Source organism: Lysobacter sp. P5_B9 (genome assembly GCF_054049835.1).
In genome coordinates this window covers 336,012-393,682 of the sequence record NZ_JBFULP010000002.1, presented here as the reverse complement: position 1 = coordinate 393,682, position 57,671 = coordinate 336,012, and the positions used below count along the sequence as shown (strand labels likewise).

Genomic DNA, 57,671 nt, shown 5'->3' with positions numbered 1-57,671 from the left:
AGTGCTGATGCAGGCGGCGCCAGCGCCGCGAAATCGCGGCGCGTGATCGAGGCGCCTCAAAACAAAAACGCCGGCACGAGGCCGGCGTTTTCGCATCGCGAGGGCGAAAGGCTTACGCCGCCTTCTGCCACTGGCCCAGCGCCGCCAGGCCATTGTCCTTGGCGCGGGCGTACACGGTCTGCTGCGCCTTGGCGAAGTTGCCGACCAGGTCCTGCGACCACAGCTTGAGCGCGGCGGCCTGCATGGCACGGCCGTAGGAGAACGACAGCGGCCACGGGTTCGGGCCCATCTGGTTCATGGCGTTGAGGTGCGCGGTGGCGTCCTCGTCCGACTGGCCGCCCGAGAGGAACACGATGCCCGGCAGGATCGCCGGCACGGTCGACTTCAGGCACTGCAGCGTAGCGGCGGCGACTTCCTCGACCGCGACCTTCTCGCCGCTGGTGGTGCCCGGCACCACCATCGAAGCCTTGAGGATGCAGCCTTCCAGCACGACGCTGTGCTCGACCAGCGAGGCGAACAGCGAACGCAGCATCACCTCGGTGACCTGGAAGCATTCGTCGATGTCGTGCGAGCCGTCCATGATGATTTCGGGCTCGACCATCGGCACCAGGCCCTGCTCCTGGCACAGCGCGGCATAGCGCGCGAGCGCGTGCGCGTTGGCCTCGATGCAGGTGCCCGACGGGATGTCGTCGCCGATGTTGATGACCGCGCGCCACTTGGCGAAGCGGGCACCGAGCTTGTAGTACTCGGCCAGGCGGTCGCGCAGGCCGTCGAGGCCTTCGGTTACCACTTCGCCCGGGCAACCAGCGAGGTTGTGCGTGCCCTTGTCGACCTTGATGCCCGGGATCATGCCGTGGTCCATCATGTACTTAGCGAACGGCACGCCGTCGCTGGTGGACTGGCGGATGGTCTCGTCGAACAGGATCGCGCCGGAGATGTAGTCGCTCAGATTCGGCGTGGTGAGCAGCAGCTCGCGGTAGCGGCGACGGTTTTCTTCCGTGTTCTCGACGCCGACGCCAGCGAAGCGCTTGGCGCAGGTGGCGGTGGATTCGTCGATCGCGATGATGCCCTTGCCCGGGGCGACCATGGCCTGGGCGATTTCAGCAAGCTGTTCGATGCTCATGTGAGGGGGTCCTGCGGCGCCTGGGGAAAGGCGGAATTATAGCCCGCGCGCGCCATTGGCCGGCACGGCCCCGTATGGAAAAGAGGCACTCCAGCCCGTCCGACGCCCGCTCCCGGCCCGGGACCCTATTTCAACGCCAACGTCTGGCGCAGCACCTCATTGGCTTCGTCGCGGGTCACCAGCAGGGTCCCGTTGCCATCGATGCCCGGAAAGAACTCGGGATGCCGCGTATTGATCTGGCGCTTGATCCGTTCGATCTGCGCATAGCAATTCGTCAGCGTGCGCGCATGCGGGCATCCGAGCAGGTGGTAGAACTCGTGCACGCTCACCTTCGACGGCGGCATGAACAACTGGTTCACCGAGGCGCGGTTCGCCACGATGAAGCCGCGGGTATGGGTGGCATCGTCGACACTGCCGAGCACTTCCGGCATCAACAGCCCCCACAGCGCATCGCCGGCATTGCGGTCGACGAGTGCGACCAGGCGGTCGCATGGTGGCTCGAGCTCGCGCGCGACCACGTCGTCCAGCAGGCTGTCGTGGCCAAACCCCGGACGTTCCCACGAACGCACCCATGGCACCACGATCTCGATGCCGTAGGTTTTGAACTCCTCGTTCACCGCGGCAACGAGCTGGTCGACGCGCTGCGGACTGACACCGTTCGCGCGCAGGAAACAAACGCGCAGTTGCGCGGACGAGCCATAGTCGTGGGCGTACTCGTTCTGTGTACGCACGCCGACACTGGTGCATGCGCAGAGGCAAGCCACGAACAAGGAAACCGCGACCCTCGAGGCCAGGACCAGGGTGCTGCGCATGCGCGGCGCCGCGATCAATCCTTCGACAAGCGTGGCGAACATGGCACTCCCCTTGTTCCGTGGGTGTGCTATCGCCAACGCGCTGCAGGTCCGCCTTCGGCCAACTTCTACGGAGCCACCAGCAGATGCCAGCGGTGTTCAGGCAAAAGTAAAGCTGTCATGAAGCCTGTGTTACAGAGCGCACGGTTTGATGAGCGCGATCAGTCTGCAAATGCATCACCCGTTCGGGTGTGGATCAAAAACGCCGCGACGATGTCGACTCTCACAACTCGCCCAGGCCCTCGGCTTTGCCACCCTCGCCCACCTGCAGCAACCGCAGGGTGTTGGTCGCGCCGTGGTGCTCCATGTGATCGCCGCTGGTGAAGATCACACGCTCGCCCTCGGCGAGGAAACCGGCGTCGAACAGCTGCTTGATCGACAGCCGGGCGGCATCGCGCGAGGCCAGGCCGCGGCTGTCGAAATCGACCGGGAACACGTCGCGCATCATCGCCATGCGCCGGCGTGCGCCGTCGTGGCGCGACAGGCCATAGATCGGCACCGATGAACGAAAGCGCGACAGGAAGCGCGCGGTACCGCCGGATTCGGTGGCGGCGAGGATCGCGCGCACGCCGATGTGCTCCGACAGGAACATCGCCGCCATCGCGATCGCCTGGTCGGCGCGCTCGAGGTTGCGCGGCGCCTCCTCGAAGTCGGTGTCGAATTCGAACTGGCGTTCGGCGCCGAGGCATATGCGCGCCATCGCTTCGACCGCCTTGACCGGATAACGGCCCGCGGCGGATTCCTGCGACAGCATTACCGTGTCGGTGCCATCTATGACGGCGTTGGCGACGTCGAGCACTTCCGCGCGGGTCGGGATCGGGCTGTCGACCATCGACTGCAGCATCTGCGTCGCGGTGATCACCACGCGGCCGCGCTCCAGCGATTCGCGGATGATCTTCTTCTGCAGCCCGGGCAGCTCGGCGTCGCCGATCTCCACGCCCAGGTCGCCGCGCGCGACCATCACCACGTCGCTGGCCAGGATGATCTCGTGCAGGTTCTCGATCGCCTCGGCGCGCTCGATCTTAGACACCAGCGCGGCATCGCTGCCGGCGGCGCGGGCGATGCGGCGCGCTTCTTCCATGTCCTCGGCGTTGCGGCAGAACGACACCGCGATGAAGTCCGCGCGGAGTTCGGCGGCCACCTTGATCAACTCGCGGTCGCGCTCGGTCAGCGCGCCCAGCGACAGGCCGCCGCCCTGCTTGTTCAGGCCCTTGCGATCCGACAGCGCGCCATCGTTGAGCACGGTGTTGACGATGCGTTCGCCCTCGATCCGCTCCACGCGCAGTTGCAGCAGGCCGTCGTCGAGCAGCAGCACGTCGCCGGGAACCACGTCGCCGGGCAAGCCGAGGTAGCTCACGCCGATTTCGCTGGTGGTGCCCGGCGGTGCGGTGGTGGACGCGACGAGATCGAAGCGGTCGCCGGCCTTCAGCATCACGCGGCCTTCGGCGAAGCGTTCGATGCGGATCTTGGGGCCGGGCAGATCGGCGAGGATGCCGACTTCGCGGCCGGCGCGATGCGCCGCTTCGCGCACGGCATTGGCGCGGGCGATCTGTGCGGAAGGATCGCCGTGGGAGAAGTTGAGGCGCACCACGTCGACGCCGGCGCCGAGGAGGGCGTCGAGCACGCCCGGTGCATCGGTGGCGGGACCCAGGGTGGCGAGGATCTTGGTGCGGCGGCGATTGTTGGACATGCGGCGCGGGTTCCCGGCACGGAAATACGTGGATCGCCGAAACCTAGCACAGCCACGATTGCAGGCGACGGGGTGCCGCCTGCTGAATACGAAGTCAAGCCGCGAGCAGCCCCGGCAACTCGTCCGGACGCGACACCAGCCGCTGCGCACCGGCGCCGCGCAGCTCGTCCGCGCCGCCGAATCCCCAGAGCACGCCGACGTTGCGCATGCCATGGTGCAGCGCACCTTCGATATCCATGCGGCGGTCGCCGATCATCCAGCACTCGTCCGCCGAGACCTCGAGGCGGTGCAGCGCTTCGGCGATCAGCTCCGGCTTGTCGCTGCGGCTGCCGTCGATCGTCGCGCCGATGACGTCGACGAAGCGGTGGCCGAACGGCAGGTGCGCGGCGATCTTGCGTGCGTGCGGCTCGTTCTTCGCCGTGACCACCGCGAGACGGTGGCCGGCGGCATGCAGCATTTCTATCGTGTCGGCGATGCCGTCGTAGACCTCATGCTCGGCCCAGCCGTGCGTCTCGAAGCGGTCGCGGTAATGCAGCACCGCCTGCTCCACCTTCCCGTCGTCGCGCAGCAACGGCGCGAAGCTGGTGCGCAGCGACGGGCCGATCCAGCGCCGCAGCTCGGATTCCGGCGGCACTTCCAGCCCCATCTGTGTGAGCGCATGCGCCACGCAGCGGGTGATGCCGACCGCGGAGTCGATCAGCGTGCCGTCCATGTCGAAGAAGATTGTCGCCATGCGCTACCTGTGAACGAGCAATGCACAGCCCGTGGCCGAGCACCCTCGGCCGCGGGCGCGGCATAAACGTTTCCGCCGCGTTTTCTTAACCGCGGGCCGCCTTCAACGCCGCCACCGCCGGCAGTTCCTTGCCTTCCAGGAATTCCAGGAACGCGCCGCCACCGGTGGAGATGTAGGAGACATCGTCTTCAATTCCGTACTTGTCGACCGCGGCCAGGGTGTCGCCGCCGCCGGCGATCGAGAACGCCTTCGACGCGGCGATCGCGCGTGCCAGGGTTTCGGTGCCCTTGCCGAATGCGTCGAACTCGAACACGCCGACCGGACCGTTCCACACCACCGTGCCGGCGTCCTTGATCATCTGCGCGTAGCGCGCCGCGGTGTCGGGGCCGATGTCGAGGATCATGTCCTCGGCGCCGACCGCATCGACGGCCTTGATCGTCGCCGGCGCATCCGCGGCGAACGCGGGCGCGACCACGACATCGCTGGGCACCGGGATGTCGGCGCCGCGTGCCCTGGCGTCGGCCATGATCTGCTTCGCCGTATCGAGCAGGTCCATCTCGACCAGCGACTTGCCGACGCCATGGCCCATCGCGGCAATGAAGGTATTGGCGATGCCGCCGCCGACGATCAGCTGGTCGACCTTGCCGACCAGCGACGACAACAGTTCGAGCTTGGTGCTGACCTTGGAGCCCGCGACGATCGCGAGCAGCGGGCGCGCCGGATGTTCGAGCACCTTGGCCAGCGCATCGAGTTCGGCCATCAGCAGCGGCCCGCCAGCGGCGACCTTCGCGAACCGGATGACGCCGTGGGTCGAGGCCTGCGCGCGGTGCGCGGTGCCGAAGGCGTCCATGACGAACACATCGCACAGCGCGGCGTACTGCTTAGACAGGGCCTCGTCGTCCTTGCCCTCACCGGGATTCATGCGGCAGTTCTCGAGCAGCACCAGCTGGCCCGGCGCCACGTCGACACCGTCGACCCAGTCCTTCACCAGCGGCACGTCGCGGCCCAGCAATTCGCCCAGGCGCGCGGCGACCGGCGCCAGCGAATCCTCCTGGGTCCACACGCCTTCCTTCGGCCGGCCCAGATGCGACATCACCATTACCGCCGCGCCCTTCTCCAGCGCGAGCTTCAGGGTCGGGATCGACGCGGTCAGGCGCTGGTCGGAGGTGACCTTGCCCGCAGCGACGGGCACGTTCAGATCCTGGCGAATCAGCACGCGCTTGCCGGCGAGGTCGAGGTCGGTCATGCGGACGATGGACATGGGGTTCCTGGCCGGAGCAGCAGCAAAAAAGGGCGCACATTGTCGGTCCGCGCGGCCGCGGTTTCAAACCGCGGCCGTTCCGATTCGATGGAATCGCGCCGGCCGGCCGCATCTGCGGCATCGGAAAGACTTAGCGGGATTCGGCGTCCCCGGCGGGGGCGGGCGCTTCGCGCGGCGACTCCAGCGGCCTGGACATCCGCAACAGCGTGATCGCGAAGCCGGCGACCACCAGCGCGCCCAGGCCGAGCACGCCCCACAGCAGCCACGACTTCCAGTCACGGACCGCGCTCACCGCGGCATCACCGGCGAGGACCTGCGCCGTGCCGAGATACGCCGGCGCCGGTTGCCACTCCTGGCCCCGTTGCCGGCGCATTTCCGCCACCAGCTGGGGCAGCGGTGATTCGGCGCGGCGCGCGTGCGTGCTGCCGGCAGCGAGCGCATAGGGTGCGTCGCCCTGCGCAATAAAGACCGCGACTTCGGGTCGGTAGCCCAGCCGCAGGAGGGGTTCGCCGGTGACCGGTGCACTGGCGCGCAATCGCCAATGACGGTCACGCACGATGCCGCCCAATTCGCGCGCGGGCGATTGGGCATCCGCATCGCTCGCCCCGCCCGATCCGACCTGGAACGCGACCCATGGCCCGGCGCGGTGGCGCCAGTCGGCATCGTCGCTGTCGCGGCTTTCCAGCGTCCATTCGACGGCATGGTTGCCGGGCAGCACGACATCCGCCTGCTGCACGGGGAAGCGCCCATCGATGTCGAACTCGAAGGCGGTGTTCGTGCTGCTGCCACGGATCTCGACGCTGCGTCCCGCGAGCTCGATCCACTCCGGCACCGTGGCCGTGCGTGCCGCCAGTTCGGCGAAGACGCCGGTGATGGCGACGGTCTGGTCGTTGCGATCCGGGGTAAGGCGCAGGTAACGCGCCTTCTGGTACTGCGGCAGCAATCCGTACAACTCGATGCGCCGATGCAGCAGGCGACGGTCTTCGCGTTGCAGGTCGACCATGCGTCCGCGCGTGGCCAGCACCTGCCAGTGCTCCAGATCGTCGCTGGCTTCGACGCGGTAGCCGAGGTCGAGCGACTCCAGCGGCTGCCATTGCAGTTCGAGCGCCGACAACGCCTCGTGCACGCGACTCAGGTCCACCAGCAGTGCATTGCGCGGCAAGGCCGCGGCGACGGCATCGCTGGTGCGCACCTCGACACGGCGCAGGCGGCCATCGGCATCTGCCTGGCTCACCAGTTCCCAACCCTGCGCGGCGCTGCCCGCTGGCGTGGCCGGCAGGGCGAACCACGGCACCGCCACCCGCGGCGCGGATTTCGCCAACGGCGCTTCGGGTGCGAACACATCGGTCGGCACGGCGACGCCATTGCGGTCGAGGACGACGGCATCGGCCAACGCGGGATCGCGCAGCTGCCGATATACGCTTTCGTCGAGCGTGACCCGATAGGCGCCGGCACCGTCGCGCCCCAGCATCAGCGGCCATTGCTGCGCGTATTCCTCGCGTGGCGCGGCGAGCACGGCCAGCGGAACGAGCAGGACCAGGCTAGCGAAACGCTTCATTGGAATTCCTCCGCCGGATGACCGGACTGCAGCGTGCGCGGCGGCGCGGGTGCGAAGTAGCCCACCGCCGTGCACAGCAGGCCGTAGGCCATGAACGAGGCAATGCCGAGCAGGTTGCCGAGGTGGCCGCGATCGACGAGCACCAGCTTGGCCAGCACCACCGCCATCAACACCGCACCGGCCAGCCATAGGCCGCGCTGGCCGCGGCGGGACCCGATGATCCAGCCCAGCACGCCCAGCACGCTCCACACGATGGTCAGGCTGGTCTGCACCAGGCTCGTGGAGAACATGCTGTCGTTCCACGGCACGCCGCCCCAATGATGGGTCGCGCGCAGCGTGATCACCGTGATCAGGGTGAAGGCCGCCGCGGCGATGATCGGAATGCGCCGGGCTTCGAGGTCGTGGGGCGCGGCGCCCGAACCCAGCCACTTCAGCGCCAGCCCGAGCACGGCCAGTTGCACCAGGTCGAGCGGATTGAGCAGCGGAATCCACTGCAGGGGCTGGCTGTCGCCCGCGGCGAACAGTGCAAACGACGCCGCCAACACGAGCGCGGCCACGAACGACGCCTGCACCAGAGCACCCCAGCGCTGGAAGCGTTCGCCGAACGGCGCGGCTGCCACGCCTTCGCGCCATTGCAACAGCGCCGTCATCGCCAGCCATGGCAGGCCGAATGCCGCGATCTGCCAGCCTTCGCCCAGACGTGCATCGCTGGCGAATTGCTCCAGCGACAATCCGATCGCCAGCGGCCACGACCACAGCCAGGCGAAGTGGGCGAAGCCCGCGGCGGCAGCGTTGCCGGCTTCGTCGTGACTGCTGTCGATCGCATCGCGCAGGCAGCACAGGCTGCGCCAGCCGGCGACCGCATACACCGCCCACGCCGCGAGACCGAAGCCACGGAAGGGATGCGCATGGAGTGCGTCCTGGACCATGGCCAGCGGGAAGGCCGAGGCCAGCGCCAGGGCCGCGGTCCAGGCCAACGCGCGCGCGGGTCCACGGCGATGGAATTCCGCGGCGATCCAGCCACTCGCGATCGCGAACATCAACGCCGCATCCGGTTGCACGTCGTGGACGACATGGCGCCCGATCTCGGTGAACCCATTGCCGCCCCACCAGGCGAGGCCCCACAGGTAGTAAGGCAACGCGGGTTGCGGCATCCACTCGCTGCGCCGGTAGCTCCATGCGCTGAAGAAACCGGCCAGCGCAATCAGCAGCGCTCCCATGAAGCGCGCGTTCAACACCGCTTCCGGCGTTGGCACGGCGTTGCCCACGCCGATCGCGAAACTGCCCGCGGCGAGCAACTGCAACAGCAGGCCCGACAGCTGCGGCAGGCGCCGGCCCTGGCGCAGCCCCAGCCAGATCAGCGCCGCGCCTTCCAGCGCGAACACGCTGGCGGTGGCGTGCGCCGACAATGCCAGCGGCACCGCCAGTGTCGCGAAGCCCACGGCAAGCACGGCGTACGACGTCGCCAATGCCGCGAAGTGCTCTCGCTTCTGCAACAGCCACGCCAGCACGGCATACAACGCGCCCAGCCCCAGCGCGCAGTACGCCAGCGGCATGCGCACGTCCTCCCAGCCGTCGCCATGCAGCAGGCCTGCCTGCAACGAGAACGCGACCAGGGGCGTGCCGAACACCAGGCAACCGTCGACCAGGTCACGCCTGCCCGCCGCGCGGCGTCGCGCATACAGGATCGGGATCAACAGGTAGAAGGCGAAAAACAGCAGCAGGAAGGGTTCGGTGGTCGCGAACTTCTCCGGCGCGTAGTCCCCCAGGCCCCACATCGTCCCGATGCCGAAGGTGAAGACGAAACCCAGCACGTTGAGCGCACGCCACGGCCGCCACCACGCGATCGCGAAGATCGCCGCGTTGAGCACGGCGTAATAACCGAACAAGGCAACGTGGTTGCCGCCGCCCGTGGACAGCCAGATCGGCGCCAGGAAACCGGCGAGCACCGCCAGCAACGCCAGTGCCAGCGCGTTCTGCACCACGGCAAGCACACCGGCGCCGGCGACGATCGCCACGCTCAGCGCAAACGCGCCACTCGCTGGAATCAGGTGATAGAGCTTGAAGGCCGCGAACACCACCAGCAGCAGCACGCCTATCGCGCCGCCCTGCAGGCTCAGCGCGAAGCCACGCTTCTCCTCGCGCTGGCGCCAGCCGAACACCAGCCCCGCCAGCGCAGCCACGGCGATGCCGGCCAGGCGCAACTCGACCGGGAACGTCATCCAGCCCTGGTCGCTGGCGTACTTGAGCAGCGCGGCCACGCCGGCGAACAGCACCAGCACGCCGACCTTCACCGGCACGTTGCCTTCGGTGAACCAGTGGCGGATAGCTCGTGCCGCCAAGGTCAGCGGATCGGGACGCGAAGGCAGCTGCGGACGCGGTGACGGCACGCGCGGCAATGGGGGTGTGGGCGTTGTCGGAGGCGGGGTATCCGGAAGCGGTGGCGGCGTCGATCGCGCCGCTGTCGCCGGCTCGGGCGCTGGTTGCACGGGCGCTGGCGGCATGGGTGACGGCGGGGGCGGCGCCGGTGTCGGCGTCGGCGTCTCCACGCCTGGTGCCTTGGCCCCCTGCTCGCGCATCCAGTCGGCCAGCGTCGGCTCCCTGGCGGTCGTGGCTTCGGCGGTGCGCGCCATGCGCAACTGCGCGACGTCGCCTTCGAGCTGGCTCACGCGTCGCTTGAGCCCGCCGATCATCACCAGCGCCGCGATCAGCAGCACCGGCACCGCCAGCAACGCAAGCACCAACAGCACGATCCATCCTTCCATCGCTGTCCCCCGTTTTCGCTGGCGGGAACGTTACACCACGGCGCTGAGGGCTGCTTCGCCTTGGTCGTTGCTTCGCCTTGGTCGTTGCTTCGCCTTGGTCGTTGCTTCGCCTTGGTCGTTGCTTCGCCTTGGTCGTTGCTTCGCCTTGGTCGTTGCTTCGCCTTGGTCGTTGCTTCGCCTTGGTCGTTGCTTCGCCTTGGTCGTTGCTTCGCCTTGGTCGTTGCTTGGCCTTGGCTCGTCATCCCGGCGAACGCCGGGATCCAGCTGCTGCCCTTGCCTTCAATGCGAACAGCAAAATCAAAAACTGGATCCCGGCGTTCGCCGGGATGACGAGCAAAAGCGAAAAACAAAAAACCCCGCGCGAGGCGGGGCTTTTTGTGAGCTGGCAACGACCGTCGCTTACTTGGCGGCTACGACCTTGACCATTTCGAGGCACTTGTTCGAGTAGCCCCACTCGTTGTCGTACCAGCTCACCAGCTTGACGAAGGTGCCATCGAGCGCGATGCCGGCTTCGGCATCGAAGATGGAGGTGCGCACGTCGCCGCGGAAGTCGGTGGCGACGACCTTGTCCTCGGTGTAGCCGAGGACGCCCTTCAGCGCGCCTTCCGACTGTGCCTTCATTTCCGCGCAGATCTCGGCATAGGTCGCCGGCTTTTCCAGTTCGACGGTGAGGTCGACCACCGACACGTCCGAGGTCGGCACGCGGAACGCCATGCCGGTGAGCTTCTTGTTGAGTTCCGGGATCACCACGCCGACGGCCTTGGCCGCGCCGGTGCTCGACGGAATGATGTTCTCGAGGATGCCGCGACCGCCGCGCCAGTCCTTGTTGCTCGGGCCGTCGACGGTCTTCTGCGTCGCGGTGGCCGCGTGCACGGTGGTCATCAGGCCGCGCTTGATGCCCCACTTGTCGTTGATGACCTTGGCGATCGGCGCCAGGCAGTTGGTGGTGCACGAAGCGTTGGAGATGATCGCCTCGCCGTTGTACTTGGCGTGGTTCACGCCGTAGACGAACATCGGCGTGTCGTCCTTCGACGGCGCCGACAGCACGACCTTCTTCGCGCCGGCATCGAGGTGCTTCTGCGCGGTGGCCTTGTCGAGGAACAGGCCGGTGGACTCGATGACGACGTCGGCGCCGACCTCGTCCCACTTGAGGTTGGCCGGATCGCGTTCCTGGGTCAGGCGGATCTTCTTGCCGTTGACGATGAGGGTGTTGCCTTCGACCTTCACGTCGCCCTTGAAGCGGCCGTGCACGGAGTCGTAGCTCAGCATGTAGGCCAGGTAGTCCGGTTCCAGCAGATCGTTGATGGCGACGATCTCGATGTCGTTGCCGAAGTTCTGCACGGCGGAACGCAGGACGTTGCGTCCGATGCGGCCGAAGCCATTGATGCCAACCTTGATCGTCATTGCGGAAGACCTCCTGGGAGAGCGGGCCTGCGGGGGCGCGGGCGGGATAGAGAGCCCGTCATTTTAGCAGGCGCTTCCCGGCCTGCCCTGCCCCCTCCCGGAGCGGGCCAACGCGGCCCGAACGGCGACCGGGGCCGCCATGCGGCTCCGGTAAAGTGGCGTCCATGAGCCCAACCCCCCCGACGCGCCTGCACGGCGCCCTCCGCCCCTCCCATTTCCGCCCCCGCCGCTGGCGCCGTGCCGTGGCCGCACTTGCCCTGCTGGCCCTGCTGGTGGCCGGCCCGGTCATCGCGTGGAGCGCGCTGGGCCACAAGCTCGTGGGCGAACTGGCGCAGCGCCATCTCACCCCCGCGGCCCGGGCCGAAGTCGCCCGCCTGCTGGCCGGCGAACCGGATCCCACCCTCGCCGGTGTCGCAACCTGGGCGGACACCCTGCGCGACAGCGACCCGGAACGCTTCAAGCAGACCTCGCGCTGGCACTACGTCAACCTGTCGAGCGACAGCTGCCGCTATGCGCCCGAGCGCGACTGCAAGGACGGTCAATGCGTGATCGCCGCGATCGACGCGCAGCGCGCGATCCTCGCCGACCGCAGGCAACCCCTTGCAGCGCGCCGCGATGCGCTCAAGTTCGTCGTCCACCTGGTCGGCGACGTGCACCAGCCGCTGCACGCGAATGCGCGCAACGACCAGGGCGGCAACAAGTACCAGATCAGCCTGCGTACCGACCTCGAGCCCGAGGCCTATGCCCGCGACCGCTATGTCGGCGGCGTCATGGGCACCAACCTGCATTCGGTGTGGGATTACTACGTGCTCGCCGAACGCGGTCTCGACCTCGCGCAATACGCCGACCGCCTCGACCACGAGCCGTGGCCGCCGACCATGGACCGGAACGCACTGACGCCGGCCTCGTGGGCCGGAGAATCCTGCCGCCTCACCGAATTGCGCCAGGTCTATCCGGTGCAGAATGGCCAGGAAGTGCACAAGCTCGACCGCAGCTATTCCGAAAAGCACCGTGCGCTGGCCGAACAGCGCATCCGCATCGCCGCCTGGCGCCTGGCGACGGTGCTCAACGAAGCCCTGGCTCCGCAGCAATGAACACGACCGCGACGACAGTGCAGGCGGCTGTACAGGTATTCCCGTTCCACCATGCCGATACCGGCACGTGGAGCTACGTCGTCGCGGACGCCGCCAGCCGGCAGGCGGCGATCATCGATCCGGTGCTGGATTTCGATGCCAAGTCCGCGCATATCACGCACGTCTCGGCGCAGAAGCTGCTCGACTGCGTCAACGAGCACGGGTTCCAGGTGCGCTGGCTGCTCGAGACCCATGCCCACGCCGACCACCTCACCGCGGCGCAATGGCTCGCCGCGCAACTGCCCGACGCGATGGTCGCCATCGGCCAGGGCATCCGCGAGGTGCAGCGCACGTTCGCCCCCCTGTTCGAGTTGAACCCGGAAACGGCGGCCGGACATTTCGACTGCCTGTTCAGTGACGACGACGAGTTCACCCTCGGTGCGGTGCGCGCCAGCGCGATCCCGGTACCCGGCCATACCCGCGACAGCCTGGCCTACCTGATCGGCGATGCCTTGTTCACCGGCGACTCGCTGTTCATGCCCGACGCCGGCACCGCGCGCTGCGATTTCCCCGGCGGCGACGCCGCGATGCTGTATCGCTCGATCGAACGCCTGTACCAGCTGCCGGATTCGACGCGCATCTTCGTCTGCCACGACTACGGCCCCGGCGGACGTCCCGTCGCCTGCGAAACCACGATCGGCGAGCAGAAGCGCAGCAATACCCACGTGCGCGAAGGCGTCAGCGAGGCCGAATTCGTCGCGCTGCGCGAAGCGCGCGATGCCACGCTCGCCACGCCCGCACTGATCATCCCGGCCTTGCAGGTCAACCTGCGCGCAGGCGTGCTGCCGAGCCCTTCGGTCAACGGCATCCGTTACCTGCGGATGCCGCTGGACCAGTTCTGATCGCCGCCATGCCGACCGCGTTCACGCCTGTTTCCGCGTTGATCGGCGGCGCACTGATCGGACTCGCCGCGACCCTGCTGTATGCCACGCTCGGCCGCATCGCCGGCATCAGCGGCATCGTCACCGCGGCGGTCGAACAGGAATCGGAACGCGGCTGGCGGATCGGATTCCTGCTCGGCCTGGTCCTCGCTGGGGGGCTCTGGCTCGCCGCCAGCGGCGTCGCGCCACGCACCGGCTTTCCATTGCCGTGGCTGATCGCCGCGGGATTGCTGGTGGGCTTCGGTACCCGGCTGGGCAGCGGCTGCACCAGCGGTCACGGCATCTGCGGACTCTCCCGGCTATCCCGGCGATCGCTCGTCGCCGTGCTTGTTTTCATGGGCTTCGGCGCACTCACCGTGTACGTGCTGCGGCATGTCATCGGAGGCATTGCATGAAGCGCATCGCCTTCGCCGTGGCCGCGGGACTGCTGTTCGGCCTGGGGCTTGCCGTGTCCGGCATGACCAATCCGGACAAGGTGCTCAACTTCCTCGATCCGGCGGGTCAATGGGATCCTTCCCTGGCCCTGGTCATGGGCGGCGCGCTGGCGGTTTCGGTGCCGGGCTTCGCATGGCTGCGCAGGCGCGGACGCACGCTGGCGAACGAAGCGCTGCCTGCATCGCCCTCCTCCCGACTCGATGCGCGCCTGCTGGTGGGCAGCGCAATGTTCGGGATCGGCTGGGGCATCGCGGGCTACTGCCCGGGGCCCGCGCTCGCCAATCTCACGCACGCGGCCGAAGCCATCGTCTTCGTCATCGCGCTGCTGGCGGGATCACGACTGGCACGCCTGCTACCCGCGCCCGCCAACCGATAACGAAACTTCCGGCGCACGGGACCCGGCCGGAGTCATACTTCGCGCATGAGCCAACCCGCGCATCTGGACTCGGTCGACGCGGCCGTCGACCTGCTGCTGTCGCGCATCGATGGCCCGTTGCATGTCGGCGCACCGCTCGGCCTGGGCAAGCCGCACCGGCTGCTCAACGCGCTGTATGCCCGCATCGAAGCCGACGCCTCGCGTCCGCTGCATCTCTACACCGCGCTGTCGCTGGATCCGCCTGGTGGCGGCAAGGGCCTGGAAGCGCGCTTCCTGAAACCCTTCGTGCAACGCCACTTCGGCGATGACTTTCCGCGCCTGGCCTACGTGCAGGCACTCAAGCGCGACGCGCTGCCAGCGCACATCGAAGTCGAGGAGTTCTACCTGCAGTCGGGCGCGTTGCTGCACTCGAAGCAGGCGCAACAACGCTACGCCAGCCTCAACTACACCCACGTCGCGCGCGCACTCGGGGACCGCGGCGTAAACGCGATCGTGCAGAAGGTGGCACGCTCGGCCGACGGCATGCACCTGTCGCTCTCCTGCAACACCGACCTGACCTTCGATGCGATCGATGCCATCGTCGCGCGCGGCCTGCCACGACCCGTGCTGGTGGCGGAAGTCGATCCGGAATTGCCCTGGCTCGGTGGCGATGCCGCGGTGGAGCCCGGCTTCTTCGACATCGTCGTCGTGCCGCCTGGCCCGTATCCGCGGCTGTTCGGACTTCCGCGCCAGCCGGTGAACGACGCCGACTACGCCATCGGCTTCCACGCCAGCACCCTGGTGCGCGACGGCGGCACGCTGCAGATCGGCATCGGTGCATTGGCCGATGCCCTGTGCCATGCGCTGGCGCTGCGCCATACGGACAACGACGCATACCGCGCGGTGCTGCGTGCGCTGGGCTCTCCCGCGGCGGAGGACGCCGCGCTGTCGCCGTTCGCGCAGGGCCTGTACGGCTGCAGCGAAATGATCAACGAAGGCTTCCGCCGCCTCGTCGAAACCGGCGTCATCAAGCGCAGGGTGGTCGACGACACCGGCCTGATGCAGCGCCTGGCCGACGGCTGCGCGACCGCCGACGACCATGCGCGCCTGCTACGCGAAGGCGAGTACCTGCACGGCGCGTTCTACCTGGGTTCGCCGGACTTCTACCAATGGTTGCGCGACCTGCCCGCCGACGAGCGCCGCGCCCTTGGCATGAAGCGCGTGAGCGCGGTCAACGAACTCTACGGCGGCAACGAAGCCCTGGAACGCCTGCAGCGACGCGATGCGCGCTTCTTCAACACCTGCATGATGGCGACGGCGCTCGGCGCCGCCGTGTCCGATGCGCTGTCTGATGGCAGTGTGGTTTCGGGCGTCGGCGGCCAGTACAACTTCGTCGCCATGGCCCATGCCCTGCCCGATGCGCGCTCGGTACTGCTGCTGCGCGCGACCCGCGATGCCGGCGGACGCACCCGCTCCAACATCGTGTGGAACTACGGCCACACCACCATCCCGCGCCACCTGCGCGATGTCTACATCAGCGAGTACGGCATCGCCGACGTGCGCGGGCGCAGCGACGAGGACTGCATCGCGGCCATGCTCGCCATCACGGACACCCGCTTCCAGCACGAACTCCAGGCCACCGCGGTCGCCAACGGCAAGTTGCGGCGCGATGCGGCGCTGCCTTCTCGCGCCCATCGCAATACTCCGGAGGAGCTGCGCGAATCGCTGTCCGCGTTCCGCCGCAACGGCGCCCTGCCCGACTACCCGCTGGGCAGCGACTTCACTCCGGTCGAGCAACGACTGGTCAAGGCATTGGGCTGGCTCAAGGCGGCTACCGCCTCGCGCGGCGGCAAGCTGCGCACGGTATTGCGGGCCTCGGTTTCGGCGGCGGCACAGGACCGTGAATCGCTGCAACGCATGGGACTGCTGGCGCCACGCGGAGTCGCGGAAAGGCTGGAAGCCCGCTTGCTGGCCCTGGCGCTGCGCGAGACTTCGGGCCGGTAGCCGTCGCCGCACGGGCCGCGAAAAAGCCTCAAGCGACGCGGCAATGAATAACGGCGCCCAGTTGCCGGACTAGAGCGCCGCCGCGACGCGGCTACCCTGGTCGATCGCACGCTTGGCATCGAGTTCGACGGCGACGTCGGCACCACCGATGACATGCACGGGCACGCCCGCGGCGCGCAGGTCTTCGGCGAGCGGCTTGTAGGGCTCCTGTCCCGCACAGATCACAACGTGGTCGACCGCCAGCGTCTGCTGCGCGCCATCCACGCGGATGTGGAAACCCTCGTCGTCGATACCGACGTATTCCACCCCGCCCAGCATCCGCACCTGCTTGGCCTTGAGCGTGGCGCGATGTATCCAGCCGGTGGTCTTGCCGAGTTTCGCGCCCGGCTTGCCTGGACTGCGTTGCAGCAGCCACACCGCACGCGCCGGCGGCTCGGGGGCGGCCTCGCGCAGACCGCCGCGGTTGCCCTCGTAGGCGATGTCCACGCCCCATTCGGCGCGCCAGCGTTGCGCGTCCAGCGCGGGCATGCCCGCATCCAGGGCGCGCCTCTCGTGCACGAGGAACTCGGCCACGTCGAAGCCGATGCCGCCCGCGCCCACGATCGCCACCTTCGCACCGGGCACGACACGGCCGGTCAGCACGTCGATGTAACTGAGCACCTTGGGATGCGTCGAACCGGGGAAATTGACCGCACGCGGGCGGATGCCGCTGGCCAGCACCACCTCGTCGAAGGAGGTCGCCAGCGTGGTCGCATCGGCGCGCGTGTTGAGGCGGACCTCGACCTTCGCCAGCTCGAGCTTGCGGCGGAAGTAGCGCAGCGTCTCGAAGAACTCCTCCTTGCCGGGAATCCGCTTGGCAAGGTTGAACTGGCCGCCGATTTCGCCGGCGGCATCGAACAGGGTGACGCGATGGCCGCGCTCGGCCGCGACGGTGGCCGCGGCCAGCCCGGCCGGGCCGGCGCCGACCACGGCGATTTTCTTCGGCGACGTGGTTGGTGCATACACGAGCTCGGTTTCCGCACATGCACGCGGATTGACCAGGCAGCTCGCGGTCCTGTTCTGGAAGACATGGTCCAGGCAGGCCTGGTTGCAGGCGATGCAGGTGTTGATCTCGTCGACGCGCCGCGCGCGCGCCTTGTCCACCCACTGCGGATCGGCCAGCAGCGGCCGCGCCATCGACACCATGTCGGCTTCGCCGGCGGCGAGGATGCGCTCGGCGACATCCGGCATGTTGATGCGGTTGGTGGTGACCAGCGGCAGGCTTACGTGCGGCTTCAGGCGCGCGGTGATGCCGGTGAATGCGCCACGCGGCACCGAGGTGGCGATGGTGGGAATGCGCGCCTCGTGCCAGCCGATGCCGGTGTTGATGATCGTCGCGCCGGCAGCTTCCACCGCCCTGGCCTGCGCGACCACGTCGTCCCAGGCACCGCCGTCGTCGACCAGGTCGAGCATCGACAGGCGGTAGATGATGATGAAGTCCGGCCCGCACGCCTCGCGGATGCGGCGCACGATCTCCACCGCGAAACGCATGCGCCTGGCCGTATCGCCGCCCCACGCGTCGTTGCGCTTGTTGGTGCGCGGCACGGTGAACTGGTTGAGCAGGTAGCCTTCCGAACCCATCACCTCGACGCCGTCGTAGCCGCCGTCGCGTGCGAGCTTCGCGGTGCGCACGAAGGCCCTGATCTGGCGCTCGATGCCGCCGGTCGACAGCGCGCGCGGGGTGAACGGATTGATCGGCGCCTTCAGCTTCGACGGCGCCACCTGCAGCGGCTGGTAGCCATAGCGGCCGGCATGCAGGATCTGCAGGCAGATGCGACCGCCGTGCGCGTGCACCGCGCGCGTGACCTGGCGATGCTTGCCCACGTCCCACGGCCAGCGCAGCGTGCCGCCGAACGGCTTGAGCCAGCCTTCGATGTTCGGCGAGAAGCCGCCGGTGACCATCAGCCCGACACCGCCTGCCGCGCGCTCGGCGAAATACGCGGCGAGCCTGGGGAAGTCGCGCGCCTTGTCCTCCAGCCCGGTATGCATCGAGCCCATCAACACGCGGTTGGGCAGCGTGCAGAAGCCGAGGTCGAGCGGTGCGAACAGATGGGGGAAGCGGGGATGTGGCGCGGGGACGGTCATGCACGCGTACGCTTGCGTATGGATCGCGCAGGGTGCCGGGAAAAACCCGGGGCCACAAGGGGGACGCGCCGCATTCCGGCCTCCCGCACCAGGCGTTGGCCGCAAACAAAAACGGCGCCGTCGGGCGCCGTTTTCATGACCGCATGGGCAGGCTCAGCCCAGCGACTGCGCCGCCTCGACCACCTTCTCCACGGTGAAGCCGAAGTGCGGCAGCAGCTGTTCGATCGGGGCGCTGGCGCCGTAGCTGTCGATGCCGACGACGGCGCCGTCCAGTCCGACGTACTGGCGCCAGAAACCGGTGACGCCGGCTTCGATGGCGATGCGCTTGCGGCAGGCCTTGGGCAGCACGCTTTCGCGATACTGCGCGTCCTGGCGCTCGAACACGTCGGTGGACGGCATCGACACCACGCGGGCCTTGTCGCCGAGTTGCTCGGCGGCCTGCATGGCGAGACCGACTTCCGAGCCCGTCGCGATCAGGATGATTTCCGGCGCGCCGACCGAATCCCTCAGCACGTAGCCACCGCGTTCGATGTCTGCGACCTGCTGCGCGGTGCGCGGCTGGTGCGGCAGGTTCTGGCGCGAGAAGACCAGGCAGCTGGGGCCGTTGTAGCGCTCGATCGCCTTCTTCCAGCACACCGCGGATTCGACCGCGTCGCACGGACGCCACACGTCGTTGCCGGGGATGTAGCGCAGCGAGGCGAGGTGTTCGATCGGCTGGTGGGTCGGGCCGTCCTCGCCCAGGCCGATCGAGTCATGCGTGTAGACGTGGATCGCGTGCGCGCCCATCAGCGCGCTCATGCGCACGGCGTTGCGTGCGTAATCGCTGAAGACCAGGAAGGTCGCGTCGTACGGGATGAAGCACTCGTGCAGGCCGAGGCCGTTGCTGATCGCGGTCATCGCGAATTCGCGCACGCCGTAGTAGATGTAGTTGGCGTTCGGGTCGTCGGTGGCGACCGACTTGCTGCCCTTCCACAGGGTGAGGTTGGAATGCGCGAGGTCGGCGGACCCGCCGATCAGTTCCGGCAGCAGCGGCGCGAAAGCTTCGATCGCCATCTGCGAGGCCTTGCGCGAGGCGACGACCGGGCCCTCGGCCTGCAGCTTGGCGATGTAGGCGTCGGCGGCGGCGATGAATCCTTCCGGCAGCTCGTTGCGGTTGCGTCGCATCAACTCGTCGGCAAGCTGCGGATACCGGTTCGCGTACTTTTCGAACAGGGTGTTCCACTGCTCCTCGCGTACCAGGCCGGCGCGGTTGGCGCGCCACGCCTCACCGATCTCCCGTGGGATATCGAACGCGGCGTGCGGCCAGTTCAACGCTTCGCGCGTGGCGGCGACTTCGTCCTTGCCCAGCGGCGCGCCGTGGCTGGATTCTTTGCCGGCCTTGCCGGGCGAGCCAAAACCAATCGTGGTGCGGCAGCAGACCAGGGTCGGCTTGTCGCTGGACTTAAGCGCGGTCTCGATCGCGGTCTTGATCTCGACGGGATCATGGCCGTTGACGCCGCGCACGACGTTCCAGCCGTAGGCCTCGAAGCGTGCCGGCGTGTTGTCGGTGAACCAGCCGTCGGTGTTGCCGTCGATCGAGATCTTGTTGTCGTCCCAGAACGCGATCAGCTTGTGCAGGCCCCAAGTGCCGGCCAGCGAAGCGGCCTCGTGCGAGATGCCTTCCATCAGGCAACCGTCGCCCATGAACACATACGTGTGGTGGTCGACGATCTCGAACTCGGGCTGGTTGAAGCGCTGCGCCAGCAGCTTCTCCGCGAGCGCCATGCCGACCGCATTGGCGAAGCCCTGGCCGAGCGGACCGGTGGTGGTTTCCACGCCCGAGGTCATGAAGTTCTCCGGATGGCCCGGGGTCTTCGACTCGAGCTGGCGGAACTTCTTCAGGTCGTCGATCGACAGGTCATAGCCGGCCAGGTGCAACAGCGCGTACTGCAGCATCGAGCCGTGGCCGTTGGAAAGCAGGAAGCGGTCGCGGTTGAACCACGTCGGGTTGTCCGGGCTGTGGCGCAGGTAGTCGTTCCACAGCACATCGGCGATGTCGGCCATGCCCATGGGCATGCCCGGATGGCCGGAGTTGGCGGCCTGGACCGCGTCGATGGCGAGAAAACGGATGGCGTTGGCGAGGTCGCGGCGGCCAGGCTTTTCGGAGGCAGGCGTCGTCATGGGCGGTCGGGGATCGAGGCGGAAAGGGTGCGGCGGCCGGTCGTCCGTGGGCCGTCGGGAGGCGCATTGTCCCACACGGCGGCGGGGCGCTCCCGGCCCGGACGGGCGTTCGGGGCCTTGCGCGGGTCGAAGTCCCGCTATGCGGCCTCGACGCGCGCTTCCGCGGCCGGGACGTCGCTCTCCCCGCGCGACACCATCGCCGCGATGGCGAGGTCGCCGGTCACGTTCAGCGTCGTCCGGCACATGTCGAGGAAGTGGTTGACGCCCAGGATCAGGCCGATGCCCTCGGGCTTCACGCCGACCATCGCGCAGATCAGCGCCACCACCGGCAGCGAGCCGGACGGGACGCCGGCGGTGCCGATGCCGCCGAGGATGCAGACGAACATCACCGTCACCTGCTGGGTCAGCGACAGGTCCACGCCGAAGAACTGGGCGAGGAAGATCACGGTGACGCCCTCGAACAGCGCGGTGCCGTTCTGGTTGGCGGTGGCGCCGACGGTGAGCACGAAGCGCGAGATGCGCTTGGGCAGGCCGAGTTCGTCGGCGATGCGCAGCGAGGTCGGCAGGGTCGCGTTGCTCGAGGCGGTGGAGAATGCGAGCAGCATCGCTTCCTGCGCGCCGCGGAAGAACTTCAGCGGCGACCAGCCGCCGATCAGCTTCAGTGCGATCGAATAGGTCACGAACAGGTGCAGGGCGAGCGCCAGCACGACCACGAGCACGTATTCGGCGAGCTTGCCCAGCAGGTCCCAGCCGAACACCACGGTCATGTTGAACATCAGGCACGCCACCGCGTAGGGCGCGAGCCTGATCACCATGCCGATCAGCACCATCGATACGTCGAACAGCCCCTGGATGCCGCGCTTTAGCGTCTCGGTCGCCTCGTTGCGGATGATCACCAGGCCGATGCCGAGCATCAGCGCGAAGAACATCACCGACAGGATGGTGTTGTTGCTCGACGCGGCGGCGACGATGTTGTCCGGGACGATCGACACCAGCATGTCGATGCCCTTGGGCTGCTCGCCCGCGCTGCTGACGATGCTGCGCGCGCGCTCGGCGTTGTCGCTGAGCAGCTTCAACGCCTGCGCCTCGTCGACGCCGGCGCCTGGCTTGAACAGGTTGACCAGCACCAGGCCCAGGACGACGGCGAGCGCCGACATCACGACCGTGTAGGCCAGCGTGCGCCAGCCGACGCGCCCGAACGCACGTATGTCGCCCATCTCCGCCACGCCGATGACCAGCGCTGCGAACAGCAGCGGGATCACCAGCATGAAGATCAGGCGCAGGAAGATCGTCGCGGCAGGCTGGGTGACATACGTGGTGAGCAGTTTCACCCAGCCGGCATCGCCGCCAACGGTGTAGTGCACGACCAGCCCCGCGACCAGGCCGACGAGGAAGCCGATCAGCATCTTCCAGTGCAACGGCAGCTTCCGTGAAGCGGAGCGGCTGGTTTCGCCCATGGTCCCTGCTCCGGCGGCGGATGCCGGAGCTTACCAAGCCTGCGCTTCGGGAACGGTCAACAACGGACCGCGCGGGCGGCGCCCGGGACAACAGCCCCGCTGCCGCGGGGCGGGAATGCTCAGGCCGCGGTTTCGGTCGCCGGCAACTCGGCTTCGGCCACTTCGCCGCTGCGTGCCGAGACGACGACCGCAGTCGCCAGGTCGCCGGTGACATTGAGCGAGGTCCGGCACATGTCGAGGAAGCTGTTGACGCCCAGGATGATGCCGATCCCCGCCGGGTTGAGGCCGATGATGCCGCAGATCATCGCGATCACCGGCAGCGAACCGGACGGGATGCCGGCGGTACCGATGCCGCCGAGGATGCACAGCCCCAGCACCATCAGCTGCTCGGCCAACGGCAGGTGCAGGCCGAACACCTGCGCCAGGAACAGCACGGTCACGCCTTCGAACAGCGCGGTGCCGTGGTGGTTGGCCGAGGCGCCGACGGTCAGCACGAAGCGGCTGACTTTGCGCGGCAGGCGCAGGTTTTCCTCGGCCACGCGCAGGGTCACCGGCAGGGTGGCGGTGGACGACGCGGTGGCGAATGCGGTCAGCACGGCTTCCTGGCTGCCGCGGAAGAACGTGCGTGGCGACATGCCGCCCATGAACTTCACCCACAGCGGCAGCACCACGAACATGTGGATGGCCAATGCCAGCACCACCGTGACCACGAAGTACGCCAGGCCCGCGAGCACGTCCCAGCCCAGCTGCGCGCACAGACCGAACATGAAGCAAGCCACTGCATACGGCGCGAGGCGGATGAACAAGCCGATCAGGCGCATGCTGATCTCGAACAGGCCCTGCAGCGCGTGCTTGAACGCCTGCGTCGCCGGCGACGGCGTCAGCACCAGGCCGATGCCGATCATCAGTGCGAAGAACACGATGCCCAGCCTCTGCTTGTCGTCCACGCCGGCCGCGAGCACGTTGTGCGGGACGATGTTGACCAGCAGGTCGAGCACCTTGAGCTGCTGGCCGCTGGCGACGATGTCGCCGACCTTGCCGGCATTGCTGCTCATCGCCTTCTGCACCAGCGCCGGATCCATGTGCAGGCCGGGCTGGATCAGGTTGACCATCAGCAGGCCGATCGCCACGGCCGCGCCGGTCACGGCAGCGGTGTAGGTCAGCGTGCGCCAGCCGAGGCGGCCGAGGCTGGCGATGTCGCCCAGTTCGGCGACGCCCAGCACCAGCGCGGAAAACATCAGCGGCAACACCAGCATGAAGAGCAGGTTGAGGAAGATCTGCCCGGCGGGACGCGTCACGTATTCGATGACGCCTTTGATGAAGGGCGTATCGGCGCCCGAGGCGTGAGCGACCAATCCCAGCACCGCACCGAGCACGAAACCGATCAGCACCTTGACGTGCAGCGGGAGGCCCTTGGACGTGGCTGCGGGCAGACTGATGTGGCTCATTCGCTGGTTCTCATGGGCAAAACAGCCGCGAGAGTACAGCAAGGCCCCCTGTTCAGCTTTTGTCGACGTCACCCTTCCGGATACAGCGGGGGCAGCAGCGCTGGGGCCGGCTTGAGTGCATCACGCCAGCGCGGCCCGTGGACGAAGGCACTTTTCAGCACCTGGCGGGCGCTCACGCCGTCCCCGTTGCCCCAGCGCGCGCGTTGCAGGGCATCGAGCGCATCGCGCTGCCGGGGGTCGTCCAGTCGGGCGAGCAGTTCGTCGATGTCGCGCGCGGGCGGCGCAGCCATGGCCTGGAGGACGTCGGCGACGTCGCCGAGACTGCCGGTTTCCAGGGCACGTTTGAGTTCGGTCGAGGTGCGTGGTGGTAGTGGGGACGATGGCGCATCGCCCGGCGCGCGGGCACGCGAATGCGGCGCGTGTTGCGCGCGCTCATGCAGCCCCCAGACCAGGGTGAACAGCCACAGCGCCGCGAACAGCAGCGTGGCCAGAACCCAGCCGCGATCTGCGCCCCGGATGCCCGTCGGCGCCGGGGTCGCCTCGGTTGCCGCGGTCGCCCCGGTCGCATTCGCCACCGTGGCGGGCGCCGGCGTGCCATCGGCCGCGGCCACCGTCCACGACAGCGGCGGCAACGCGGCTGTGCGCCTCGCGCCCGCGCCCACGTCCCACCAGTCGATGCGCAGGCCCGACAGGCGGGCCGCGCCTGCCTGCGAGGGCACCAGCGAGAAGCGGCGGGTGAGCTTCACGCGCGGGCGGCCATCGCGGAATGTCTCGTCGGCCTGCACCGGATCGGCGAACACCTGCACGCCGTCGATCGGCGGTAGCTGCAGCTCCGGCATCTGCGCCGCGGTGACGCCGTCGGCGACGGCCTCGATGACGAGGGCACCGGCACTGCCTGCGCGCAGGTCGCGGGGCGAGGTCGCGTAGCGCAACTGCAGGTCGCGCAACGGCAACCATGGCTGGGGGGCATTGGCGGGTATGGGCTGTACCTGCAGGACGCGGACGGGCGCCTGCGCATTGAGCGCGCCGCCGCGATCGCCAAACAGCTCATCGAAGAAGCCGCCGGTGCCACGACCTTCGAACACGGCGCCGGGAATGCGCAGTTCCCCGCTGCGTTCGGGAATGAGCTGGTAGCGGCGCTCGATGACTTCGTAGCGGCGGCCGGCGACTTCGCGCGAATAGCGCGCGTCCTCGCCCACCTGCTGCAGCGAGGCCCCGTCCGGTTCGGCCTGGTCGAGCTGGCCCGAAAGCAGCGGCGCCGCCGAATACAGGCGCACGACCCAGCCCACTGCCTGCTGCACGTAGGGACTGGTGGCGTCGGGCTGGCTTTCGATGAAGACGTCATCGCCCGCGTGCGTAGGTACCGGTGCGGCGACGGCCTCGACCTGCAGGGTGAGCGGCTGGGTGCGCGCGCCACCGACATTGAGCGACGGAATCACGATCCGGCCGGCGCGGCGCGGCTGCAGGGCGACGGCAAACAGGCTGTGCACGCCGGTGTTGTCCATTCCGGTACGGCTGCTGCGTCCGCTGATGTTGAAGTCGCGCAGCAACGGGTCGTAGTCCGGGCGCGCCATGCCGTCGCTCTGGATGTTGAGGGTGACGGTTTCATTGGCGCCGATGCGATCGCGATCGAGCCATGCGCGCGTCTGCGCGAAAGCCGGCAGCGCCACCAGCATGAGCAGCAGGAAGGCAAGCGCGCGCTGCGCGTGTGATGACATCGGCTTCATGGTGTGGCCCTGCCCTGCGCCACCCGGCGTTCGTATTCGAGACGGAATTTCGCCCGCAGCAGCCCGCCCGGATCGTCCGGTACGCGCTTGAGCCAGGCTTCGTTGGCGAGCCGGCGCTCGCGTTGTTCCGGGGTTTCCTCGGCGCGGGCCTGCGCCTGCGATGCCTGCTTGCCATCGTGTCCGCGCGCCTGCTGCAGCGCGCGTTGCATGCGCTCGCGCTGGGCCCGGTCGGCCTGCTGCTGGGCCTGCGCATCCTGCGGCGAAGCGGCGGAAGGTTGCGCGTGCTCCTGCTTGTCCTGTGCCTGCTCCGGCTTGTCCTGTTGCGGCGTGCCTTGCTGCTGTCGTGGCGACGATTGCTGCTGCGCCTGCGAACCCGCCTTCGAGGCGGCATCCGGCTGTGCGGACGAGGGCTGGTTGGATTGGCCTTGCCCCTGCCCGCCCTGCGACTGCTGCTGGCCCTGCTGCGATCCGGATTGCTGCTGGCGCTTCATCGCGGCTTCCACCGCGCGCCGGTTGGCGATGGCGTCGGCCATGCCGGGCTGCTCTCGCAGTGCCCGGTCATAGGCCTCGATCGCCTGCGGATACTGCCCCGCCTTCGCCAATGCATTGCCGCGGTTGTAGTGCGCGGTGGCGGTGTCGATGCCCTGGTATTGCCTGGCGGCGGATGGGTAATCGCCGCTGCGATACGCCTGGTTGCCGCGCTGCATCCGCGCGTATTCGGCTTGGTCGGGGCGCCGCCACAGATCCGTCGCCTGCGCCTTGCCCAGTGGCAGTGCGAAGGACAGCACGAGCACCGCCAAGGCGCCGCCGCCGCGACGACGGAACGCCAGCAGCGCCACCAGCATCAACGGCGGCAGCAGCCAGTAGCCCTCGTCGCGCCACGCCAGTCCGGCCGTGCCCCTGCCGGCCGCGTCGGTCCGGCCCAGCTCGCGCAGGCCCGGATCGAGCAGGCCCAGCGCGCGCAGGTCGGCATCGTCGCCGGCAAGCGCCACGTAGCGGCCATTGCCGCTTGCCGCGAGCCTGCGCAACGAAGCCGCGTCCAGCCGCGCATTCGCGATCTCACCGGCGCTACGCCGGTAAGCGGCGCCGGCCTCGCTGCCCAGCCCCAGGGCGGACACGCGATAGCCCATGCCTGCGGCGTCGGTCGCTGCGGCAATCGCCGCCGCATCGGCGTGATCGGTCAGCACGACGATGTCGCCGCGCGTGGCCCCGGCCCGCTGCAGCAGTTGCGCGGACCATGCGATCGCATCGCCCGGGCGTTGCCCGTCGCGTGGCATCACGTCGGGCTGCAATTCATCGAGGAACAGGGCGACATTCGCGGCATCGTCTGTCAGCGGCGCCACGGTAAAGGCGTCGCCTGCAAAGGCGACGAGCGCGATCGGCCCGCAGGTGCGTTCGCGCAGCAGGGTAGCGAGCTTGGCGCGCGCCTGCGCCAGCCGGGACGGCGGCATGTCGGCAGCGAGCGACGCGCTCGACAGGTCCAGCGCGACGACCACGGGAGTGCGGCTCTGCCACAGCGGTTGCGTGGACTGGCGCCAACTCGGCCCCGCCAGCGCGAGTATCGCCAGCAGATAGCCGGCCGCCGCCAACCAGATGCCATGGCGGCTGCGGCGATCGCCACGTACATCGAGCAGATGCGGCAGCAGGTGTGGGTCGACCAGTCCACGCCAGGCACTCTGCTGCCGCTGGCGCTTTTTCCACCACCACGCGAGCAGGGGCAGGAGCAGCAACGCACCCAGCCACCCCGGGCGCAGGAAGTGCAGCGCACCCAGATCCTGCAGCAGCGCGGCGTAGTTCATGCGCGCCTCCGCGGCCACGCAAACGCAAGCAGGGCGCACGCGAGTGCCGCCGACAGCGGCCACGCATAGCGCTCCAGCTTCGGTCGCACGGCCTTGCCGGGGCGCCGGATCGGCTCCAGGCGGTCGATCTCCGCGTAGATGCCGGCCAATTCAGCGGTGTCGCGCGCACGGAAGAAACGACCGCCGGTCTGCTTGGCCACCATGCGCAGGGTCGCTTCGTCGATCTCGTCGCCGGCACCGGGCAGCGGCAGCTTGAATCCGAACACCGACAGCGAGCCTTCGCCGCCGAACGCAACGGCGTGCACGCGCACGTGCTCGCTCCGCGCCAGTTCGGCAGCCTTGCGTGGATCGAGCACCCCGGCGGTGTTGACGCCATCCGTCAGCATGATCAGCACGCGCTGTTCCGCCGGTTGCGTGCGCAGCCGTTTCACGGCCAGGCCGATGGCGTCGCCGATGGCGGTTTCCTGCCCCGCCAGCCCGACCACGCTGTCGTCGAGCTGCTCCCGTACCGAATCGCGGTCGAGCGTGAGCGGCGTCAACGCATAGGCGCGGCGACCGAACACCAGCAGACCGACCCGGTCGCCGGCACGACGGTCGAGGAAGTCGGCAAGCACCGCCTTTGCGGCGGTAAGGCGATCGACGGGACGACCGCCGAGCTCCATGTCGGGTTCGCTCATGCTGCCGGAAAGGTCGAGGGCAAGCATCAGGTCGCGGCCAACCTGCGGTGGCTGCACCGCTTCGCCGAACTGCTGCGGGCGCGCGGCGGCGATGCACAACAGGATCCACGCGAGCGCAATCAGTGGGTTCATACCGCTGCCGCGCAGGGCGTGCCCGCCAAGCTGCGCGATCGCGTCGAGGCGCGCGCCGTAAGGCACCTTGAGGGCAGCACCGGTCGTACGCGATGCCGGCAACAACCAGCGGGCCAGCAGCGGCAATGGCAACGCCAGCAGCAGCCATGGCCATGCAAACCAATCCCGCAACCCATCGAGGAAGGCCATCGATGGCATAGTCACTTCACCATCCAGGCGATGAAGCGCGCGCGCGCCAATGCCCTCAGCGCGGCGACGTCCTCGGCGTCGACGTCGCGCCTGAAGCCACCATCCAGCAGCAGGCGCCCGGCGCCCAGGCTGAAGGATTGACGCGCGTCGCCCGTGTCGAGCCAGGCCAGCCACGCCTCGCCCTGCAGCTTGTCGGCAAGCGGATTGCCGCGGCGCCCGGCGCGACGCAGCAGTTCCGACATCGCGGCGACCTGCGCCGGCAGATCGTTCGCTGCTTCCATCGCGCTATCGAACAGGTTTGCGAGGCGACGCTGTTTCCTGCGCTCGTGGTTGCGCCACGCCGCATAGGCCGCGCCGAGCACCAGCACCAGCGCGCCGGCGATCCACCAGCCCGGCGCCGGCGGCCACCACGGCGGAGCGATGCCCTGGTGGATATCCCGCAGCACGAGCGTGGGATCCGTCATCACGCCACCATCGGCCGCGCATGGCCGAGCAGCGGCAGCCATGATTCACTGGGCGCATCGGTCGGCAAGGCCTGCACGCGTATGCCACGCGCAGGCAGCGATGCGATCGCGGCTTCGACGGGGCTCGCGAATTCGCGCAGCCAACGCTGGTGTTGCGCGGCTGCCGCCAGGTCCAGTTCAAGGCGATGGCCATTGCTGCTGAAAGGCAGCACGCACTTCGGCGGCGCCGTTTCGAGCGGGTCGGTCAGCAGCAGGACGATGACCTCATGGTGCTGCGCCAGCGCGGGCCAGCGTTGCTCCGGCAGCGCAGCAACACTGCGTGGATCAGCCAGCAGAACGAGGCGCGAACCCGGCCGCAGCAGTCGTTGCGCATGGTCGAGCGTGACCGCGAGGCCCGTGTCTTCGGAGGGCGGCTGGGCGTACCAGCGCACCATGGCATCCAGCACGCGCAGCGCTCCGCGCGCTCCGGATGCTGGCGTAAGAGGCGCATCCCGCAGGCTGCCGCGCAATGCGGCGATGCGGTCGCCGTCGCGCGCGGCCGCCCATGCCGCCACGGCGCCGGCGCGTGCCGCCTGGACCGACTTGAAGCGCACGCGGGTACCGAAGTAAAGGGAGGGTGCGGTATCCGCGACGATCAGGGTCAGTCGCTCGCGTTCGGCCTGGAACAACTTGGTGTGCGCGCGTCCGGTCCGTGCGGTGAGGCGCCAGTCGATGTGGCGCGCGTCGTCGCCGGCGACGTAGTCCCGCGACTCGGCGTATTCCATGCCCCGGCCGCGTAGCGGCGATAGCGCTTGCCCGCTCGTACCGTGGCGTCCCAGGCGCGCATTGCGGCGGCCACTGGCGCTGCCGCGCAGGGCCACCAGTTCCGCCAGCGTCGGCGTAATGCCGTCGCCCGCCGTGGCGGCGTCTGTCTGCAAAGGCCCCGGTTGGACGTCTTGCGCGCGCATGCTCAGGGCAGCGGCACCTGCCGCAGCAGTTCGGCGACCAGGCGATCGCCATCCCAGCCTTCGGCGGTCGCCTCGTAGCTGGGCAGGATGCGATGACGCAACACGTCGGGCGCGATCGCGCGGACGTCATCGGGCGTCACGAAGTCACGTCCAGCCAGCCAGGCGTGCGCACGTGCGCAGCGTTCAAGCGCGATCGAACCACGCGGGCTCGCGCCCCAGGCGATGCGGCGCGCCAGCATGGCGTCATACCGTCGCGCATCGCGCGATGCGAGAACAAGCTCGATGAGATAGCGCTCCACCGCGGGTGCGACATGCAAGTCGAGTACGGCCGCGCGGGCGGCGAAGACATCGGCCTGCGGCATGCGCGGGATCGAGGACGGCGTCGCACGCGCGCTGGCGCGAGCGCGAGCGCGGGCGAGGCGCAGGATCTCGGTTTCGGTCGCCGCCTCGGGATAGCCGATGCGCACATGCATCAGGAAGCGGTCGAGCTGCGCCTCGGGCAGGGGAAAGGTTCCTTCCTGTTCGATCGGATTCTGCGTCGCCATCACCAGGAACAGCGGCGGCAATGCATACGTCTGCCTGCCCACGGTGACCTGGCGCTCGCCCATGGCCTCGAGCAGGGCCGATTGCACCTTGGCGGGTGCGCGGTTGATTTCATCGGCGAGCAGCAGCGGGTGGAAGATCGGCCCCGCCTGGAATTCGAAGCGGCCATCATGGGGACGCCATACCTCGGTGCCGGTGAGGTCCGCCGGCAGCAGGTCGGGCGTGAACTGGACGCGGGCGAAGTCGGCATCCAGGCGTTCGGCCAGTGCACGGATCGCGCTGGTCTTCGCCAGGCCGGGGGCACCCTCCACCAGCAGGTGTCCGTCGGCGAGCAGGGCAACCAGCAGCCGTTCGATCAGGCCGGACTGCCCCACGATTTCGGCGGACAAGGCCGCGCGCAGATCGCGGAACGCGTCGTGCAGCCGGCCCACGGCGCCGCCATGGGCACTACCAGGAATCTGCGGGATGCTGCTGTCCATCGGTCGCTCTCTGGCGGGTTGTGGCCATTTTGACCGAAGAATCGACACCGAGTTCGCGCGACCGTGCCGGATTCAGGCAGGCGACGGTCGTGGCTGAGCCAAAAAACAAACGGGGGCCTTGCGGCCCCCGTTGCTGACATTCGGATTTGCGTGCGATCAGCGCTGGGCGACCTGCAGGACCTTCGGCGTCACGAAGATGAGCAGTTCCGCCTTCTCCCGGTTCTTGCCCTTCTTCTTGAACAGATTGCCAAGGAAGGGAATGTCGCCGAGGAAGGGCACCTTCTGGATGTCGCTGCGATCGCGGAATTCGTACACGCCGCCGATCACCACGGTCTGCCCGTCTTCGATCAGCACCGCGGTGTTGACTTCGCGCTTGTTGATCAGCGGCACGCTGCCGATGGAGGCCTCGACGAAATCTTCGACCTCGTCCTTCTTCACGTTCATGTTGAGGAAGACGCGGCCGTCGTTGGTGATGGTCGGGGTGACCTTCATTTCCAGCAGGACGTCCTTGAACTGCACGGTCTGCTGCGCGACGTTGCCGCCCGCGCCCGCGCCCTGGGTCACCGTCACGTAGCCGACTTCCTGGCCTTGGCGGATCACCGCTTCACGCTGGTTGCTCGTGACGACGCGCGGATTGGAGATGACCTCGCCGCGGCCTTCTTCCTGCATCGCGGACAGCTCCACGTCCAGGAGATAGCCCGCGTTGAGGATCGACAGGCCCAACGATCCGGCCGGATTCGAGACCGGCAGGTTGACGTTGAGGTCACGCGTGGCCGTGAAGCCCTGGGCGCCCGACATCACTGCATTGGCTCGCGAAATGGCATTGGCAGCAGATGCTTCGGCGCTGCCGCCAAACCCGAGCGAGCTGCGATCGCCGTCCTTGCCGGAGGCGCCATTGATGCCGAACTTGGCACCGACTTCACGGGCAAACGTCTCGGTCGCGATCACGATGCGCGCTTCGATGATGACCTGGTCGACCGGGCGGTCGATGATCTTCACCAGCTCCCTGATCTGGGCGACCTTCTTCGGAATGTCGCTCACCATCAGCGTGTTGGTGCGCTCGTCTGCAACCAGGCGGCCACGCTGGGAGAGGAAGCCGTTGTCGTTCTGGTTGCCGGTGCCGCCTCCACTGCCGCCCTGGCCACCACCCGAGCTACCAATACCCTTGGCCTCGGTCAGGGCTTTGTAGATCGCCGCTGCGTTGTGGTAGTTGACCTGGATGTATTCGGTGACGAGATCGACGCGGTTGTCGAGCGCGATGCGCGCGTCTTCCTTGTCCTGCTCGTACTTGGCAATCTCCGACTGCGGCGCGATCCACACGACATTGCCGCTGCGGCGCTTGTCCAGGCCCTTGGCCTGCAGGACGATGTCCAGCGCCTGGTCCCACGGCACGTTGACCAGGCGCAGGGTGACATTGCCCTGGACCGTATCGGCCGCTACGACATTCAGGCCGGATTCTTCCGCGATCAACTGCAGGACGGTACGCACCGGCACATCCTGGAAGTTGAAGGTCACCGGGCGGCCGCTGTACGCGCGCGCAGGCGTGGCGGCGGCAGCGGGGGCGCCCACTGCACGCTGCTTCGCTCCGGCTGCGCGGGGAATGATCTCCACGATGTAGTCGCGGCCGGTCTGGTACGCCATCGACTCATAGGCGCCGTTGGTATTCAGTACCAGCTGCGTACCCGTGCCCGCCGAACGCGCGTCGATCGACTGCACCGGCGTGGCGAAGTCGGTCACGTTGAGGGGCTTCTGCAGGTTTGCCGGCAATTGCGCGTTGCCGACGTTGATGGTGACGGTCGAGCCTGTGCTGCGCAGATCCGGTGCGGCGCCATCGCCGCTGAAGCGCAGGATCAGCTTGCCCGCGCCGCCGTCGCCGCGCTTGAAGTCGATGTTCGACACCGAGATGGCGCCCGGCAATTGCTTCGCCGGGTCGTTGCTGGGCATGGGTGCGGTCGTCGGCGCAAGCTGGGCGACGAAGGTCGGCGTGAAGCTGCCTTGCGGCGCCGGCGTCGCAGCGTGTACGGCACCGAACCCGGCGAGCAGCCCGATTGCGAGGCCGATGCCGGTGCGCTTGGAGCGGTTGGCGTTGAAAACGGTCATCGTGTCATCCCCCAATCATTGATCTTCTAATGCGACCGACGCTGGACGTTCCAGCCAGCCACCCGCGCCATCCGGCACCAGTTCCACCAACTCGATGCGGTCTTCAAACACACCGGTCACGCGTCCGTCGCTCTGCCCCATGTAGTCCCCGGGGCGGACGCGATACGTAACCTTGTCCGGTGCCATCACCAACGCCACGACGCCCGCGCCGTGGCCCAACGTGCCCACCATGTCCAGGCTGTCGAGCGGGAACTGCTCGAGCGTCTGCCTGCGGCGCGCGCGATCGGGTCGGGGACCCGAGCTTGAGTCGGAATCCGTAAAGGCGGTGCTGAACGGATCGCGCAGCGCATAGGCGGCGTATTCGAATGTCTCGAATTGCTGCATTACGGGCAGCGGTTCGAGCGGCGGCGCCGGACGTGCCTTGACCTCGGCCACCCACTTTTCCAGGTTCGGTGCATCGCCCGGCGTGCTGGTGATACCGCGGGTGCAGCCGACAAGGGCCAGCGCCAGTGCGGCACCGAAGAGGACTCGACGTCCCACGTTGCTCAGGCTATCAGGATGTCCAAGCATCTCAGGCCCCCCCCTGGGTGCCGCCGCTGGTGCCGGAAGCCTTGGCTGCGGCTTCCTGTTCGGCGACTTCTTCTTCGTCCAGGTATCGATACGTTTTCACCGTACCGGCGAGCTCCAGCGGGCTGTTGGGCGTAATCGGAATGGGCTTGCCGGATTTGTCCTTGTCGCGAGGCTTCAGCGAGATGTCGTGCATGGTCATGATGACCACGCGCGGCAGCGTCGCCACGCCGCTTACGAAGCCGCCAAACTGGTGGTAGGTGCCCACCATGCGCAGCGCGATCGGCTTCTCGGCGTAGAACTCCTTGGGGATTTCCGGGCCGGGCTGGAAAAGCTCGTTGGTGATGCCGGTCGCCAACGCCGTCTGCGAAATATCGACGATCAGGTCGGGCATCTCCGTCTTGCTCGGCAACTGGCGCAACATCTGCTTGAGCTGCTCTTCCATCTGCGCGAGTTGCTGCTTGAGCGGCTCGAGGTTGGCGGCGCGGCCCTGCTTGGTTTCGAATTCCTGGCGCAGCTCGGTTTCCTTGCTTTCGAGGCTCTTCAGCTCGTCCAGCTTGTCGCGGACGAAGAGCCACCAGCCCAGGAAGATGATCAGCAGGGCGACGATGACGCAGAAGCCCACCTTGGCCTGCTGCGGCCAGGAGCCCATGTTGTTGAAGTCGAGTTCCCGCAGCGAGAATTTCTTGGCGCTCACGAGGCGGCTCCTTGTTTCACTGGGGCTGCAGCCGGAGGATTGGTGGGTGCGGGTGCCGCACCGGCGGGGGGAGTCGCCGGGGCATCCGGCACGCCATCGCCGTTCTCGTCCTTGGGCGCGTTCGGGTCGGCCAGCTTGACCGTCAGCTTGAACTCGTTCGGCAGCGCCTTGTCCTCACCCTTGGCTTCGATGATCGACAGGTCCGGCTTGGTCATCCAGCCCGAGCCTTCGAGGTTGCGCATGTAGGTACTGACGCGGGCGTTGGACTGCGCGCGACCCTCCAGCGTCAGGGTGTCCTCGTCCTGCTTGATCGAAGTCAGGATCACGCCATCGGGAATGGTGCGGACCAGCGAATCGAACAGATGCACCATCTGCGAGCGGTTGGCCTGCAGCTTCTCGATGATTTCCTTGCGTGCAAGGAGCTTGGCCTTCTTCTCGTCGAGCAGCTTGATTTCGTCGATCTGCTTCTGCACCAGCGTGATCTGGTCGGTCAGATACTGGTTGCGTTCGTTCTGGCCGCTGATCTGCGCCTTGTAGTAACCGACCAAAAGGAACGACAGCAGGACCGCACCCAGTGCCGACATGGCAAGCAGGATGCTGAATTCCTTCTGGCGCTGCTTGCGCCGTTCGGCGCGCCACGGGAGGAGGTTGATCCGTGCCATCAGTCGAAGCTCCTCAGGGCGAGGCCGCAGGCAATCATCAGCGCGGGGGCATCCTGCGCCAGCGCGTGCGCCTGCACGCGGGGACCGAGCGTCATGTGCGCCAGCGGATTGGCGACGAGAGTCGGGACGCCGAGTTGCTCCTCGACCATCTGGGCGATGCCCGGTATGGCCGCATTGCCGCCGGCGAGCACGATCTGGTCGACACGATTGAATTCACTGCCGGCATAGAAGAACTGCAGCAGGCGGCTGACCTGCTGGACCATGGCTTCCTTGAAAGGCTCGAGCACTTCGGCCTGGTAGCTTTCCGGCAAGCCACCCTGGCGCTTGGCCAGGCCGGCTTCTTCGTAGCTCAGGCCATACCGGCGCATGACTTCGTCGGTGAGTTGCTTCCCGCCGAAGACCTGCTCGCGGCTGTAGAGGCTGCRGCCATTGCGAAGCACGTTGAGCGTGGTCATGGTCGCGCCGGAGTCGATCAGCGCGGTGAGGCCGTCGCGCGGGCCACTTAGCTGGTTGGCAAGCAGCGCGAATGCGTTTTCGATCGCGAATGCCTCGACGTCCATGACCTTCGGGGTCAGGCCGCCGATTTCCAGGGCAGACGAGCGCAACTCGACGTTTTCAGAGCGCGATGCGGCGAGCAGCACCTGCAGGGTTCCGGGGTTGTTCGGCATCGGGCCGAGCACCTCGAAGTCGAGGTTCACTTCCTCGATGGGGTACGGCACGTAGTTGACCGCTTCGAGTTCGACCTGGGACTCGAGGTCGTCCTCATCCAGGTCGGCCGGCATCGGGATCACCTTGGTGATGACCGATGACCCCGCGACAGCAGCGGCGGCGTATTTGATCCTGGTGCCCGAGCGGTTGACCGCGCGCTTGATCGCTTCGCCCACCGCCTCGACTTCGACGATGTTCTTCTCGACCACGGCGTTAGGCGGCAGCGGCTCGACCGCATAGTGCTCGACGCGATAGCGGTCGCCAGCCCGGGAGAGCTGCAACAGCTTGACCGCAGTCGAACTGATATCCACGCCGACGAGGGTCGGCTGGCCTTTTGTGACAATCCCCACGATTTTTCTCCCCATGCCACAAGCGCTTACGCGCACTTCGTGTGGCCCTGCCTTAAATATCGGACTTTCCCCGGGCTGGCAACTCCCCCCTACCGGGAACTGCCAACCAGACCGCTTTTCCTCTGAACGCCGAACCGGAACCGGAACGGCCTCGACAGCCCAGCAACCCCAACAAGAACCCCCTTCCGGCCCGGGTCCACCCAACCCGTGCCATCCCGCCAGTGCCGCGATCCCGGAGTCCCGCGGAGAGCGCGGGTTTCGCCGGCAGCGGCTTCGATCACTGCCGCTCCCCCCGATCTGCGCAACGCGGCACCGTTCACTTGCCCGTGTGCAGCCGGCGATTGCAGTCGCCGGGCAACGCACGTTGCATTCCATTCCGGGCAATCCATTCCGGTGCCCTTACTCGCCTCCTCTATACTCCTCGCCTACAACACCCGCAATCCTCGCTGCACAGGAATTCCGCTTCGATGCCCCGTTTACGTCGCTTGCTGCGCTGGTCGCTGATCGCGGCCGCCAGCGTGGTCCTGCTTGGCGCCACCGCGCTGGGCATCCTGTACTTCCTTATCGCTCCCAAGCTGCCGGACGTGGAAACCCTGCGTACGGTCGAGTTGCAGGAGCCGATGTACGTCTACTCGCGCGACGGCCGGTTGATGGCCCTCTTCGGCGAGACCCGGCGCTATCCGATCAACATCGAAGAAGTGCCCAACCATCTCAAGCAGGCCTTCCTGGCCGCCGAGGATGCCCGCTTCTATAAGCATCATGGCGTCGACTACAAGGGCATCGCCCGCGCGATGTGGCTGCTGGCGACCACCAACGACAAGCGCGTGCCGGGCGGCTCCACCATCACCCAGCAGGTCGCACGCCAGTTCTTCCTGAGCCAGGAGTACAGCTACAAGCGGAAGCTCGCCGAGATGATGCTGGCAATGCGCATCGAGAACGAGCTGAGCAAGGACGAGATTTTCGAGCTGTATCTCAACAAGAGCTTCTTCGGCCACCGCGCCTACGGCGTGGGAGCGGCAGCCGAGTTCTATTACGGCAAGAAGTTGAACCAGCTTTCGCTGGACGAAATGGCATCGCTTGCGGCCATCCCCAAGTTCCCGTCCACCGCGAACCCGCTCAGCAACCCTGCCCGCGCCAAGGAACGCCGCGACGTATACATCCTGCAGCGGATGGCGCAGCTGAAGTACATCAGCCAGGCCGAAGCAGACGCCGCCATGGCGGTGCCGATGCACGCGTCGCCGCACGAACGCCCGGTCGAGGTCAATGCGCCGTACGTGGCCGAAATGGTGCGGCAGGAAATGGTCGCCCGGTACGGCGCCGAGGCGTTGACCAAGGGCTACCACGTCATCACCACCATCGACCCGGTCCTGCAGGCCGCCGCCGACCGGGCGATCCGCGCTGGCCTGCGTACCTACGACCTGCGCCACGGCTGGCACGGTGTCGAGCAGCACTTCGACCTGGCCGACGGCGAGGATGAAGCCACGATGCTCGCCCGCCTTCGGGACGTCTCCTCCCAGGCGGACCTGCTGCCGGCGCTGGTACTCAGCGTCGCCGACGGCGGCGCGCGGGTGATGCTCGCCGACGGCCGCCAGATCGAGCTGGGCGCCGACCAGGGCTGGAATGGCCAGGCACCCGCCACGCTCGTGAAGCGCGGCGATCTCGTCCGGGTGCTTCGCAGCGAAACGGCCGCCGCCGCGTCCGATGCTCCGGCGGGCACTGCAAGCAAGCCCGCCGGCCCAGCCGCCATCCGCTACTCGCTCAACCAGCTGCCGCGTGCGCAGTCGGCCCTGGTATCGCTGGAGCCTGGCAATGGCGCATTGCGCGCGCTGTCGGGCGGCTACAGCTTCGCGGGCAACAAATTCAATCGCGCCACGCAGGCGCGCCGCCAGCCCGGCTCCAGTTTCAAGCCGTTCGTATACGCAGCGGCCTTCGAGCGCGGCTTCAATCCCGCGTCGGTCGTACTCGACGCACCCGTCGTCTTCAAGGACCGGCGCGGCCACCTGTGGCGCCCGCAGAACGACACCGGCAACTTCGCCGGCCCGATGCGCCTGCGCGAAGCGATGGTGCAGTCCCGCAACCTGGTGTCGGTACGCCTGCTCGACGCGATCGGTGTCGACTATGCGCGCAAGTACATAAGCCACCTCGGCTTCGAGGAAAAGGAACTGCCGCCGAACCTGTCGATGTCGCTGGGCACCGCTTCATTGACGCCGCTTTCGGTGGCGCGCGGTTTCTCGGTGTTCGCCAACGGCGGCTTCCTGGTGACGCCGTGGTTCATCGATGAAGTGCGCGACAGCAACGGCGCCGTGCTTTTCAAGGAGAAGCCGGCCACCGCATGTCCCGACTGCGACTTTGGCTCCGCCGGCAAGGTGGTTGCGGCGACAGCCGCCTCGTCCACGGATGTCGATGGCTTCGACCTCGGTCCACGCGGCAGTGGCACGCCGGCCGTCAAGGAAGCCGACAAGAGCAAGCCGAAAGACATCAAGGCACCGCCGGCGGACATGGTGGTGGCGCCGCGCGCCATCGACAATCGCATCGCCTACCAGATCGTTTCGATGCTGCGCGATGTGGTGCTGCGCGGTACCGGCACGCCGGCCAAGGTGCTGGGGCGCGAGGACATCGGCGGCAAGACAGGCTCGACCAACGACCACCGCGACGCCTGGTTCTCCGGCATCGGCGGCCCGTTCGTCACCACGGTCTGGGTGGGCCGCGACGACTACAAGTCGCTGGGCTATCGTGAATATGGCGGCAAGGCCGCGTTGCCGATCTGGATCGATTACATGCGTATTGCCCTCGATGGCAAACCCATCGCGGTCAACGAGCCACCCAATGGCATGGTCAAGGTATCGGTCGCCGCCAATGGCGCGCTGTTGCCGGAAGGCACGGGCGGCGTACTCGAGTGGGTGAAGGCCGAGGACCTCGACCGCATGGAAACCTACGTCGACTACGGCCCACAGGACGCCGTACCGGCCGAGGAATCCTTCGACATCTTCTGACCGGCGCTTTCGACGGGAGATCCCCGGCACCAGACACGCGAAGCGGGCTCCGGCCCGCTTCGTTGTTTTTGCCGCAGGGATTCGTGGCGCGGCCGTAACCGGCCTTTCGGCAATTCCTGATTCACTCCTCCCATGCTAGCGTTGACCCTTGCCAGCTCCTGCTGGCCGCGGCGAAACCGCTCGCCGTCGTCGTGCCAGCCGCGGAGGTCGTCATGCGCCACGCCCGACAGCACGCCCAGCAACATGCACAGAGCCGCACGCATGAGCGGCGCCGCAGCCTCGCCCACGAAGCCGCGCGCCTGATGGCCGAAGGCGGCATCCGTGACTACCACCAGGCCAAGCTCAAGGCGGCGCAGCGCCTGGGAATCTTCGACGATGCCTCGCTGCCGCGTAACCGCGAGATCGAGGACGCGCTGCGCGAGTACCAGCGCCTGTTCCAGCGCGAGAACGTCGTCGAATTGCGGATTCGCCGCGAAGCGGCTTTGCGCGCGCTCGAGTTCTTTGCCGACTTCGATCCGCGCCTGGTCGGCCCGGTGCTCGAAGGCACCGCCGACGCGCGTAGCGCCGTCGCCCTGCACCTGCACAGCGACGATCCCGAGGCGGTGCACCGCCATCTCGAGCACAGCGGCATTCCCGCGGAGTCGCGCAACCGCCGCATCCGCCTCGACCGCGAACGCAGCGACGACTTTCCGGTGTGGGTGTTCAGTGCCGAGGGCTTGCCCATCGATCTCACCGTGCTGCCGCGCGACGTGCTGCGCCAGGCGCCGCTGTCCGGCATCGACGAAAAGCCGATGAGGCGCGCCTCGCTGGCGCAACTGCGCCAGCTGCTGGCCGATGAGGAAATTGCCGGTTACGAGCACGAGCATCGCTGAGCGGCGCTTGTGCGGGGCTTGTGCGGGGACGTCGTGCCCGCCTCGGATTGTTGTGCAGCCAACCCAGGAGTGAACGCATGTACGTGAGGTTTTCCTTGCGCGGGAAAGTGATGGCCGCTGTCGCGGCCACCTTCGTCGCGAGCGCCGCATCGGTTGCCGCCCCGGTCCACGCCAGCGACAGCGACAGCGACAGCAGCGAACTGTCCGCGATCCGGGCGGAGGTTGCCCGCCACCATGACGAAACGGTCAAGCGCCTCCAGGACTGGATCGCGCAACCGGCGATAGCCGCGGAGGACCGGGGCTATCCCGCCGGCGCGGAATACATGGCGAAACTCGCGCGCGATGCCGGCTTCCAGCAGGTATCGATCGTGGACACCGAGGGCAAGCCGGGCGTCTTCGCGACGCTCGACGCCGGCGCCGCCAAGACGGTGGGCCTGTACTTCATGTACGACGTCAAGCAATTCGATCCGGCGGAATGGACCTCGCCCCCGCTGGAGGCTCGCCTGGCCGACAAGCCAGGCCTGGGCAAGGTGCTGATCGGCCGCGGTGCGGTCAACCAGAAAGGCCCGGAGGTGGCATTCCTGGCCGCCCTGCACGCGATCCGCGCGGCCGGCGGGAAGTCGCCAGTGAACCTGGTGCTGGTGGCGGAAGGCGAAGAGGAAATCGGCTCGCCGCACATCGGCCAGATCGTGCAACGTCCCGAGGTGCAGGCCGCACTCGCCAAGACGGTCGGCGTGTTCATGCCCTCGGCAATGCAGGGCATCGACGGCGTGGTCACCGTCAACCTGGGCTCGAAGGGCGTGGTCGAACTGGAGCTGGTGTCGAGCGGCGAGAAATGGGGTCGCGGCCCCGGCAAGGACATCCACTCCTCGCTCAAGGCCATGGTGGATAGCCCGGCCTGGCACCTGGTGAAGGCACTCGACAGCCTGGTGTCCGATGATGGCAACACCATCGCCGTCGATGGCTATCCCAAGCCGCTGCCGCTCAGCGAGTCCGAGCGTCGCATGATTGCCGTGGCATCCCAGCGCCGCAGCGAGGCACAGGCCAAGCAGCAGCTCGGCCTGCAACGCTGGATCGACGACCTGCCGTGGCAGCAGGCCAACGAGCGTCTGGAATCGCAGCCGACCATCAACATCGAAGGCCTCGTCGGCGGCTATACCGGCGTCGGCGGCAAGACCGTGCTGCCCCACCGCGCCGTGGCCAAACTCGACATGCGCCTGGTGCCCGGCATGACCAGGGACGAAGCCGTGGCCGCGTTGAAGGCCCATCTGGCCAAGCGCGGCTTCGGCGATATCGAAGTCAATGTGTCCGGCGGCTACGACCCCACCAGCACCTCTCCCGACGCCCCGCTCATCCAGGCCCAGATCGCCACGCTCAAGAAAGCCGGCATCGACCCCGTGCTGTGGCCACGCAACGCGGGCTCATATCCCGGCTACGTGTTCACCGGTGCGCCGCTGAAGCTGGCCGCCGGACATTTCGGCCTCGGGCACGGCAGCGGCGCACATGGCCCGGACGAGTACTACCTGATCGAATCCACCAACCCCAAGCTGCAAGGCATCGACGGAGCGACCATGTCCTTCGTCGAATATCTGTACGAACTCGCGAACTGACCCCGCGCCGGGCCGACAAAAAAGAACGCCCCGACGAATCGGGGCGTTCTTGTTCTTGCGGACGCGAGGGATGCAACGCGCGATCAGCGCTGGTCCATCCCGCGGTAGTCGCGCGTCGCCGAACCGGTATAGATCTGGCGCGGGCGGCCGATCTTGTTTTCCGGATCGTTCTGCTGTTCCAGCCAGTGCGAGACCCAGCCGGCGGTGCGGGCGATGGCGAACATCACCGTGAACATCTCGGTCGGGATACCCAGCGCCTTGTAGATGATGCCGGAATAGAAGTCGACGTTCGGGTAGAGCTTGCGCTGGATGAAGTACTCGTCCTTCAGCGCCGCTTCTTCCAGGCGCAGCGCGACTTCCAGCAACGGATCGTTGATGTGGAGCGCGCCGAGGACTTCGTGGGTCATCTTGCGCACCAGCGCCGCGCGCGGGTCGTAGTTCTTGTAGACGCGGTGGCCGAAGCCCATCAGGCGGAAGCCGGATTCCTTGTCCTTGGCCTTTTCCACGGCGGAACCGACGTTCTCCGGCCTGCCGATCTCGGCCAGCATTTTCAGCACGGCCTCGTTCGCACCGCCGTGCGCCGGGCCCCACAGCGCGGCGACGCCGGCGGCGACGCTCACGTACGGATTGGCGCCGGTGGAACCGACCAGGCGAACGGTCGAAGTCGAGGCATTCTGCTCGTGGTCGGCGTGCAGGATGAACAGCAGGTCCATCGCCTTGGCGGCGACCGGATCGAGTTCCAGCGGCTCGCTCGGCACTTCCTTCATCATGTGCAGGAAGCGCGTGGTGTATTCGAGGTTGTTGCGCGGGTAGCGGATCGGCCAGCCGATCGAGTAGCGGTAACACGCTGCGGCAATGGTCGGGACCTTCGCGATCAGGCGGATCGCTGCCAGGCGGCGATGCTCCGGATCCTCGATGTCGAGGTCGTTGTGATAGAAGCTCGCCAGCGATCCGAGCATGCCCGTGAGCATCGCCATCGGATGCGCGTCGTGGCGGAAGCCATACAGGAACGTGCGGAAGGCCTCGTGCATCATCGTGTGATGCGTGACTTCGTGCTCGAACTTCGCGAACTCGTCCTGGGTCGGGAGTTCGCCGTTCATGAGCAGGTAGGCGACTTCGAGGAAGTTCGACTTCTCGGCGAGCTGCTCGATCGGGTAACCGCGATACAGCAGCACGCCTGCATCACCATCGATGTAGGTGATGGCCGAACGGCAACTGGCCGTAGCGGTGAAACCGTTGTCGTAGGTGAAGCAGCCGGTTTCCTTGGGCAGCTTGCCGATGTCGATGCAGGGGGCACCCAGGGTCGGGTGGTGTACCGGCAGGGTGACGCTCTTGTCGCCCGCGGTCAGGGTGACCTGATCGAGGCCGGACTTGGAGGACTCGGACACGCAACGCTCCTGTATCTGCACGCCGCAGGGATCGCCGCGGCGGTTGGAGGGAAACTAACTCTGTAGTCGTTCGCGGCCTGGCCGCGACGGCGAATTATCGCACAAGCATTCGGTGCCGCAGGGTGGTACCAAAGTCGCATGTCCCGTGCGGAATAGAGCCGATGCTCAAGAAACCAGGGCGGCTCGCGCAGGCCGTGAATGCGGGGGCGGTCCCGCGATGGCGCCAACAATTCCCTACGCCCTCATCGTGACCATCCAACCGACCGGAAACGCAAAAAGCCCGCCATGGAAAGGCGGGCTTCTTGTGCGTCAGGTGGCGGCGCGTGCGCCGGACCACGTGTACTCGCGCTCAGCGCGCGAGCGTCGACATCACTTCGTCGACATCACTTCTGCGCGTAACGCTTGCGGAACTTGTCGACGCGACCGCTGATATCCATGATCTTGTGCTTGCCCGTGTAGAACGGGTGCGAAGCCGACGTGATATCCAGCTTGATCAGCGGGTACTCGTTGCCGTCTTCCCACTTGATCGTTTCCTTGCTGCCAAGGGTCGAGCGGGTCAGGAATGCGAAATCCGTGGTCACATCCTGGAAAATGACTTCACGGTATTCGGGATGGATGCCGGTCTTCATGACAACGCGCCAATAGCTTCGGGAAAGCTGGGCAGTATAGCGGCCCGTTGCGGTCCGTGGCAAGCCCGGACTGCGGCGAGTCAACCGGCGGCCAGGGCTGCCTCGACCAGTGCCTCGAACCGCGGCTGGTCGTAGCGCAGCAGGATGCGGACGTTGTCCGCCTGCCCGCTTTCGCGGCGCCAGTCGACGATGCTGGCCCCGCGGGCATGCCGGCCTTCGGTTTCCACGGCCAGCGGTCGTTCGGCGGTTTCCAGCGCCCCTTCCGGCGCCAGGGCAAAGGCCATGGCCAGCCCATCGGCGGAAAACCAGCGGTTGCCGCGGCGTTCGCCGGACCAGGCCCGGGTCTTCCGTGAAATCGCCTCGTAGAAGCGCGCGCGCGGTGACTCGGCGCCCAGCCAGCGATCGACATCCGTATCCAGCAGGCCGTGTGCCATGGTCGCCTCCCAGTCGCCCAGGTCGATGTGCGGGAATGCGCTGAAGACGATGTGCGCCGCTTCGGGGTCGAAGGCGATGTTGAATTCGGCCGCCGGAGTGATGTTGCCGTGCGCGGTGACGGCACCACCCATGACCACGCAGCGCGCGACGCGCGACGGCAGGCTCGGGTCGAGCTTCAGTGCCAGTGCCAGGTTCGTCAGCGGTCCCAGCGCTACCAGCAGCAGGCGCCCGGCGTATTCGTGCGACAGGCGCAGGATGGCCAACGCGGCGTGTTCGTTGCCGGGTTGGCGCTGCGCCGGCGCGTAGCCGATATCGCCGAAGCCGTCGCGGCCATGCACGTAGGCCGCGTCGCGCGCCGGATGCAGCAGCGGCGCCGCGCAACCGGCGTACACCGGCACGTCGCTGCCGGCGACTTCGCACAGCTTCAGTGCGTTGGCGACGGTGTGCTGCAGGCCGACATTGCCGGCCGCGATGGTGAGGCCCACGACCTCGTGGCCGGGGGCGTTGAGGGCCATGAGGATGGCGAGGGCGTCGTCGACGCCCGGATCGGTGTCGATCAGCAGAGGGATGCGGGTCATGCCGCCATTATGACCAAGGCCTGCCGTCAGGCGGACGCATAGCGCGCCGCGCCACCGACCCAGCGGGCGATGATGCGCTCGGCGATGTCGGGCGCCTCGGCGAGCAGCTGTGCGCCGACCTGCTGCACCAGCGGCAGCAGGTCGGCATCGCGGGCCAGGTCGGCGACACGGAAGCCGGCCAGGCCGGTCTGGCGGGTGCCCAGCAGTTCGCCGGGGCCGCGCAGTTCCAGGTCTTTTTCCGCGATCACGAATCCGTCGTGCGTCTGCCGCATGGTCTCCAGTCGCTGCTTCGCCAGCTGCGACAGCGGCGACTGGTACAGGAGCACGCAGCTGGAAGCCGCGCTGCCCCGCCCCACGCGTCCGCGCAACTGGTGCAGCTGGGCCAGCCCCAGTCGCTCCGCGTTCTCGATGATCATCAGCGAGGCGTTGGGAACGTCGACGCCAACCTCGATCACGGTGGTGGCGACGAGCAGGTCGATCGCACCCTCCTTGAAGGCGCGCATCGTGGATTGCTTGTCGCTGGCCTTCATGCGGCCGTGCACGAGCCCGACCCGCAGTTTCGACAACTGCTTCGACAGATCCTCGAAGGTACTTTGCGCGGCCTGCGCGACCACCTCGTCGCTGTCGTCGATCAAGGTGCAGACCCAGTACGCCTGCCGCCCCTCCGCGCAGGCCGTGCGGATGCGTTCGACCAGTTCGGGGCGACGCTCGGCATTCAGGGCGACGGTCTGCACGGGCGTGCGTCCCGGCGGCAGTTCATCGATGGCAGAGACATCCAGGTCCGCATAGGCAGCCATCGCCAGCGTGCGGGGAATCGGGGTCGCCGTCATCACCAGTTGATGCGGGACGATGCTGTCGCCATTGAACCGCTCATCCTGAGCTTGTCGAAGGACCGTGCCCTTGTCGCGCAGCGCGAGGCGCTGGTGCACGCCGAAGCGATGCTGTTCGTCGACGATGGCCAGTGCGAGGTCGCGGAAGGCGACACCTTCCTGCATCAGTGCATGGGTGCCGACCACGACCTGCGCGTCGCCGGAAGCGACTTCCTCCAACACCTTGCTGCGCGCCTTGCCCGTGACCTTGCCTGCGAGCCATGCCACCCGCACGCCCAGGGGTTCCAGCCAGCCACGCAGGTTGTTGAGATGCTGCTCGGCCAGCAACTCGGTCGGCGCCATCAAGGCGGCCTGCTTGCCGACTTCCACTGCCTGCATCGCGGCCAGCGCAGCCACCACGGTCTTGCCGCTGCCGACATCGCCCTGTACCAGCCGCAGCATGGGCGAGGGTTTGCCGAGGTCCGCCTGGATCTCCTCGAAGACGCGCTGCTGCGCACCGGTGAGTTCGAAGGGCAGGGACTTGCGCAACTTGCCGGCCAGCGTCGCGCGGCGCAGCGCGGGCGCCGCATGCGCCTGCTGCGCCAGGCGCTGGCGGCGCAGGCTCAGGTGATGGGCGAGGAGTTCCTCCAGTGCCAGGCGCCGTTGCGCCGGATGGCGGCCGGCGAGCAGTGCGGCGATGTCCTCTCCGGCCTGCGGGCGATGCACGGTGAGCAGGGCCTGGCGCAGCGATGGCAGTTCCAGCGACTCGCGCAGTGCGCGCGGCAGCAACTCCAGCGCTTCGTCCTGCGGCAGGCGGTCGAGCGCCAGGCCAATCAGCTTGCGCAGCGACGCCGGGCCGACGCCCTCGATCGCGGGATACACCGGATCCAGCGCGCTGCCGAGTTCGACTTCGGCAGCGTCGTCGAGCATGCGGTAGCTGGGATGGACGATTTCCAGGCCGTGTTGCCCGGCGCGTGGCGTCCCGTAACAGCGGATGCGCGCGCCAGGAACAAATTGCGCGACCTGGGCGGCGCGGAAATGGAAGAAGCGCAGCACCAGCGTGGCATGCGAGTCATCACTGAGGGCTACCCGCAGCATGGGCCGATAGCGGAAACCGCGTTCGACAGCATCGACGCGGCCTTCGACCTGCGCCGCGACACCCGCCTGCAACGCGCGGATCGGCGTCAGCGATGTACGGTCCTCGTACTGCCGTGGCAGGTGCAGCCAGAGGTCGTGCACGGTGAGCAGGCCGCGCGCGGCGAGCTTCTCCGCCACGCGCGGGCCTACCCCGTGCAGGCTGCTGATCGGTGGCGACTGGAATGCGACGGTAGGCCCGCCCTTGGGGGTCTGCATCGCCACAGCCTGCCGGGATCGCGCGCAAAAAAAAACCCCGGCACGAATGCCGGGGGTGGAGAGCCTCCACACACACATGCGGTCAGAATTTCGCGCTGATCTCCATTCCATAGGTGCGCGGCGCGGTGACGCGCGCACCGACGGTGCCGAGCACGGTGGCCCCATAGGTACCCAGCGAGTTGACGTACTGGTTGTCGAGCAGGTTGTTGCCGTACACCGCCCAGCCCCAATGTCCGTTCGGCGACGTCCAGCCGATGCGCGCATCCAGGATTTCCTGCGACTCGCCGATGTCGATGGCGCCGAACTGGCCGCAGCTGAGCTGGTTCACCGACTCGTCGTTGCTGCGGCAGGAACCGATGTAGGAATAACGCAAGGCCGGACGCAGGTCGCCGTGCCCGTCCAGGTGCCAGACGTAGTTGGCGCCGGCGGACAGCGACCACTCCGGCGCGCCGGTCGTCTGGCCGTCCAGATCGATGCCCTGCGGGTTGGTGTAGTTCTTGTAGGTCGCGTCCAGGTACTCGGCGTTGAAGTCGAGGCCGAGCCCTTCGGTGGCCTGCCAGCGCGCATCGAAATCCACGCCCCAGGCCTCCTGGTCGGAGGTGTCGACGATGAAGCGCGGGATCTGCGTCGACATGTCCAGCGTCACGGCCTGGCGGTTGTCGTAGACGTAATAGAAGGCGGAGGCGTTGTAGGCCAGGCGGTGCTCGGGGAACGACTGCTTGATGCCGGCCTCGAAATTCCACACGTCCTCGTTCTCGAACTCGCTGCCGATCTGCAGCGCGTTGAAACCGCCGGCCTTGTAGCCCTTGGCCAGCGAGGCGAAGCCCATCAGGTCGTCATTGAAGTGGTAGTCGACGACGAAGCGCGGGCTGAAGTCGTCCCAGGACTTCTCCGCGCGGTTGAGCACGCCCTTGTTCAACAGCGCCGGCGGATCGATGAAGGCGACGTCGAAGATGAAAGCCTCCTTGGGAATGCCAATTGCATCGAAGAACCCGACCGCATCGAGCAGATCGAGCTGCGCGTCCAGTTCCGGGGCGCTGCGCAGGTCGTTGAACCAGGTGAAGTCCTTCTCGTCGCGGGTGTAGCGCAGGCCGGCAGTCAGGTTGAGCTTGTCGTTGACGTGCCAGATCACGTCGCCGAAGGCGGCGTAGGCCTTGGTGTCGAGCGAGTTGACGAACTTCTCGTTCCACGGCAGCCCGTGCAGGTTTACCGGGATGCCGAAAGAGTTGGCGAGGTCGCTGATCGGGCCGAACAGTCCGCCCGGAGGTGCAAGACCGAGGTTCTGCGCCAGCGTATCGACCGAATCGGTCAACACGTTGACTTCGCTGGTCTGGTCGGCCTCTTCCTGGAAGTAGCTCGCGCCGGCGATCCAGTCGAGGCGATCGGTGCTGCCGCTGAACTTGAACTCCTGGTAGAAGTTCTCGTTGCTCTCGGTATTGGTGGAATCGACGTAGAGATAGCTGAGGTTGGTGCCGTCTTCCTCGACGCGGTTCATCGAGTCGTACTGGTGCCAGGCCGTGGTCGAGGTCAGGCTGCCCCATTCGAAGCTGTGGTCGACGGTCAAGGTCACGCCGTCGAACTCGCGGGTCTCGCCATTCGCGGCGTCGGACGCGGTCGGCACCTTCAACGGATCGAGGAACGCGGTCTCGTCGACCGGCGCGGTGGGCAGCGCGGGCAGCGCCGGTATCAGCACGACACCGGTGGTCGCCTGGCCCTGCTGGTCGAGGCTCTCGTGGTCCCAGCTGATCCAGGCGCGGGTGTTGTCGCCGAAGCGGGTCTGGAACGCGGCGCGGGTCGCCCAGTTGTTTTCCGGGTTCAGGTCCTTGCCGCTGACCGAGTCCTGCAGCCAGCCATCGCTGTGATTGAAGATGCCGTTGAAGCGGAACGCGGAATCGTCGCTTACCGCGACGTTGGCCATGCCCTCGAAGTAGGTCTTGTTGTCGTTGCCCAGGCGCAGCTTGCCTGCAGCCGCGGTCTCGTTACCGGGACGGTTGGTGATGATCGAGATCGCACCGGCCGCGGTGTTGCGGCCGAACAGCGTGCCCTGCGGACCCTTGAGCACCTCGATGCGCTGCACGTCGGTGAACGGCAGCAGCACGCCGCCGCCGCGACCGGCATAGACGCCGTCGACGTACACGCCCACGGCCGGATCGGTGCCGATGCCGAAGTCGTCGGTGCTGATGCCGCGCAGCTCGAAGCTCGGCTGCGTCGGCTGCTGGCTGTTGACCTTCAGGCCCGGCACGAAGCTGTCGATGTCGCCCAGGTCCTCGGCGGCGACATCGTCAAGCAGCTGCTCGGTCACCACCTGCAACGCGATCGGCACATCCTGCAGTTCCTGCTCGCGGCTCTGCGCGGTGACCGTGATGGCGTCCAGGTCGGTCGCCTTCTGCGCGGCCGTATCGGCCTTCGATGCCGGAGCATCCTGCGCGAAGGCCTGCGGCATCGCCGCCAGCGAAACACAACCGAACAGGGCATAGGCAAGCGAAACCGCTAGCCGGTTCTTGCGTGGCGACATCGGAATACTCTCCCCAGATATTTCCGTTGATGAAGCGTGATTGGATGGGCGTGCTGTCACCGGCGATGCCGTGCGCCACCCGCCATGTCCTCGTTTGCTATCGCGTGGCGACGGCAGTGCTGCTGCAACTACCCAGCCAGGCCGTGATCCAGTCGCGGACCAGGGCCACCCCCTCCTCGTGCACCGTAGCGCGACCGACCTCCGGCATCATCGCGCCGGGATCGAGGCTGCTCATGCGGTAGACCAGGATCGAGTCATCGGGCCGGCCCGGCACGATGTCGAAGGTGTGGTCGCCCGTCCCCTGCCCGGCTGCCACCGGCGGCTTGCATTCGCCCAGGCGGATCGGATCGTTCGTCGATGCGTCGAGCCAGAGGCCGGAGGTGTCGGCGGGTCCCTTCGGGCTGTGGCAGTGGCCGCAATTGACGTCGAGGTAGGCACGGGCGCGTGCGTCCAGCGTCGCGCCGGCATCGTCGAGCCGCGCATTGCGCGGAATGCCGGTCGCCGGCAGGCCTTCGAGCCGCCCGAGCGCCGCCATGCGTGCCAGCTGGTTCGTGCCGGGGTGCCAGGGATCGTCGCGGTTGAGGTGGCGGGCCCGCGGACCGATCGGATTGATCGCATGCGAACTGTTGTCGGTGGCATGGCAACCCGCGCACTGGTTTTCGTCGGGAACCAGATAGCCGATCTGCTTCACGCCCTCGCCGACGGGAGCGTCGGCCTTGCGCAGCTCGAGCGGGACGATCTCGCCGGCGCGCGCCAGCATGGCTTCGGTCTGTCCGGCATTCCAGACATACGCCAGCGCCACCCAGCCCTGCTCGCGCCGCACCAGCAGGCGCGTCTCGATCATGCGCATCTTCGCCAGGTCCAGGCCGTCGCGGCTTTCGCCGGGCCGTTCGGCGATACGCAGCACCGCGTTGTCGCTGCCCGCCGCGCGCGGGTAGTAGAAGGTCTTGCTGATGATGGTACCGACCGGAAACTCGAAGGCATCGGTGGCGTGGTACTTCGCCCTGGTGCCGGGCGGCAGCCAGATCGTGCGCAGCTTGTGGGCATAGTCGCTGAACAACGCCGTGTTGAGCGCATAGGGCTCGACGCCGTCATTCAGGCGCAGACGCTTGCCATCCGCGATCACCACGTGCCAGTCGCTGAGTTTTTCAGGACGACCCTGGGCGTGGAAGGTCACGCCCGCATCGCCGCTCCGGTTGCACGCACTGCAGGCCAGCAGCGACACCAGCGCCGCCAGGAGGAATCGCCACCACATCATGACTTGGACGCTGCCTTGGCGGCCGGCGGCGCGCCTGCCTGCGTCGCACCGGGCAGCACGATCGCCGGCAACGCCGGCAACGTGCAGCGCACGGCATCTCCGACGAGGCCGGGGTTCTTGTACTTGTGCGGACCATCGGCATTGAGCACGCCGGACGCGCCTTCGACGCAGATCTGCGGGCCCTGGGCGCGCTGGGCGTTGACGTAGCCATCCCACAGCACGTCCGGCAGGCTCCCGCCCAGGCCGAACAGCGCGACCTTCAGCGTCTTGAGGTCGAGGCCGTCGGGGGAATCACCGCCGCCCTTGAAACGGTTGCCGTGCACGTAGACCTCTTCCGGATAAGGATCGTAGTCCTTGGAAATGCCGTATTTGTTCATGTAGCCGGTGGACCAGTAGCTGGAGATGATCACGTTCGCGGTCTTGTTGCCGCCGATGTCGTTATCGAAGATCTCCACCTTGTCGGCGGAATTGAGCACCACGCCGGAGCCGGCCGGCACGCTCGCCACCGCCGCGCCCTTGCGCGCGAAGTTGTCGGTGTTGTTGTCGAACACCCGGTTCTTGAACACGCGCGTGCTGTGGCCACGCCGCGGCAGGTTGGGCATGTCGAAGACGAGGATGCCGCCGGTGTTCTGCGTGGCGACGTTGTCGTGGACGTCCGCGTTCTTGCTGTTCTCGATCTCGATGCCGGCAACGTTGCGTTCCACGCGATTGCGGCGAACGACGATCGTGTCCGACTGGCCGACATACAGGCCGGCGTCGGAGGCGCCGATCACCACGCAGTCCTCGATCAGCACGTTCTTCGTCTGCACCGGATACAGGCCATAGGCACCGTTGTCCGTATGCGGGCCGCGCGTCCATTCCACGCGCACGCCACGGATGACGATGTTCTCGCCTTCGTTGACCTTGAGGCCATCGCCCTTGGTGTCTTCGATCGCGAGGTTCTCGATCGTGAAATTGCCGGCGTTGACCAGCAGCCCCTCGGCGCCGCTCTTTTGTCCCTTGAAGGTCAACACCGTCTTGTCCATGCCGGCGCCGTGGATGGTCACGCCGTCCGCACGCAGGTTGAGGCTCCGGTCGAAGGCGAAGGTGCCGGCGGGAATCTCGATCACGTCGCCCGGCTTGGCGTCCAGCAGGCGCTCGATAAGTACCTTCTGGTAGTCGCTGTCGACGGCCACGGGCGCCGGCCCCTGCCGCTCGCAACCCACCAGCACCGCCGCCATGGCCACGCCCAACACGATCCGCTTCATCCGTAACGCCCCCCGCGCCTGATTTCCACGAGTCTGTGGTGCGTCGCGGCCCGCGTGGAGGGCAGGCGCGGCATACTGTGGGGGGCAAAACGGACAAGGTAAGTCTCGACATGCAGGAACCGCACAGCCTCGACACCGGGGACCCGCGCCTCAACGTCGCCAACATCAAGAGCACGATCGTGGCCGGGCTGGTGGCGCTGGCCCACGAACAGGGGGTTGCGAGCGAGCCTTGGTTCGCCGGCCTGCGCCTGGGCCCGGCCCAGTTCACGCTGGAGGCGCTGCCCTACTTGTCGTACCGGCAGGCGGCGCTGGTGATCAGGCGCGCCCTGCGCAGCCTGCCCGGGCGCGGCCACGGGTTGGTGCTGGGGGGAAGACAGGACATCGGCAGCTTCGGTCTGCTCGGCCTGGCGATGCTCACCGCGCCCGATTTCGCCCGGGCATTGGGGCTGGCCATCCACTACGCCCCGATCACCGGATCGATGGTCGAGCTGGAACTGGAAGAGGACCGCGACGGCGTTGCCGTCATCGCGCGCATGCGCGACGGCAGCGATCGAAGCGGCGAACTGGAACCGTTCCTGTGCGAGGAACTGTTCGTCAGCTCGTTGTGGCTTTGCCGTGGCCTGCTCGGCCCGGAATTCCGGCCGCATCGGGTCGAATTCGCCTATCCGGCACCGGGCTATGCCGACGAGTACACCGATGCGTTCGAGTGCAAGGTCCAGTTCGGCCGTGAGCGCAATCGCGTTGTGATCGATCGCGCCTGGCTGGCCCGGATGATGCCTGCGCACAACCCGGTGAGCGCACGGCAGGTGCTGGCGTTGTGTGACGCGCAACTGTCCAGCAACCGCGACAGCAGCGAGATCGTCGCGGTGGTGGAGCGCCTGCTGCAGGCGCGCGTCGCCGACAACCCGCGTCTCGTCGACATCGCCGCAGAGTTGCACATGACCGAACGCACCCTGCGCCGCCAGCTGCAGGCGGCGCAGACCAGCTTCACCTCGATCCATGACCGCGTGCGCAACGACTCCGCGCGGCGCCTGCTGGCCGAATCGCGCCTGAGCATCGCGCAGGTCGGCATGGCGGTCGGCTTCCATGACGCGCGCGAATTCCGCCGTGCCTTCAAGCGCTGGTCGGGGGTGGTACCGCGCAGCCTGCGTGCCTGACGCCGGGCGCGGTGCGCGCCCCGCCGATGCCGCGCGCGGGATCATTCCAGCATGATCAGTCCAGCACCATGATCGCGTCGACTTCGAACTGCACGCCGCGCGGCAACGCGGAAACCTCGACGGTCGAACGCGCGGGAAACGGCGCACTGAAGTACTCGGCCATCACCGCATTGACCTTGCCGAAATCGCTGAGGTTGGTGAGGAACAGCCCCGCCCGCACGATGTTGTCGAGCGAGCCGCCCGCGGCTTCGCAGACGGCCTTGAGGTTCTCGAAGGCACGGCGCGCCTGCGCCTCGACGTCGCCCTCGATGACCAGGCCGGTGTTGGGATCGAGCGGAATCTGACCGGACAGGTAGACGGTGGAACCCACGCGCACGGCCTGCGAGTACGGGCCGATGGCGGCGGGGGCGCGGTCGGTGTGGATGATGTCGCGGGGCATGGGATTCTCCGGTCGAAAGCTGCGCGCAGCTTACCGGACCACCCCTCAGATCCGCTGCACGGCCAGTACCACCTTGAGCCGGCGCACGCGCCGCATCACTTCCGCCACGTGCTTGCGGTCACGCACCTCGATCTGGAAGCGGATCGCCGAGACGTTGGTGTCGCGCTCGATGTATTCGAGGCGGTCGATGTTCGATTCGGCTTCAGCAATCGCTGCGGCCACCTGGGCCAGCGCGCCGGGCCGGTTGTCGAGTTCGATGCGCATCGCGGTGGGGAAATCGCCGCTGACTTCGCGGTCCCAGCCGATCGTGACCCAACGATCGGGCGACTTGCGGTACTCGGCGACATTGGGGCAGTCGAGCCGGTGCACGACGATGCCCTTGCCGGTGGTGTGGTACCCCATGATCTCGTCGCCGGGGATCGGCAGGCAGCACTGGGCGAAGCTGATGACGCCGCGTTCGGCGCCGGTGATGAGGATCTTGTCCTCGCTGCGCGGCATCGGCTGAGGGACGACGCGGCGCTTGGTCTTGGCCGTGGCCTCCCGCGTCAGCGCCTGCGCGACGTGCTGCGGCATGCGGTTGCCCAGCGCGATGTCCGCCAGCAGCGATTCCAGGCGCGGATAGCGGTGTTCGGCGAGGAAGGAGTCCACGCGCTGCGCCGGCACCCGCTCGAGCGAGGTCGCCAGCGCTTCCAGCGCACGGTCGAGCATGCGGTGGCCGAGCTGCACGGCGTCCTCGTGTTCCAGCTGCTTGAGCTGCTGGCGGATCGAGGTGCGCGCCTTGCCCGAGACCACGAACTCCAGCCACTGCGGCTTCGGCGCGGACGACTTGGCGGTGATGATCTCCACGCGCTGGCCGCTGGCGAGCTTGCTGCGCAGCGGCACCAGCTTGCCGTCGACGCGCGCGGCCACGGCGTGGTTGCCGACATCGGTGTGCACGGCGTAGGCGAAGTCGAGCGTGGTGGCGTTGCGCGGCAACGACAGGATGTCGCCCTTGGGCGTGAACAGGTAGACCTCGTCCGGGAACAGGTCGACCTTGACGTTCTCGAGGAACTCCAGCGACGAGCCGGTGGCGCGCTGCGATTCGACCAGGCTGGTGATCCAGCCCTGCGCGCGGCTCTGCGCGCTGGATGGCATGTCGCGGCCGCCGTGCTTGTACGACCAGTGCGCGGCGATGCCGCGCTCGGCGATCAGGTCCATGTCCTCGGTGCGGATCTGCACCTCGATGGGCGAACCGTATGGACCAAACAACACCGTGTGCAGCGACTGGTAGCCGTTGGCCTTCGGGATGGCGATGAAGTCGCGGAAGCGCGCATCGAGCGGTTTGTAAGCCGCATGCACCACGCCCAGCGCGTGGTAGCAATCGGCAACGGTGCCCACCACGATGCGGAAGCCGAACACATCCATCACCTGGGTGAAGTTCTTGTGCTCCGCGCGCATCTTGCCGTAGATGCTCCAGGGCGACTTCACCCGGCTGATCAGGCGGTGCTGCAGTTTTTCCTTCGCCAGCTTCTGCGCCAGTTGCGCCTCGATCTGCACCATCGACTCGCGCCGCATCACCGGCTGGGTGCGGATGCGCTTCTCCAGCACCGCGTGGCGCCAGGGATGCAGCGCGCGGAAGCCCAGGTCCTGCAGCTCCGCCTTGATCAGGTTCATGCCCAGTCGCTGGGCGATCGGGGCGAAGATCTCCAGCGTCTCCGCGGCGATGCGGCGACGCGCCTCCACGCTCTGCGCGCCGAGCGTGCGCATGTTGTGCAGGCGGTCGGCGAGCTTGATCAGGATCACCCGCAGGTCGCGCGACATCGCCAGCAGCATCTTGCGGAAACTTTCCGCATTGGCTTCCTGGCGATCGCGGAACTGCAGCTTGTCCAGCTTGGTGACGCCGTCGACCAGTTCGGTGACGGTGGCGCCGAATTCGGTGGTGATCGCTTCCGGCGTGAGCGGCGTGTCCTCCAGGGTGTCGTGGAGGATGGCGGCGACCAGCGTCTCGATATCCAGGCCCTGGTCGGCCAGCACCTTGGCGACCGCGACCGGGTGGGTGATGTAGGGCTCGCCCGATTTGCGCGTCTGCCCCGCGTGCGCGGCGGCGCCGATACTCCATGCCCGCCGCAGCTGTTCACGCTGCGACTTCGGCAGGTATTGGGCGGCCTGCTCCAGTTCGCGGACGTAATCGGGCAGCTCCGCCTCTTCGGAAGCGGGTGTGGCCGGGTCCAGCACGGGCGAAAGGGGACTCATGACCCGAATCTAAGGGCGCACTGGTTGTGGCGCAACGGATTCCACCTGAACCGATGGGGTGGACAACGCGCCGGCAAAAACAAACGACCCCGCCGGAGCGGGGTCGTGCTGTAACAAAAGCGGAGACCGTGCCCGCTGGGCTCAGTCGTCGCCCTTGGACATGTCGTCGTCTGCGACCACTTCGGCAGCGGCCCATTCCAGCGCCTCGCGCTCCTTGCGCTCGCGCTCGGACTTCTCGACGGCGTCGATGTAGCCGGTGTCGATGCGGCGTGCGGCGATTTCACGCAGCGCCAGCACGGTCGGCTTGTCCTGGGCCTCGCTGTTGTCGATCAGCGGCTCGACGCCGTTGGCCAGCTGGCGCGCGCGCTTGGCGGCCATCATGACGAGTTCGAAGCGGTTATCGACCACTTCCAGGCAATCTTCTACGGTGATGCGGGCCATGGGACTCCCGGGCGGCCGGTCGGGCCGTCCATCAGGCTTTGAGGGGGCGTGGATTGTAGGGTGCCCGCCGCGGCAAAAGCAAGCCAAGCCTTATGAATCAGCCAGTTAGGCTGGATTTGGCTCAATCTGGGGGTGTACCTGTACTTGCAGGGGCGGATTGTTCACTAGATTCAGCCGCGCGCGCGGCATTCACCCTGGTCGGCCGCCACTCGGTACGGCAGGCGGCCCTACTCGTCCGCCAACAGTTGCGTGATCAGGCGCGAATGGCGGGCCACCTGGGCCTCGCGGCGCAGCCGGCTGGCGGTGAAGATCGCGCACATCTCGTCGACGGCGGTATTGAAGTGTTCGTTGACGATGACGTAGTCGAACTCGGTGTAGTGCGACAACTCCTCGCGCGCGGCGTCGAGCCGCTGCCGGATCACCTCGTCGCTGTCCTGGGCGCGGACACGCATGCGGTGCTCCAGCGCCTGGCGCGAGGGCGGCAGGATGAACACGCTGACGGCATCCGGGACCTTGCTGCGCACCTGGCGCGCGCCCTGCCAGTCGATTTCCAGCAGCACATCCTTGCCCGAGGCCAGCTGCGGCTCCACCGACTGCCGCGCCGTGCCCTTCCAGTCGCCGTGGACGAGGGCGTGCTCGAAGAAGTCACCGTCCGCCACCATCGACTCGAACTCGGCCGCGCTGACGAAGTGGTAATGCTCGGCGTGGCGTTCGCCCGGTCGCGGCTGGCGCGAGGTGAACGAAATCGACAGGCGGATGTTCGGATCGCGCGCCAGCACTGCATTCACGATGCTGGATTTGCCGGCACCGGAAGGCGCCGCGACGATGTAGAGGGTTCCGCGCATGGTCGGTTGGCGTGCTCGTAATCGGTTATTCGATGTTCTGGATCTGCTCGCGCACCTGGTCGATCAGCACCTTCAGCTCCACCGCCGCGGCGGAGCTGCGCGCATCGACCGACTTGGAGCCGAGCGTATTGGCTTCGCGGTTGAATTCCTGCAGCAGGAAGTCGAGCCGGCGACCGACCGCCTCCTTCAGCTTGAGCACGCGCCGCGCTTCGCTTACGTGCGCATCGAGGCGGTCGAGCTCTTCCTCGACGTCGAGCTTCTGCAGCCACAGCACCAGTTCCTGCTCGAGCCGGCCCGGGTCCAGCGGCTGCGGCAGGTCGGCCAGGCGCGCCTCCATCTTCAGCCGCTGGCCGGTGCGGATCGCCGGCATCAGTGCGCGTACTTCACCGGCGATGCGGGCGATGCCGTCGACGCGTTCGCCGATCACCGCCGCGAGCTTGCCGCCTTCGCGTTCGCGCGAGGCGACGAATTCGCCCAGGACCTCGTCGAGCAGGGCCAGCGCCTGTTCCTGCAGCGCCGCCGTATCCGTCGCCGCCGCCTGCAGCACGCCGGGGAACTGCAGCAGTTGGGTGAACTCGGTGTGCAGGCCGGGGAAGCGCGCGGACATGTCGATCGCCAGCTCGCTCAACTCGCGCAGGCGGGTGGGATCCAGTTGCAGGCCATTGCCGCCCTCCGGCGCACGCAGGCGCAGGGTCAGGTCGAGCTTGCCGCGCGTGATGCGGGTGGCGACGCGTTCACGCAACACGGGCTCCAGCGACCGCAGCTCGTCGTGCAGGCGCACGCCGACCTCGAGGAAGCGATGGTTGACCGAGCGCAGTTCGCAGCCGAGCGTGCCCCAGGGCGTGGCGCGTTCGCCACTGGCGAAGGCGGTCATGCTGCGGATCATGCGGTGCTCCGGCCGGTTGCGGGCGCGCAGTATGCCACTGCGGGGGTGCAAAGCCGGGAGTGCAAAGCCGGGAGTGCAAAGCCGGGGGTCGCGCGGCAGGGCCGGGCCGGCCGGCACCCCTCACTGCTAGACTGCATGCAATGAATACCTCCCCCCTCCGTCCCAGCGGCCGCGTCGCCGACCAGCTGCGCGACGTGCGCATCGAGCGTGGCTACACGCGCCACGCCGAGGGCTCGGTCCTGGTCAGCTTCGGCGACACGCRCGTGCTCTGCACCGCCAGCGTCGACGACCGCGTGCCCGCCTTCCTGCGCGGTAAGGGCGAAGGCTGGATCACCGCCGAGTACGGCATGCTCCCGCGCTCCACCAACACCCGCAACGACCGCGAGGCCGCGCGCGGCAAGCAGGGCGGGCGCACGCTGGAGATCCAGCGCCTGATCGGCCGCGCTCTGCGCGCCTGCGTCGACCGCAAGGCGCTGGGCGAACGCACCATCACCCTCGACTGCGACGTGCTGCAGGCCGACGGCGGCACCCGCACCGCGGCGATCACCGGCGCCTATGTCG

46 protein-coding genes (2 of these 46 cut by a window edge) are annotated in these 57,671 nt (G+C 67.5%); 11 read left to right on the top strand and 35 right to left on the bottom strand.

Annotated elements, in window-relative coordinates; all coding sequences use genetic code 11:
- On the top strand, positions 1-8 hold the 3' portion of the coding sequence (locus ACXJJ9_RS06935) for an O-acetyl-ADP-ribose deacetylase (RefSeq protein WP_457096473.1). 514 nt of this gene lie to the left of the window's left edge; the window shows 8 of its 522 coding nt (coding positions 515-522); the start codon falls outside the window, past its left edge; its stop codon occupies positions 6-8.
- Between the two features lie 104 nt (positions 9-112).
- Here ACXJJ9_RS06935 and ACXJJ9_RS06930 read toward each other — a convergent pair whose 3' ends face one another.
- From ACXJJ9_RS06930 to gap, 8 genes are all read right to left on the bottom strand, one after another.
- Positions 113-1,123, bottom strand: a complete 1,011-nt coding sequence (locus ACXJJ9_RS06930) for a class I fructose-bisphosphate aldolase (protein ID WP_457096472.1) — start codon at positions 1,121-1,123, stop codon at positions 113-115.
- Positions 1,124-1,248: 125 nt separating this feature from the next.
- A complete protein-coding gene (locus ACXJJ9_RS06925; RefSeq protein WP_457096471.1) occupies positions 1,249-1,977 on the bottom strand; it encodes a hypothetical protein in 729 nt (242 codons plus the stop codon).
- 220 nt (positions 1,978-2,197) lie between these two features.
- Entirely contained in the window at positions 2,198-3,664 is a 1,467-nt protein-coding gene (gene pyk, locus ACXJJ9_RS06920) for a pyruvate kinase (RefSeq protein WP_457096470.1), read from the bottom strand.
- Between the two features lie 94 nt (positions 3,665-3,758).
- Complete coding sequence (locus ACXJJ9_RS06915; protein ID WP_457096469.1) at positions 3,759-4,397, bottom strand: HAD hydrolase-like protein; 639 nt, start codon at positions 4,395-4,397, stop codon at positions 3,759-3,761.
- An 85-nt stretch (positions 4,398-4,482) separates the two neighbouring features.
- Complete coding sequence (locus ACXJJ9_RS06910; protein ID WP_457096468.1) at positions 4,483-5,658, bottom strand: phosphoglycerate kinase; 1,176 nt, start codon at positions 5,656-5,658, stop codon at positions 4,483-4,485.
- A 130-nt stretch (positions 5,659-5,788) separates the two neighbouring features.
- The gene (locus tag ACXJJ9_RS06905; protein WP_457096467.1) at positions 5,789-7,216 is read right to left on the bottom strand and encodes a DUF3999 domain-containing protein; all 1,428 of its coding nucleotides are present in this window, start codon (positions 7,214-7,216) and stop codon (positions 5,789-5,791) included.
- Positions 7,213-9,981: a DUF2339 domain-containing protein gene (locus ACXJJ9_RS06900; protein WP_457096466.1), complete on the bottom strand. Its 2,769-nt coding sequence runs from the start codon at positions 9,979-9,981 to the stop codon at positions 7,213-7,215. Before ACXJJ9_RS06900 ends, ACXJJ9_RS06905 begins: the two co-directional genes overlap by 4 nt.
- 399 nt (positions 9,982-10,380) lie before the next feature.
- On the bottom strand, positions 10,381-11,385 hold the full coding sequence (gene gap / locus ACXJJ9_RS06895; protein ID WP_457096465.1) for a type I glyceraldehyde-3-phosphate dehydrogenase: 1,005 nt from the start codon (positions 11,383-11,385) through the stop codon (positions 10,381-10,383).
- Between the two features lie 164 nt (positions 11,386-11,549).
- Between gap and ACXJJ9_RS06890 the strand changes: the two genes are divergently transcribed.
- Genes ACXJJ9_RS06890 through ACXJJ9_RS06870 form a run of 5 tightly spaced genes read left to right on the top strand, consistent with a single transcriptional unit; the run spans position 11,550 to position 16,193 of the window.
- On the top strand, positions 11,550-12,479 hold the full coding sequence (locus tag ACXJJ9_RS06890) for a S1/P1 nuclease (RefSeq protein WP_457096464.1): 930 nt from the start codon (positions 11,550-11,552) through the stop codon (positions 12,477-12,479).
- Positions 12,476-13,360: an MBL fold metallo-hydrolase gene (locus tag ACXJJ9_RS06885; RefSeq protein WP_457096463.1), complete on the top strand. Its 885-nt coding sequence runs from the start codon at positions 12,476-12,478 to the stop codon at positions 13,358-13,360. Before ACXJJ9_RS06890 ends, ACXJJ9_RS06885 begins: the two co-directional genes overlap by 4 nt.
- An 8-nt stretch (positions 13,361-13,368) precedes the next feature.
- Positions 13,369-13,794 (top strand): YeeE/YedE family protein, encoded by a 426-nt coding sequence (locus ACXJJ9_RS06880; RefSeq protein WP_457096462.1) that lies wholly within the window; start codon positions 13,369-13,371, stop codon positions 13,792-13,794.
- Positions 13,791-14,210: a DUF6691 family protein gene (locus ACXJJ9_RS06875; RefSeq protein ID WP_457096461.1), complete on the top strand. Its 420-nt coding sequence runs from the start codon at positions 13,791-13,793 to the stop codon at positions 14,208-14,210. The genes ACXJJ9_RS06880 and ACXJJ9_RS06875 overlap by 4 nt, the downstream gene beginning before the upstream one ends.
- Positions 14,211-14,255: 45 nt before the next feature.
- The gene (locus ACXJJ9_RS06870; RefSeq protein WP_457096460.1) at positions 14,256-16,193 is read left to right on the top strand and encodes an acetyl-CoA hydrolase/transferase C-terminal domain-containing protein; all 1,938 of its coding nucleotides are present in this window, start codon (positions 14,256-14,258) and stop codon (positions 16,191-16,193) included.
- A 69-nt stretch (positions 16,194-16,262) separates the two neighbouring features.
- On the opposite strand, the gene ACXJJ9_RS06865 is transcribed toward ACXJJ9_RS06870, so the two are convergent.
- The 15 genes from ACXJJ9_RS06865 to ACXJJ9_RS06795 all read right to left on the bottom strand — a co-directional run bounded on the left by ACXJJ9_RS06865 (position 16,263) and on the right by ACXJJ9_RS06795 (position 35,438).
- Positions 16,263-18,317 carry an oxidoreductase gene (locus ACXJJ9_RS06865; RefSeq protein ID WP_457096459.1) on the bottom strand — a complete coding sequence of 685 codons (2,055 nt, stop codon included), beginning with the start codon at positions 18,315-18,317 and terminating at the stop codon, positions 16,263-16,265.
- A 153-nt stretch (positions 18,318-18,470) separates the two neighbouring features.
- Positions 18,471-20,477, bottom strand: coding sequence for a transketolase (tkt, locus tag ACXJJ9_RS06860; RefSeq protein ID WP_457096458.1), 2,007 nt, complete (start codon positions 20,475-20,477; stop codon positions 18,471-18,473).
- A 137-nt stretch (positions 20,478-20,614) separates the two neighbouring features.
- The gene (locus ACXJJ9_RS06855; RefSeq protein ID WP_457096457.1) at positions 20,615-21,934 is read right to left on the bottom strand and encodes a dicarboxylate/amino acid:cation symporter; all 1,320 of its coding nucleotides are present in this window, start codon (positions 21,932-21,934) and stop codon (positions 20,615-20,617) included.
- A gap of 119 nt (positions 21,935-22,053) precedes the next feature.
- A complete protein-coding gene (locus ACXJJ9_RS06850; RefSeq protein ID WP_457096456.1) occupies positions 22,054-23,382 on the bottom strand; it encodes a dicarboxylate/amino acid:cation symporter in 1,329 nt (442 codons plus the stop codon).
- Between the two features lie 68 nt (positions 23,383-23,450).
- Complete coding sequence (locus tag ACXJJ9_RS06845) at positions 23,451-25,109, bottom strand: BatD family protein (RefSeq protein ID WP_457096455.1); 1,659 nt, start codon at positions 25,107-25,109, stop codon at positions 23,451-23,453.
- Positions 25,106-26,908, bottom strand: a complete 1,803-nt coding sequence (locus ACXJJ9_RS06840; RefSeq protein WP_457096454.1) for a tetratricopeptide repeat protein — start codon at positions 26,906-26,908, stop codon at positions 25,106-25,108. The genes ACXJJ9_RS06845 and ACXJJ9_RS06840 overlap by 4 nt, the downstream gene beginning before the upstream one ends.
- Positions 26,905-27,915: a vWA domain-containing protein gene (locus tag ACXJJ9_RS06835; protein ID WP_457096600.1), complete on the bottom strand. Its 1,011-nt coding sequence runs from the start codon at positions 27,913-27,915 to the stop codon at positions 26,905-26,907. Before ACXJJ9_RS06835 ends, ACXJJ9_RS06840 begins: the two co-directional genes overlap by 4 nt.
- 2 nt (positions 27,916-27,917) lie before the next feature.
- Positions 27,918-28,370, bottom strand: a complete 453-nt coding sequence (locus ACXJJ9_RS06830) for a DUF4381 domain-containing protein (RefSeq protein WP_457096453.1) — start codon at positions 28,368-28,370, stop codon at positions 27,918-27,920.
- Entirely contained in the window at positions 28,370-29,317 is a 948-nt protein-coding gene (locus ACXJJ9_RS06825; protein ID WP_457096452.1) for a DUF58 domain-containing protein, read from the bottom strand. The genes ACXJJ9_RS06830 and ACXJJ9_RS06825 overlap by 1 nt, the downstream gene beginning before the upstream one ends.
- A 2-nt stretch (positions 29,318-29,319) precedes the next feature.
- Positions 29,320-30,339, bottom strand: a complete 1,020-nt coding sequence (locus tag ACXJJ9_RS06820) for an AAA family ATPase (RefSeq protein ID WP_457096451.1) — start codon at positions 30,337-30,339, stop codon at positions 29,320-29,322.
- Positions 30,340-30,495: 156 nt separating this feature from the next.
- A complete protein-coding gene (locus ACXJJ9_RS06815) occupies positions 30,496-32,283 on the bottom strand; it encodes a type IV pilus secretin PilQ (RefSeq protein WP_457096599.1) in 1,788 nt (595 codons plus the stop codon).
- A 171-nt stretch (positions 32,284-32,454) separates the two neighbouring features.
- Entirely contained in the window at positions 32,455-32,979 is a 525-nt protein-coding gene (locus ACXJJ9_RS06810; RefSeq protein ID WP_457096450.1) for a pilus assembly protein PilP, read from the bottom strand.
- A 31-nt stretch (positions 32,980-33,010) separates the two neighbouring features.
- Positions 33,011-33,703, bottom strand: coding sequence for a type 4a pilus biogenesis protein PilO (locus ACXJJ9_RS06805; protein ID WP_457096449.1), 693 nt, complete (start codon positions 33,701-33,703; stop codon positions 33,011-33,013).
- Positions 33,700-34,365, bottom strand: coding sequence for a PilN domain-containing protein (locus ACXJJ9_RS06800; protein WP_457096448.1), 666 nt, complete (start codon positions 34,363-34,365; stop codon positions 33,700-33,702). Before ACXJJ9_RS06800 ends, ACXJJ9_RS06805 begins: the two co-directional genes overlap by 4 nt.
- A complete protein-coding gene (locus ACXJJ9_RS06795; RefSeq protein WP_457096447.1) occupies positions 34,365-35,438 on the bottom strand; it encodes a pilus assembly protein PilM in 1,074 nt (357 codons plus the stop codon). The genes ACXJJ9_RS06800 and ACXJJ9_RS06795 overlap by 1 nt, the downstream gene beginning before the upstream one ends.
- 452 nt (positions 35,439-35,890) lie before the next feature.
- Between ACXJJ9_RS06795 and ACXJJ9_RS06790 the strand changes: the two genes are divergently transcribed.
- The 3 genes from ACXJJ9_RS06790 to ACXJJ9_RS06780 all read left to right on the top strand — a co-directional run bounded on the left by ACXJJ9_RS06790 (position 35,891) and on the right by ACXJJ9_RS06780 (position 40,898).
- The gene (locus ACXJJ9_RS06790) at positions 35,891-38,416 is read left to right on the top strand and encodes a penicillin-binding protein 1A (RefSeq protein WP_457096446.1); all 2,526 of its coding nucleotides are present in this window, start codon (positions 35,891-35,893) and stop codon (positions 38,414-38,416) included.
- A 212-nt stretch (positions 38,417-38,628) separates the two neighbouring features.
- Positions 38,629-39,288 (top strand): hypothetical protein, encoded by a 660-nt coding sequence (locus tag ACXJJ9_RS06785; protein WP_457096445.1) that lies wholly within the window; start codon positions 38,629-38,631, stop codon positions 39,286-39,288.
- A 77-nt stretch (positions 39,289-39,365) separates the two neighbouring features.
- Positions 39,366-40,898 carry a M20/M25/M40 family metallo-hydrolase gene (locus ACXJJ9_RS06780; protein ID WP_457096444.1) on the top strand — a complete coding sequence of 511 codons (1,533 nt, stop codon included), beginning with the start codon at positions 39,366-39,368 and terminating at the stop codon, positions 40,896-40,898.
- 83 nt (positions 40,899-40,981) lie between these two features.
- Here ACXJJ9_RS06780 and ACXJJ9_RS06775 read toward each other — a convergent pair whose 3' ends face one another.
- From ACXJJ9_RS06775 to ACXJJ9_RS06745, 7 genes are all read right to left on the bottom strand, one after another.
- Positions 40,982-42,286, bottom strand: a complete 1,305-nt coding sequence (locus tag ACXJJ9_RS06775; RefSeq protein WP_457096443.1) for a citrate synthase — start codon at positions 42,284-42,286, stop codon at positions 40,982-40,984.
- Between the two features lie 383 nt (positions 42,287-42,669).
- Positions 42,670-42,915 (bottom strand): type B 50S ribosomal protein L31, encoded by a 246-nt coding sequence (locus ACXJJ9_RS06770; RefSeq protein WP_310054140.1) that lies wholly within the window; start codon positions 42,913-42,915, stop codon positions 42,670-42,672.
- 80 nt (positions 42,916-42,995) lie between these two features.
- Positions 42,996-43,928, bottom strand: a complete 933-nt coding sequence (locus ACXJJ9_RS06765) for a nucleoside hydrolase (RefSeq protein ID WP_457096442.1) — start codon at positions 43,926-43,928, stop codon at positions 42,996-42,998.
- Between the two features lie 26 nt (positions 43,929-43,954).
- Positions 43,955-46,090, bottom strand: coding sequence for an ATP-dependent DNA helicase RecG (recG, locus tag ACXJJ9_RS06760; RefSeq protein WP_457096441.1), 2,136 nt, complete (start codon positions 46,088-46,090; stop codon positions 43,955-43,957).
- A gap of 82 nt (positions 46,091-46,172) precedes the next feature.
- Entirely contained in the window at positions 46,173-48,605 is a 2,433-nt protein-coding gene (locus tag ACXJJ9_RS06755; protein WP_457096440.1) for a TonB-dependent receptor, read from the bottom strand.
- Between the two features lie 97 nt (positions 48,606-48,702).
- The gene (locus ACXJJ9_RS06750) at positions 48,703-49,863 is read right to left on the bottom strand and encodes an SO2930 family diheme c-type cytochrome (RefSeq protein ID WP_457096439.1); all 1,161 of its coding nucleotides are present in this window, start codon (positions 49,861-49,863) and stop codon (positions 48,703-48,705) included.
- Positions 49,860-51,110, bottom strand: coding sequence for a parallel beta-helix domain-containing protein (locus ACXJJ9_RS06745; protein WP_457096438.1), 1,251 nt, complete (start codon positions 51,108-51,110; stop codon positions 49,860-49,862). The genes ACXJJ9_RS06750 and ACXJJ9_RS06745 overlap by 4 nt, the downstream gene beginning before the upstream one ends.
- Before the next feature lie 110 nt (positions 51,111-51,220).
- Between ACXJJ9_RS06745 and ACXJJ9_RS06740 the strand changes: the two genes are divergently transcribed.
- Positions 51,221-52,267, top strand: coding sequence for an AraC family transcriptional regulator (locus ACXJJ9_RS06740; RefSeq protein WP_457096437.1), 1,047 nt, complete (start codon positions 51,221-51,223; stop codon positions 52,265-52,267).
- A 55-nt stretch (positions 52,268-52,322) separates the two neighbouring features.
- On the opposite strand, the gene ACXJJ9_RS06735 is transcribed toward ACXJJ9_RS06740, so the two are convergent.
- The 5 genes from ACXJJ9_RS06735 to ACXJJ9_RS06715 all read right to left on the bottom strand — a co-directional run bounded on the left by ACXJJ9_RS06735 (position 52,323) and on the right by ACXJJ9_RS06715 (position 57,110).
- A complete protein-coding gene (locus tag ACXJJ9_RS06735; protein WP_457096436.1) occupies positions 52,323-52,706 on the bottom strand; it encodes a RidA family protein in 384 nt (127 codons plus the stop codon).
- A gap of 45 nt (positions 52,707-52,751) precedes the next feature.
- Positions 52,752-54,938 carry a RelA/SpoT family protein gene (locus tag ACXJJ9_RS06730; RefSeq protein WP_457096435.1) on the bottom strand — a complete coding sequence of 729 codons (2,187 nt, stop codon included), beginning with the start codon at positions 54,936-54,938 and terminating at the stop codon, positions 52,752-52,754.
- A gap of 141 nt (positions 54,939-55,079) precedes the next feature.
- The gene (rpoZ, locus tag ACXJJ9_RS06725; RefSeq protein ID WP_310054152.1) at positions 55,080-55,379 is read right to left on the bottom strand and encodes a DNA-directed RNA polymerase subunit omega; all 300 of its coding nucleotides are present in this window, start codon (positions 55,377-55,379) and stop codon (positions 55,080-55,082) included.
- A gap of 227 nt (positions 55,380-55,606) precedes the next feature.
- Entirely contained in the window at positions 55,607-56,224 is a 618-nt protein-coding gene (gmk, locus tag ACXJJ9_RS06720) for a guanylate kinase (protein ID WP_457096434.1), read from the bottom strand.
- A 25-nt stretch (positions 56,225-56,249) separates the two neighbouring features.
- Positions 56,250-57,110 (bottom strand): YicC/YloC family endoribonuclease, encoded by an 861-nt coding sequence (locus ACXJJ9_RS06715; protein WP_457096433.1) that lies wholly within the window; start codon positions 57,108-57,110, stop codon positions 56,250-56,252.
- Positions 57,111-57,250: 140 nt separating this feature from the next.
- Between ACXJJ9_RS06715 and rph the strand changes: the two genes are divergently transcribed.
- On the top strand, positions 57,251-57,671 hold the 5' portion of the coding sequence (gene rph / locus ACXJJ9_RS06710; protein WP_457096432.1) for a ribonuclease PH. Its footprint extends 311 nt past the window's final position; 421 of the gene's 732 nt are visible here — the first part of the coding sequence; the start codon lies at positions 57,251-57,253; its stop codon lies beyond the right edge, outside the window.

What these genes read in the sequence shown, in the direction of transcription:
- ACXJJ9_RS06790 (WP_457096446.1), top strand. Translation starts at nt 35,891, where the DNA reads ATGCCCCGTTTACGTCGCTTGCTGCGCTGGTCGCTGATCGCGGCCGCC.
- ACXJJ9_RS06850 (WP_457096456.1), bottom strand. Translation starts at nt 23,382, where the DNA reads ATGAGCCACATCAGTCTGCCCGCAGCCACGTCCAAGGGCCTCCCGCTG.
- ACXJJ9_RS06730 (WP_457096435.1), bottom strand. Translation starts at nt 54,938, where the DNA reads ATGAGTCCCCTTTCGCCCGTGCTGGACCCGGCCACACCCGCTTCCGAA.
- ACXJJ9_RS06870 (WP_457096460.1), top strand. Translation starts at nt 14,256, where the DNA reads ATGAGCCAACCCGCGCATCTGGACTCGGTCGACGCGGCCGTCGACCTG.
- ACXJJ9_RS06825 (WP_457096452.1), bottom strand. Translation starts at nt 29,317, where the DNA reads ATGCGCGCGCAAGACGTCCAACCGGGGCCTTTGCAGACAGACGCCGCC.
- rpoZ (WP_310054152.1), bottom strand. Translation starts at nt 55,379, where the DNA reads ATGGCCCGCATCACCGTAGAAGATTGCCTGGAAGTGGTCGATAACCGC.
- ACXJJ9_RS06915 (WP_457096469.1), bottom strand. Translation starts at nt 4,397, where the DNA reads ATGGCGACAATCTTCTTCGACATGGACGGCACGCTGATCGACTCCGCG.
- gap (WP_457096465.1), bottom strand. Translation starts at nt 11,385, where the DNA reads ATGACGATCAAGGTTGGCATCAATGGCTTCGGCCGCATCGGACGCAAC.
- ACXJJ9_RS06770 (WP_310054140.1), bottom strand. Translation starts at nt 42,915, where the DNA reads ATGAAGACCGGCATCCATCCCGAATACCGTGAAGTCATTTTCCAGGAT.
- ACXJJ9_RS06835 (WP_457096600.1), bottom strand. Translation starts at nt 27,915, where the DNA reads ATGCCATCGATGGCCTTCCTCGATGGGTTGCGGGATTGGTTTGCATGG.
- ACXJJ9_RS06845 (WP_457096455.1), bottom strand. Translation starts at nt 25,109, where the DNA reads ATGAAGCCGATGTCATCACACGCGCAGCGCGCGCTTGCCTTCCTGCTG.
- ACXJJ9_RS06905 (WP_457096467.1), bottom strand. Translation starts at nt 7,216, where the DNA reads ATGAAGCGTTTCGCTAGCCTGGTCCTGCTCGTTCCGCTGGCCGTGCTC.
- ACXJJ9_RS06910 (WP_457096468.1), bottom strand. Translation starts at nt 5,658, where the DNA reads ATGTCCATCGTCCGCATGACCGACCTCGACCTCGCCGGCAAGCGCGTG.
- ACXJJ9_RS06815 (WP_457096599.1), bottom strand. Translation starts at nt 32,283, where the DNA reads ATGCCCAGCAACGACCCGGCGAAGCAATTGCCGGGCGCCATCTCGGTG.
- ACXJJ9_RS06715 (WP_457096433.1), bottom strand. Translation starts at nt 57,110, where the DNA reads ATGATCCGCAGCATGACCGCCTTCGCCAGTGGCGAACGCGCCACGCCC.
- ACXJJ9_RS06740 (WP_457096437.1), top strand. Translation starts at nt 51,221, where the DNA reads ATGCAGGAACCGCACAGCCTCGACACCGGGGACCCGCGCCTCAACGTC.
- ACXJJ9_RS06900 (WP_457096466.1), bottom strand. Translation starts at nt 9,981, where the DNA reads ATGGAAGGATGGATCGTGCTGTTGGTGCTTGCGTTGCTGGCGGTGCCG.
- ACXJJ9_RS06880 (WP_457096462.1), top strand. Translation starts at nt 13,369, where the DNA reads ATGCCGACCGCGTTCACGCCTGTTTCCGCGTTGATCGGCGGCGCACTG.
- ACXJJ9_RS06735 (WP_457096436.1), bottom strand. Translation starts at nt 52,706, where the DNA reads ATGCCCCGCGACATCATCCACACCGACCGCGCCCCCGCCGCCATCGGC.
- gmk (WP_457096434.1), bottom strand. Translation starts at nt 56,224, where the DNA reads ATGCGCGGAACCCTCTACATCGTCGCGGCGCCTTCCGGTGCCGGCAAA.
- ACXJJ9_RS06925 (WP_457096471.1), bottom strand. Translation starts at nt 1,977, where the DNA reads ATGTTCGCCACGCTTGTCGAAGGATTGATCGCGGCGCCGCGCATGCGC.
- pyk (WP_457096470.1), bottom strand. Translation starts at nt 3,664, where the DNA reads ATGTCCAACAATCGCCGCCGCACCAAGATCCTCGCCACCCTGGGTCCC.
- recG (WP_457096441.1), bottom strand. Translation starts at nt 46,090, where the DNA reads ATGCAGACCCCCAAGGGCGGGCCTACCGTCGCATTCCAGTCGCCACCG.
- ACXJJ9_RS06820 (WP_457096451.1), bottom strand. Translation starts at nt 30,339, where the DNA reads ATGGACAGCAGCATCCCGCAGATTCCTGGTAGTGCCCATGGCGGCGCC.
- ACXJJ9_RS06750 (WP_457096439.1), bottom strand. Translation starts at nt 49,863, where the DNA reads ATGATGTGGTGGCGATTCCTCCTGGCGGCGCTGGTGTCGCTGCTGGCC.
- ACXJJ9_RS06830 (WP_457096453.1), bottom strand. Translation starts at nt 28,370, where the DNA reads ATGACGGATCCCACGCTCGTGCTGCGGGATATCCACCAGGGCATCGCT.
- ACXJJ9_RS06800 (WP_457096448.1), bottom strand. Translation starts at nt 34,365, where the DNA reads ATGGCACGGATCAACCTCCTCCCGTGGCGCGCCGAACGGCGCAAGCAG.
- ACXJJ9_RS06930 (WP_457096472.1), bottom strand. Translation starts at nt 1,123, where the DNA reads ATGAGCATCGAACAGCTTGCTGAAATCGCCCAGGCCATGGTCGCCCCG.
- ACXJJ9_RS06865 (WP_457096459.1), bottom strand. Translation starts at nt 18,317, where the DNA reads ATGACCGTCCCCGCGCCACATCCCCGCTTCCCCCATCTGTTCGCACCG.
- ACXJJ9_RS06840 (WP_457096454.1), bottom strand. Translation starts at nt 26,908, where the DNA reads ATGAACTACGCCGCGCTGCTGCAGGATCTGGGTGCGCTGCACTTCCTG.
- ACXJJ9_RS06885 (WP_457096463.1), top strand. Translation starts at nt 12,476, where the DNA reads ATGAACACGACCGCGACGACAGTGCAGGCGGCTGTACAGGTATTCCCG.
- ACXJJ9_RS06755 (WP_457096440.1), bottom strand. Translation starts at nt 48,605, where the DNA reads ATGTCGCCACGCAAGAACCGGCTAGCGGTTTCGCTTGCCTATGCCCTG.
- tkt (WP_457096458.1), bottom strand. Translation starts at nt 20,477, where the DNA reads ATGACGACGCCTGCCTCCGAAAAGCCTGGCCGCCGCGACCTCGCCAAC.
- ACXJJ9_RS06780 (WP_457096444.1), top strand. Translation starts at nt 39,366, where the DNA reads ATGTACGTGAGGTTTTCCTTGCGCGGGAAAGTGATGGCCGCTGTCGCG.
- ACXJJ9_RS06785 (WP_457096445.1), top strand. Translation starts at nt 38,629, where the DNA reads ATGCGCCACGCCCGACAGCACGCCCAGCAACATGCACAGAGCCGCACG.
- ACXJJ9_RS06765 (WP_457096442.1), bottom strand. Translation starts at nt 43,928, where the DNA reads ATGACCCGCATCCCTCTGCTGATCGACACCGATCCGGGCGTCGACGAC.
- ACXJJ9_RS06745 (WP_457096438.1), bottom strand. Translation starts at nt 51,110, where the DNA reads ATGAAGCGGATCGTGTTGGGCGTGGCCATGGCGGCGGTGCTGGTGGGT.
- ACXJJ9_RS06890 (WP_457096464.1), top strand. Translation starts at nt 11,550, where the DNA reads ATGAGCCCAACCCCCCCGACGCGCCTGCACGGCGCCCTCCGCCCCTCC.
- ACXJJ9_RS06855 (WP_457096457.1), bottom strand. Translation starts at nt 21,934, where the DNA reads ATGGGCGAAACCAGCCGCTCCGCTTCACGGAAGCTGCCGTTGCACTGG.
- ACXJJ9_RS06875 (WP_457096461.1), top strand. Translation starts at nt 13,791, where the DNA reads ATGAAGCGCATCGCCTTCGCCGTGGCCGCGGGACTGCTGTTCGGCCTG.